This is a genomic window from Lacihabitans soyangensis, assembly GCF_024343775.1.
In the GTDB taxonomy this organism is placed as follows: Bacteria; Bacteroidota; Bacteroidia; order Cytophagales; family Spirosomataceae; genus Leadbetterella; species Leadbetterella soyangensis.
Window position 1 is genome coordinate 1 of sequence record NZ_RJUF01000005.1, and the last position, 57,671, is coordinate 57,671.

At 38.4% G+C, this 57,671-nt stretch carries 56 protein-coding genes and 1 pseudogene (1 of these 57 running past the window's edge); 36 read left to right on the forward strand and 21 right to left on the reverse strand.

Annotated features, from left to right (window positions below):
• Together EGI31_RS03430 and EGI31_RS03435 are read right to left on the reverse strand one after the other, a co-directional pair.
• Window positions 1–2,243: pseudogene (locus EGI31_RS03430) on the reverse strand (hypothetical protein); the annotation flags it as partial.
• A 256-nt stretch (window positions 2,244–2,499) separates the two neighbouring features.
• Window positions 2,500–3,747 carry a DUF937 domain-containing protein gene (locus EGI31_RS03435; RefSeq protein WP_255035753.1) on the reverse strand — a complete coding sequence of 416 codons (1,248 nt, stop codon included), beginning with the start codon at window positions 3,745–3,747 and terminating at the stop codon, window positions 2,500–2,502.
• Between the two features lie 110 nt (window positions 3,748–3,857).
• Between EGI31_RS03435 and EGI31_RS03440 the strand changes: the two genes are divergently transcribed.
• The 11 genes from EGI31_RS03440 (at window position 3,858) to EGI31_RS03490 (ending at window position 14,804) form a co-directional block, all read left to right on the forward strand.
• On the forward strand, window positions 3,858–5,585 hold the full coding sequence (locus tag EGI31_RS03440; RefSeq protein WP_255035754.1) for an IlvD/Edd family dehydratase: 1,728 nt from the start codon (window positions 3,858–3,860) through the stop codon (window positions 5,583–5,585).
• A gap of 1 nt (window position 5,586) precedes the next feature.
• On the forward strand, window positions 5,587–6,564 hold the full coding sequence (locus EGI31_RS03445; protein ID WP_255035755.1) for a GSCFA domain-containing protein: 978 nt from the start codon (window positions 5,587–5,589) through the stop codon (window positions 6,562–6,564).
• Between the two features lie 63 nt (window positions 6,565–6,627).
• On the forward strand, window positions 6,628–7,731 hold the full coding sequence (locus EGI31_RS03450) for an Mrp/NBP35 family ATP-binding protein (RefSeq protein WP_255035756.1): 1,104 nt from the start codon (window positions 6,628–6,630) through the stop codon (window positions 7,729–7,731).
• A gap of 120 nt (window positions 7,732–7,851) precedes the next feature.
• Window positions 7,852–9,195: a Gfo/Idh/MocA family protein gene (locus EGI31_RS03455; protein ID WP_255035757.1), complete on the forward strand. Its 1,344-nt coding sequence runs from the start codon at window positions 7,852–7,854 to the stop codon at window positions 9,193–9,195.
• A 100-nt stretch (window positions 9,196–9,295) separates the two neighbouring features.
• Window positions 9,296–9,781 (forward strand): CAP domain-containing protein, encoded by a 486-nt coding sequence (locus EGI31_RS03460; RefSeq protein ID WP_255035758.1) that lies wholly within the window; start codon window positions 9,296–9,298, stop codon window positions 9,779–9,781.
• Between the two features lie 49 nt (window positions 9,782–9,830).
• On the forward strand, window positions 9,831–10,082 hold the full coding sequence (locus EGI31_RS03465) for a NifU family protein (protein WP_255035759.1): 252 nt from the start codon (window positions 9,831–9,833) through the stop codon (window positions 10,080–10,082).
• 100 nt (window positions 10,083–10,182) lie between these two features.
• Entirely contained in the window at window positions 10,183–11,952 is a 1,770-nt protein-coding gene (locus tag EGI31_RS03470; protein WP_255035760.1) for a D-alanine--D-alanine ligase family protein, read from the forward strand.
• Between the two features lie 3 nt (window positions 11,953–11,955).
• On the forward strand, window positions 11,956–12,579 hold the full coding sequence (locus tag EGI31_RS03475) for a ribonuclease H1 domain-containing protein (protein ID WP_255035761.1): 624 nt from the start codon (window positions 11,956–11,958) through the stop codon (window positions 12,577–12,579).
• On the forward strand, window positions 12,579–13,280 hold the full coding sequence (locus EGI31_RS03480; protein WP_255035762.1) for a tRNA1(Val) (adenine(37)-N6)-methyltransferase: 702 nt from the start codon (window positions 12,579–12,581) through the stop codon (window positions 13,278–13,280). The genes EGI31_RS03475 and EGI31_RS03480 overlap by 1 nt, the downstream gene beginning before the upstream one ends.
• Window positions 13,281–13,291: 11 nt before the next feature.
• Window positions 13,292–14,248: a glycosyltransferase family 2 protein gene (locus EGI31_RS03485; protein WP_255035763.1), complete on the forward strand. Its 957-nt coding sequence runs from the start codon at window positions 13,292–13,294 to the stop codon at window positions 14,246–14,248.
• A gap of 28 nt (window positions 14,249–14,276) precedes the next feature.
• Window positions 14,277–14,804 carry a lipocalin-like domain-containing protein gene (locus EGI31_RS03490; RefSeq protein ID WP_255035764.1) on the forward strand — a complete coding sequence of 176 codons (528 nt, stop codon included), beginning with the start codon at window positions 14,277–14,279 and terminating at the stop codon, window positions 14,802–14,804.
• A 48-nt stretch (window positions 14,805–14,852) separates the two neighbouring features.
• Here EGI31_RS03490 and EGI31_RS03495 read toward each other — a convergent pair whose 3' ends face one another.
• Window positions 14,853–16,124 (reverse strand): replication-associated recombination protein A, encoded by a 1,272-nt coding sequence (locus EGI31_RS03495; protein ID WP_255035765.1) that lies wholly within the window; start codon window positions 16,122–16,124, stop codon window positions 14,853–14,855.
• A 97-nt stretch (window positions 16,125–16,221) separates the two neighbouring features.
• Between EGI31_RS03495 and EGI31_RS03500 the strand changes: the two genes are divergently transcribed.
• The 6 genes from EGI31_RS03500 to EGI31_RS03525 all read left to right on the forward strand — a co-directional run bounded on the left by EGI31_RS03500 (window position 16,222) and on the right by EGI31_RS03525 (window position 20,572).
• Entirely contained in the window at window positions 16,222–16,437 is a 216-nt protein-coding gene (locus EGI31_RS03500; protein WP_255035766.1) for a type II toxin-antitoxin system Phd/YefM family antitoxin, read from the forward strand.
• The gene (locus tag EGI31_RS03505; RefSeq protein WP_255035767.1) at window positions 16,434–16,688 is read left to right on the forward strand and encodes a Txe/YoeB family addiction module toxin; all 255 of its coding nucleotides are present in this window, start codon (window positions 16,434–16,436) and stop codon (window positions 16,686–16,688) included. Before EGI31_RS03500 ends, EGI31_RS03505 begins: the two co-directional genes overlap by 4 nt.
• Window positions 16,689–16,896: 208 nt before the next feature.
• Entirely contained in the window at window positions 16,897–17,883 is a 987-nt protein-coding gene (locus EGI31_RS03510; RefSeq protein ID WP_255035768.1) for an aldo/keto reductase, read from the forward strand.
• A gap of 1 nt (window position 17,884) precedes the next feature.
• Window positions 17,885–18,874 carry an L-glyceraldehyde 3-phosphate reductase gene (gene mgrA / locus EGI31_RS03515; RefSeq protein WP_255035769.1) on the forward strand — a complete coding sequence of 330 codons (990 nt, stop codon included), beginning with the start codon at window positions 17,885–17,887 and terminating at the stop codon, window positions 18,872–18,874.
• Between the two features lie 136 nt (window positions 18,875–19,010).
• Window positions 19,011–19,997, forward strand: a complete 987-nt coding sequence (locus EGI31_RS03520; protein ID WP_255035770.1) for a hypothetical protein — start codon at window positions 19,011–19,013, stop codon at window positions 19,995–19,997.
• A gap of 125 nt (window positions 19,998–20,122) precedes the next feature.
• Window positions 20,123–20,572 carry a DinB family protein gene (locus EGI31_RS03525; RefSeq protein ID WP_255035771.1) on the forward strand — a complete coding sequence of 150 codons (450 nt, stop codon included), beginning with the start codon at window positions 20,123–20,125 and terminating at the stop codon, window positions 20,570–20,572.
• A gap of 14 nt (window positions 20,573–20,586) precedes the next feature.
• On the opposite strand, the gene EGI31_RS03530 is transcribed toward EGI31_RS03525, so the two are convergent.
• The 9 genes from EGI31_RS03530 to EGI31_RS03570 all read right to left on the reverse strand — a co-directional run bounded on the left by EGI31_RS03530 (window position 20,587) and on the right by EGI31_RS03570 (window position 30,409).
• Complete coding sequence (locus EGI31_RS03530) at window positions 20,587–21,576, reverse strand: glycoside hydrolase family 43 protein (protein WP_255035772.1); 990 nt, start codon at window positions 21,574–21,576, stop codon at window positions 20,587–20,589.
• Window positions 21,577–21,731: 155 nt separating this feature from the next.
• A complete protein-coding gene (locus EGI31_RS03535; protein ID WP_255035773.1) occupies window positions 21,732–22,538 on the reverse strand; it encodes a DJ-1/PfpI family protein in 807 nt (268 codons plus the stop codon).
• 77 nt (window positions 22,539–22,615) lie between these two features.
• Window positions 22,616–23,161: a translation initiation factor IF-3 gene (gene infC, locus EGI31_RS03540; RefSeq protein WP_255035774.1), complete on the reverse strand. Its 546-nt coding sequence runs from the start codon at window positions 23,159–23,161 to the stop codon at window positions 22,616–22,618.
• 81 nt (window positions 23,162–23,242) lie between these two features.
• Window positions 23,243–25,195, reverse strand: coding sequence for a threonine--tRNA ligase (thrS, locus tag EGI31_RS03545; protein ID WP_255035775.1), 1,953 nt, complete (start codon window positions 25,193–25,195; stop codon window positions 23,243–23,245).
• A gap of 4 nt (window positions 25,196–25,199) precedes the next feature.
• Complete coding sequence (locus EGI31_RS03550; RefSeq protein ID WP_255035776.1) at window positions 25,200–26,396, reverse strand: tetratricopeptide repeat protein; 1,197 nt, start codon at window positions 26,394–26,396, stop codon at window positions 25,200–25,202.
• A 102-nt stretch (window positions 26,397–26,498) separates the two neighbouring features.
• Window positions 26,499–28,058 carry a hypothetical protein gene (locus EGI31_RS03555; RefSeq protein ID WP_255035777.1) on the reverse strand — a complete coding sequence of 520 codons (1,560 nt, stop codon included), beginning with the start codon at window positions 28,056–28,058 and terminating at the stop codon, window positions 26,499–26,501.
• The gene (locus EGI31_RS03560) at window positions 28,031–29,548 is read right to left on the reverse strand and encodes a hypothetical protein (RefSeq protein WP_255035778.1); all 1,518 of its coding nucleotides are present in this window, start codon (window positions 29,546–29,548) and stop codon (window positions 28,031–28,033) included. The genes EGI31_RS03555 and EGI31_RS03560 overlap by 28 nt, the downstream gene beginning before the upstream one ends.
• Window positions 29,538–29,948, reverse strand: a complete 411-nt coding sequence (locus EGI31_RS03565) for an EVE domain-containing protein (protein ID WP_255035779.1) — start codon at window positions 29,946–29,948, stop codon at window positions 29,538–29,540. Before EGI31_RS03565 ends, EGI31_RS03560 begins: the two co-directional genes overlap by 11 nt.
• Window positions 29,949–29,959: 11 nt before the next feature.
• Window positions 29,960–30,409: a DUF2452 domain-containing protein gene (locus EGI31_RS03570; RefSeq protein ID WP_374760675.1), complete on the reverse strand. Its 450-nt coding sequence runs from the start codon at window positions 30,407–30,409 to the stop codon at window positions 29,960–29,962.
• Window positions 30,410–30,584: 175 nt separating this feature from the next.
• On the opposite strand from EGI31_RS03570, the gene EGI31_RS03575 reads away from it, so the two are divergent.
• The 3 genes from EGI31_RS03575 to EGI31_RS03585 are packed head-to-tail and all read left to right on the forward strand — an operon-like array spanning window position 30,585 to window position 32,790.
• Window positions 30,585–31,043: a QcrA and Rieske domain-containing protein gene (locus EGI31_RS03575; RefSeq protein WP_255035780.1), complete on the forward strand. Its 459-nt coding sequence runs from the start codon at window positions 30,585–30,587 to the stop codon at window positions 31,041–31,043.
• A 3-nt stretch (window positions 31,044–31,046) separates the two neighbouring features.
• Window positions 31,047–32,102, forward strand: a complete 1,056-nt coding sequence (locus EGI31_RS03580) for an AMP-binding protein (protein ID WP_255035781.1) — start codon at window positions 31,047–31,049, stop codon at window positions 32,100–32,102.
• On the forward strand, window positions 32,083–32,790 hold the full coding sequence (locus EGI31_RS03585; RefSeq protein ID WP_255035782.1) for a hypothetical protein: 708 nt from the start codon (window positions 32,083–32,085) through the stop codon (window positions 32,788–32,790). Before EGI31_RS03580 ends, EGI31_RS03585 begins: the two co-directional genes overlap by 20 nt.
• Here EGI31_RS03585 and EGI31_RS03590 read toward each other — a convergent pair.
• The 6 genes from EGI31_RS03590 to EGI31_RS03615 all read right to left on the reverse strand — a co-directional run bounded on the left by EGI31_RS03590 (window position 32,768) and on the right by EGI31_RS03615 (window position 40,828).
• Complete coding sequence (locus EGI31_RS03590; RefSeq protein ID WP_255035783.1) at window positions 32,768–33,637, reverse strand: helix-turn-helix domain-containing protein; 870 nt, start codon at window positions 33,635–33,637, stop codon at window positions 32,768–32,770. The two genes, EGI31_RS03585 and EGI31_RS03590, sit on opposite strands and share 23 nt — an antisense overlap.
• Window positions 33,638–33,699: 62 nt before the next feature.
• Entirely contained in the window at window positions 33,700–34,236 is a 537-nt protein-coding gene (gene hslV / locus EGI31_RS03595; protein WP_255035784.1) for an ATP-dependent protease subunit HslV, read from the reverse strand.
• 64 nt (window positions 34,237–34,300) lie between these two features.
• A complete protein-coding gene (locus EGI31_RS03600) occupies window positions 34,301–35,941 on the reverse strand; it encodes a dihydrolipoyl dehydrogenase family protein (RefSeq protein WP_255035785.1) in 1,641 nt (546 codons plus the stop codon).
• Window positions 35,942–36,142: 201 nt separating this feature from the next.
• Window positions 36,143–37,933: a translation elongation factor 4 gene (lepA, locus tag EGI31_RS03605; protein ID WP_255035786.1), complete on the reverse strand. Its 1,791-nt coding sequence runs from the start codon at window positions 37,931–37,933 to the stop codon at window positions 36,143–36,145.
• Between the two features lie 103 nt (window positions 37,934–38,036).
• Complete coding sequence (locus tag EGI31_RS03610; protein ID WP_255035787.1) at window positions 38,037–39,509, reverse strand: capsule assembly Wzi family protein; 1,473 nt, start codon at window positions 39,507–39,509, stop codon at window positions 38,037–38,039.
• Between the two features lie 71 nt (window positions 39,510–39,580).
• Window positions 39,581–40,828, reverse strand: coding sequence for a DUF819 family protein (locus EGI31_RS03615; RefSeq protein ID WP_255035788.1), 1,248 nt, complete (start codon window positions 40,826–40,828; stop codon window positions 39,581–39,583).
• A gap of 572 nt (window positions 40,829–41,400) precedes the next feature.
• On the opposite strand from EGI31_RS03615, the gene EGI31_RS03620 reads away from it, so the two are divergent.
• Window positions 41,401–41,862, forward strand: coding sequence for an Lrp/AsnC ligand binding domain-containing protein (locus tag EGI31_RS03620; protein ID WP_255035789.1), 462 nt, complete (start codon window positions 41,401–41,403; stop codon window positions 41,860–41,862).
• Window position 41,863: 1 nt separating this feature from the next.
• Entirely contained in the window at window positions 41,864–42,673 is an 810-nt protein-coding gene (locus EGI31_RS03625) for an N-acetylmuramoyl-L-alanine amidase-like domain-containing protein (RefSeq protein WP_255035790.1), read from the forward strand.
• Here the strand turns inward: EGI31_RS03625 and EGI31_RS03630 are convergent.
• Window positions 42,670–44,205: a S8 family serine peptidase gene (locus EGI31_RS03630; protein WP_255035791.1), complete on the reverse strand. Its 1,536-nt coding sequence runs from the start codon at window positions 44,203–44,205 to the stop codon at window positions 42,670–42,672. The two genes, EGI31_RS03625 and EGI31_RS03630, sit on opposite strands and share 4 nt — an antisense overlap.
• A 44-nt stretch (window positions 44,206–44,249) precedes the next feature.
• Here EGI31_RS03630 and EGI31_RS03635 point away from each other — a divergent pair, with 44 nt between their 5' ends.
• From EGI31_RS03635 to EGI31_RS25280, 6 genes are all read left to right on the forward strand, one after another.
• On the forward strand, window positions 44,250–45,524 hold the full coding sequence (locus EGI31_RS03635) for an aminopeptidase P family protein (RefSeq protein ID WP_255035792.1): 1,275 nt from the start codon (window positions 44,250–44,252) through the stop codon (window positions 45,522–45,524).
• A gap of 62 nt (window positions 45,525–45,586) precedes the next feature.
• Window positions 45,587–46,003 carry an OsmC family protein gene (locus EGI31_RS03640; protein ID WP_255035793.1) on the forward strand — a complete coding sequence of 139 codons (417 nt, stop codon included), beginning with the start codon at window positions 45,587–45,589 and terminating at the stop codon, window positions 46,001–46,003.
• A gap of 2 nt (window positions 46,004–46,005) precedes the next feature.
• On the forward strand, window positions 46,006–46,896 hold the full coding sequence (gene xerD / locus EGI31_RS03645; protein WP_255035794.1) for a site-specific tyrosine recombinase XerD: 891 nt from the start codon (window positions 46,006–46,008) through the stop codon (window positions 46,894–46,896).
• Between the two features lie 49 nt (window positions 46,897–46,945).
• Window positions 46,946–48,040, forward strand: coding sequence for a sialidase family protein (locus tag EGI31_RS03650; protein WP_255035795.1), 1,095 nt, complete (start codon window positions 46,946–46,948; stop codon window positions 48,038–48,040).
• Between the two features lie 168 nt (window positions 48,041–48,208).
• On the forward strand, window positions 48,209–48,436 hold the full coding sequence (locus EGI31_RS03655) for a type II toxin-antitoxin system HicB family antitoxin (protein ID WP_255035796.1): 228 nt from the start codon (window positions 48,209–48,211) through the stop codon (window positions 48,434–48,436).
• Complete coding sequence (locus EGI31_RS25280; protein WP_255035797.1) at window positions 48,433–48,603, forward strand: type II toxin-antitoxin system HicA family toxin; 171 nt, start codon at window positions 48,433–48,435, stop codon at window positions 48,601–48,603. The genes EGI31_RS03655 and EGI31_RS25280 overlap by 4 nt, the downstream gene beginning before the upstream one ends.
• 36 nt (window positions 48,604–48,639) lie before the next feature.
• Here the strand turns inward: EGI31_RS25280 and feoB are convergent, their stop codons facing one another.
• Window positions 48,640–50,742 (reverse strand): ferrous iron transport protein B, encoded by a 2,103-nt coding sequence (gene feoB, locus EGI31_RS03665; RefSeq protein ID WP_255035798.1) that lies wholly within the window; start codon window positions 50,740–50,742, stop codon window positions 48,640–48,642.
• A gap of 4 nt (window positions 50,743–50,746) precedes the next feature.
• On the reverse strand, window positions 50,747–50,974 hold the full coding sequence (locus EGI31_RS03670; RefSeq protein WP_255035861.1) for a FeoA family protein: 228 nt from the start codon (window positions 50,972–50,974) through the stop codon (window positions 50,747–50,749).
• 189 nt (window positions 50,975–51,163) lie between these two features.
• Here EGI31_RS03670 and EGI31_RS03675 point away from each other — a divergent pair, with 189 nt between their 5' ends.
• The 8 genes from EGI31_RS03675 to EGI31_RS03710 all read left to right on the forward strand — a co-directional run.
• A complete protein-coding gene (locus EGI31_RS03675) occupies window positions 51,164–51,955 on the forward strand; it encodes a TatD family hydrolase (protein WP_262925360.1) in 792 nt (263 codons plus the stop codon).
• Window positions 51,952–52,842: a DMT family transporter gene (locus EGI31_RS03680; RefSeq protein ID WP_255035800.1), complete on the forward strand. Its 891-nt coding sequence runs from the start codon at window positions 51,952–51,954 to the stop codon at window positions 52,840–52,842. The genes EGI31_RS03675 and EGI31_RS03680 overlap by 4 nt, the downstream gene beginning before the upstream one ends.
• 11 nt (window positions 52,843–52,853) lie before the next feature.
• Complete coding sequence (locus EGI31_RS03685; protein ID WP_255035801.1) at window positions 52,854–53,603, forward strand: hypothetical protein; 750 nt, start codon at window positions 52,854–52,856, stop codon at window positions 53,601–53,603.
• 229 nt (window positions 53,604–53,832) lie between these two features.
• Window positions 53,833–54,957 carry a Re/Si-specific NAD(P)(+) transhydrogenase subunit alpha gene (locus EGI31_RS03690; protein ID WP_255035802.1) on the forward strand — a complete coding sequence of 375 codons (1,125 nt, stop codon included), beginning with the start codon at window positions 53,833–53,835 and terminating at the stop codon, window positions 54,955–54,957.
• A gap of 4 nt (window positions 54,958–54,961) precedes the next feature.
• Complete coding sequence (locus EGI31_RS03695) at window positions 54,962–55,249, forward strand: NAD(P) transhydrogenase subunit alpha part 2 (RefSeq protein WP_255035803.1); 288 nt, start codon at window positions 54,962–54,964, stop codon at window positions 55,247–55,249.
• A gap of 2 nt (window positions 55,250–55,251) precedes the next feature.
• Entirely contained in the window at window positions 55,252–56,640 is a 1,389-nt protein-coding gene (locus EGI31_RS03700; RefSeq protein WP_255035804.1) for an NAD(P)(+) transhydrogenase (Re/Si-specific) subunit beta, read from the forward strand.
• Between the two features lie 26 nt (window positions 56,641–56,666).
• The gene (locus EGI31_RS03705; RefSeq protein WP_255035805.1) at window positions 56,667–56,876 is read left to right on the forward strand and encodes a hypothetical protein; all 210 of its coding nucleotides are present in this window, start codon (window positions 56,667–56,669) and stop codon (window positions 56,874–56,876) included.
• A 341-nt stretch (window positions 56,877–57,217) separates the two neighbouring features.
• A protein-coding gene (locus EGI31_RS03710) for a zinc metallopeptidase (protein WP_255035806.1) crosses the window boundary here: on the forward strand, window positions 57,218–57,671 show its 5' portion. The gene runs 248 nt beyond the window's last position; the window shows 454 of its 702 coding nt (coding positions 1–454); its start codon is at window positions 57,218–57,220; the stop codon falls past the right edge of the window.

The following is a 57,671-nucleotide window of genomic DNA, read 5'->3' on the forward strand; positions in this document are numbered from 1 at the left end:
AAATTTATCGTCTGACCCACACAAACCGGGCTATTGCTTGCTGCCGTTGGTATTGGTAAGGTATTCACCACTACTGCCGTGGTAGCTGTAGCCGTACAACCTGCTGCATTTGTTACAGTTACGGTGTAGGTTCCTGCCATTGCAGTGGTCGATAATGTTCTAGTAGGATTTTGCAATGTCGATGTAAAACCACCAGGGCCTGACCAGCTATATCCTGTTCCACCGCTTGAAGTTAAATTTATGGTTTGTCCCACACAAACTGGGCTATTGCTTGCCGCTGTTGGTGTTGGTAAGGCATTCACAGTAACATTCACTGTAGCTGTTTTTTGACATCCGTAAAAGTCGGTAGTGGTAATTGTGTAGATACCTGACTGGTTAGGTTGAGCATTAACTATAGTATTACTCAAATTTTGTGAGGTGTATCCATTTGGACCCGACCAACTATACCTCACAGGAGACAATTCGGCAGTAGGTATATTTATGAAGGTCGTTGATGGACTCAATCGATATAGAATACCATAGTGGTCACCGCCAAAGCCTTCTTTTTGTAACAATTCAAAATAGTACTGTGTACCTGCAGTTAGAGATAGCGATGCAGTAGTTTGACTAGCGTATTTGGTTAGTTCATTGACATTGGTCCAATCCGGTATGCTTGCTATCGTAGTAAGCGGACTAGTTGCACTACTTCCTGACCAAGATAACGTAGTTTGATCGTCTCCATATATTACAAACTGGTAACTTCCAGAAGTACTTGGAGTGAAATAATATCTAACTCTTGTTCCATAATTATCCGCAATTCCCGAAGGACCAATTGTGGTGGATAAAATTTCGCTTACAGTTGGGCTATTGGGATAAGTCGCATTACTGGTTAAATCAGTAACTAAGACGCCTGAAATATTTGGAAAAAATTCTCTTAAGACACCATTCGTTACTGTACCATTTAAGGTAAAACTTTGATTGGCACATAATGTGGTAGTTGAACTTGAAGCAGTAACAGTCGTTTGAGTTGCATTATTTAAAATACCAAAATTGGCTTGTGTTATATTAGATGTTCCAACTACTATACCTGTTAATATACCATTTACAGTGCCATCATTCCCTGAACCTGATCCCAAATTTTCACCCACATTGGTCCAACCAGTTGGTAAAGAAGCCGAAGGTGGGGCATTGCCGACAACTCCCTGTGTCGTGCTCAGAACTATGTTGTAAGTCGTGTTTACGGGAACATCTACAATAGAATATGTACCATTACTTGAAACGGTTCCTACAGCAATTACCCTGTTTGTTGTTGGCTCAACCAAGTTAGCATATAGAGTTGTGTTTGCTGGATTTCCCAACCCAGTACCATTGATAATATTATCACTCAGACCATTACATTCATTAAAAACATTACCGGTTATATCAATAAGACTGGGACAACATACATCTATGGTACCAATTCTAATCGCCTGTTGGGCAGGAGATATAGCACTTGACCCTGCAATAAAGCTGATAGTTACGGATGTAACTGCTTGAGAGCTTGAAACAGTAAGCTGCCCTGCTGGATCGTTTTCTGACAAATTATTGTTTACACCACTGGTCCAAATTGCAGTGGCTGTTTGGCCGGATAAATTGACAAATCCACTTGCACCTAACGATAAGTTTAAAGGAACGTTTGTTCCAGTAATAGAAAGAGCAGAAACAGTAACAACATCTTGAAAAGAACTTTGACCTGTTGGGGCACGAGCTATATCAGCCGCGTCAATGTCATCTATTCTAAGATTGTTTAATAAAACAGGATATTGAAAATTTAATCTGATGTCAATCCTACTGCCGTTAGCATAAGGGGCATTGGTGGTATTATCACAGGTTGTACAGCCCCCATCAAAATTATCAATCACGACGGTTAAATAGGGCTGTCCATATAAGCCGTTGGTACCCGATCTTATTCTATCGTAAACATTTCCAACAACCTCAGTTATAGTTGTCGTAAAATTAAAAGGGTTTATGGAATTGACATTGGTACAGCCTGGTACGGCGTCAGTTACAGCTGCGGGTGGACCACCAGCAGTACCTACAGTCGGAATTATCGTTTGTGAGCCAGAGGCAGCGGCCTCCCAAGTAACCTGTGTTGTACCCACTGTGCATTGGGCAAACAGATTGGAGTGATTTAGGAAAACAATTGTTATCGTAATCTTAAGGATATTTATCCAACCAGAAAACTTTTTATCAAATAATTGCATTAGGTCAATGAATTTTTTCAATTTTTTATATTTTGGGGCACTAGGTTAAGACTACCTTTTGACGAAAAGTTTCTTGAGTTTTTCAAAAATATTTCTGAAATATCACCTCAAAACTAACCTCAATTGGTCCTTTCTTTATTATTCAAAAACCGTGCCGTTTTTTTTAACGACTAATAATTAAAGCTTTATGATTTATTTCAAAGATACTTTAGTCCAAAAAAAAGAGCAAAATGAGTAAAAACTCACCTTGCTCTTATAACCCTTTTCTTAAAATTTTCTATTTACTTACTACTTTTATTACTGGGAAATTACCACCAGAACCACCCGAGCCTGCATCAATCCTTATCGTGTTAACTCCTTTTTTCATTAGAACTTTTTTTACAGCAAACGCCCTCTTATTGTTTAGTTTAAGGTCCCCATTTTCCGAAAAAGCCGTGATTTTTATTTGTACCTTGTCGTTGCTGTTCATCAAGGTTGCCAAACTATCAATAATATTCATCGACGCACTTGTCAGGTCGAAGGTCTTATCGAGATATTGAATACTCTTGAAGTCAAACTCTTTACCTTCAGCTGTGGTGTTGTCGTCTACATAAATTTTAAAAGCCGTGAACTCAGAATTATTAAGTGGTACAGTTTTTGTAGTATCAGCCACATTTGCAGTAGCTAAAGAATCTTTGGCTAAATTGGCCAAAGAGTCAGCGAACATAAGTTCTTCATTCATAGACTCTACCGGTGCATCTTCTTTACTAAAAAAGCTAAAGTCTCCGTTTTGGGCCCATAAATAATACAGAATACCGCCAACTAAAACCAAAACCCCCAAACCCAAAAGTATTTTTTTATTGAAAAAGGTCTCCGATGAAGAATCATCTTCATAATCATTTGCAACCGAAACCATCTTCGCTGGAGTTTCCGTTTCTTCCGCAGATGACTTAACAGCAGCTTCTGGCTTTTTAGGTGCAATAATTTTGGTATTTATCAACTCCTGAAGACCAAGAGCAGGTATCATTTTTTCCATCAAAGATTCCGGTGCTTTTTGAAGCAAAACCTCGTGGTGCTGTTTCAGATAATACATCATCCCTTCTTTATCCAAGTTTTCCTTGGTAATTTTCTTTCCTAACAAGTCAACCAGTAAAGATGCAGTAAGACCAGAAGTAATGACGGTCACATTTTTGCTCGTGCTTGCATAAGAACCAATCATGCTCAACAATGGACTTTTGTAGGCCGGAAAAATCTGACTGATGATTTTTGAGCCATCCTCAGCCACTTTTTCTATCAGACCCTTTTGACTGAAAAGCTCGGATTTATCTTCAGGGATAGAACTTTTATTATATTTTTCTTTGATTTGATTGTAGAGCATCCCGGCACTCATGTCGCTGTTTGTTCGTCTGATTAGACCAGCCACTAACGTATAGAAAACACCTTTAACGGCCACTTCAATATCTCCCAGATTATCGTTGGTATGTGATTTTAATTTTGAAATAAAATCATCATTGATAATATCTTCAAAGTTTTCGAAAAGATTCATTTTTGTGTTAAAGTTTAAAATTAGCGTGCAAAAAAACAAAAAAAACGTTGTTTTACCTATATTTATGCGGGCTATTTATAATTTTACGGTCAAATTTTATTCAATCATTAATGGAAAACGACAACAAAGACGGATTAAGGAGTAGAGACTGGTTCGGAAAAACCGGAAAAGACGGTTTTATTTATCGTTCATGGATTAAAAATCAGGGCTATCCTGCACATCAATTTAAAGGCAAACCCGTCATAGGTATTTGCAACACCTGGTCTGAAACCACCCCCTGCAATGGACATTTTAGGGAAATCGCACAATTTGTAAAAAACGGAATTTATGAGGCGGGCGGTTTTCCGCTGGAGTTTCCGGTGATGTCTCTTGGAGAAACAATCATCAGACCAACCGCCATGTTATATAGAAACTTAGCGGCTATGACCGTTGAAGAAAGTATTCGAGGCAATCCTTTTGATGCAGTGGTACTTCTGACAGGTTGCGACAAAACCACACCTTCTCTGGTAATGGGAGCTGCAAGCGTAGACCTACCGACAATAGTTGTTCCGGGTGGACCAATGCTCAACGGAAAGTTCCAGGGCAAGGACATAGGTTCTGGAACTGATGTTTGGAAGTTCGCAGACGATTTCAGGACAGGTAAAATGTCTGCCGAAGACTTTGAAGAAGCAGAAGCATGCATGAGCCGTTCAGCAGGACACTGCTCTACCATGGGCACAGCCTCTACAATGGCCGTAATGTGCGAAGCTTTAGGTCTCACACTACCAGGTATTTCGGCTATACCAGCCGTCGATTCTCGCAAAAAAATGCTGGCCCACATGACCGGTATGAGAATTGTCGAAATGGCTAAAGAAAATCTAAAAATCTCGGATATTCTGACAAAAGGAGCTTTTGAAAACGCCATAAAAATAAATGCAGCGGTTGGAGGTTCTACCAACCTTATTCTTCACTTATTGGCCATTGCAGCCCGTATTGGCGTGGATTTAAAGTTGGAGGACTTTGATGACTTGGGTAGTAAAATCCCTCTTTTGGTTAACTTGATGCCTTCTGGCAAGTTCTTGATGGAGGATTTCTATTATGCAGGTGGACTTCCTGTAGTAATAAAAGAAATGTCTGAAGTTCTTAGAAAAGATACCATCAGTGTGAATGGTAAAAGTATTGTGGAAAACTCGGAAAAAGCCAGAAACTGGAATCCAGAAGTAATATTCCCGTACAACAACCCGCTCAAAGAAGAAGCAGGAATAACGGTTGTTAGAGGTAATCTTTGCCCTGATGGATCGGTTATTAAGGTTTCTGCCGCAACAGATAAACTACTGACGCACAGAGGAAAAGCAGTAGTTTTTGAAACAATTGAAGATTATCACGCTCGAATAGATGACCCAGAACTAGATATTGACGAAAACTCAATTATGGTTCTGAAAAACTCTGGCCCTAAAGGTTACCCGGGTATGCCTGAAGTAGGCAGCATGGCTCTTCCGAAAAAAATATTGGAAAAAGGCATAACCGACTTGGTGAGGATTTCAGATGCTCGTATGAGCGGTACTGCCTTTGGTACGGTTTTCTTGCATGTTTCACCAGAGTCTGCCGTGGGTGGCCCGTTGGCATTCGTACAAAACGGCGATATGATTACTGTGGATGTTCCAAACAAAATATTAAATTTAGATATTTCGGAAGAAGAAATGGAAACCCGCAGAAAAAATTGGAAGCCATTGGATCTGGGCTATGTGAGAGGCTATGCTAAGATGTACATCGAGTCGGTGAATCAAGCACATTTAGGTGCCGATTTTGACTATTTGGTGGGCAAATCAGGCAGTAAGGTTAATAGAGAGTCCCATTAATATGTCAGATTTCCGAACTTCAATTGAAAAAATAAACCCAGAGTTTAATTTTAATTTACAGTCTAAAATCCTAACCCTTGGCTCTTGTTTTTCAGATGTGTTGGGAAAATATTTGTTAGATAACAAAATAGAATGCGTTGCAAATCCATTTGGAAATGTTTACAACATTCAATCCATAGCCGATATTATTGAAGGAATTCTAGATAAATCAGAGCCTAACAAAGACGCCATTATCGAAAACGATGGCGTCTTTTATCATTATAACTACCATTCTGAAATCCGAGATTACTCCGAAAAAAAACTTCTTGAAAAGTTAGAATCCATCATTAACTCTACAAAAAAAACACTACAAGAAGCTGATTATTTGATACTTACTTTTGGCACAAGTTGGGTCTATGAAAAAATAGATACCCAAAGCATTGTATCCAATTGTCACAAGCAAAAAGCTTCTTTATTCAAGAAAAGGTTATTGTCGGAAAAGGAACAATTAGATGTATTTCAAAATATCTATTTATCTGTAAAAAAGGCTAATCCAGCACTCAAAATAATACTTACTGTAAGCCCAGTTAGGCATATAAAAGACACCCTACAACTCAACAGCGTCTCGAAAGCCATTCTTAGATCACTTTGCTACTACCTCACTCAATCCCACGAAGATGTATTCTATTTTCCATCTTACGAAATTATGATCGACGATTTACGAGATTACAGGTTTTACAAGGCGGATTTGATACATCCAAACGAGCAAGCCGAAAAATACATTTTAGATATTTTCTCTGAAACCTATTTCGACGAAAACCTAAAAGCATTCATTAACGACTGGCAAAAAATCAAAGCAGGTATTGAACACAGACCCTTCAACCCGAAATCCGAAAGTCACCAAAAATTCTTAAAGAATTTACTAACCAAAATACAATCATTTGAAAACCAGATAGATATTTCAAAAGAAAAAGTTGCAATTCAAAATCAGATCCTCTAGTTTTTTAAATTCTCGAACTTTAAGCCTTTTGACAATGTTTCTTATTTCAGTACAAAACTATACATGGGAGAATTTACAGTTACAAAAGAAAAATTATTACTCGCACTAAGCACGGTTGAAGAACCCGATCTAAAAAAGGATTTGGTCACACTCAACATGATTTCGGACATAGAAATTGGTGTCAATCAGGTTACTTTTACGGTAATTCTTACCACGCCTGCTTGTCCGCTTAAAGAGTTGATCAAACAAAGGTGTGTGGATGCCATTCACAGAGACTTGGGCGATGATTTTGAAATAAATATCAACATGACGTCTAATGTTACGTCTATTTTAAATAAAAATTTACTACTGCCTCAGGTCAAAAATATAATTGCCATATCATCAGGTAAAGGTGGCGTAGGAAAGTCTACGGTTACAGTAAACCTTGCAATGGCCTTGAAAAAATCAGGTGCTAAAGTTGGAATCATTGATGCGGATATATCTGGACCTTCAATTCCGATAATGTTCGGTGCCGAGGATTTGCAGCCTTTGGTTTCTGTAAAAGACGGCAAAAACTTCATATCACCCATTATGCAGTACGGCATAAAAATGATCTCCATAGGTTTTCTAACTCCGCCCGACAGTGCAGTAGTTTGGAGAGGCCCTATGGCCAGCCAAGCCCTAAAACAGTTTTTTGGTGATGTAGATTGGGGTGAACTCGACTACCTTTTACTAGACTTACCTCCAGGGACGGGAGACATACACCTTACTTTGGTACAAACTGTTCCTGTTACCGGTGCTGTGATAGTTACTACGCCACAAAAAGTGGCTTTAGCAGATGCCACAAAAGGTGGATCAATGTTTAGTCAGGCCAATATTAATGTACCTATTTTGGGTATTATAGAAAACATGGCGTACTTTACACCAGCAGAACTACCTGACAACAAGTACTTTATATTCGGAGAAGGCGGCGGCCAGCAATTGGCTGACAAATTTAATGTGCCGGTGCTTGGGCAAATACCTCTAGTTCAGAAGATTAGAGAAGGTGGTGACTCCGGAAGACCAATCATGATGGACGAGAGCGAAGTGGTATCAACAGCATTCTTTTCTGCAGCAGAAAATTTGGCTCAGCAAATCGCCATCAGAAATGCCAATTTACCTAAAACAGAGCCTGTCAAAATGAGATAAAAGCTCTACAGATATTTTTCCTAAAAGACTTCCAATCGGAGGTCTTTTTTTGTTTGATGAATTTGGAAGAGAAATCGAAAAATTCCTTACCTTTCTGATTGAAACTTCAACCTTAATAATATGAAAAATTCTAGAAGACAGTTCGTTAGGAATGTGGCTCTATCGAGCCTTGCATTTCCGAGTTTATCTACAGCCCTTGCTCATTCCCGACCGAAAAAGGTTGCTCCATCAGATCAAATGAAGATTGGCTTAATAGGGTGCAAAGGTATGGGTTTCTCTAACCTCCAACGCCACATAAAAAACAAAGGCATAGAATGCATTGGGCTCTGTGATGTTGACCAGAACGTTCTCGATGAACGCTCTGCTCAACTTGAAAAGATGCAAGGAAGCAAGGCAAAAACCTACGGCGATTACAGAGAAATGCTTGACAACAAAGACATTGACTATGTGATAGTTGGAACACCTGACCACTGGCACTGCCTCAATATGATCGGAGCATTAGATGCAGGTAAGCATGTGTATGTCGAAAAACCCATCGCTCACAACATGGACGAGTGTAATCTGATGGTAAAGGCGGCAAAAAAATATGGAAAAATAGTACAAGTGGGTCAATGGCAACGCAGCGGACCACACTACGAAGAAGCATTTAAAATGGTGAAATCGGGCATGTTAGGCAAAATCAGACTCGTAAAAGTGTGGGCTTACCAAGGCTGGATGAAACCTGTAAATGTATTGCCCGACACCGCAGTACCAAAGGGTGTAAATTACGATATGTGGCAAGGTCCAGCTAAGAGACATCCTTTCAACGAAAATCGTTTTCACTTTAATTTTAGATGGTTTTGGGACTATGCCGGCGGATTAATGACCGATTGGGGTGTTCACGAAATCGACATTGCCTTACACGCCATGGGGGCAAAAGCTCCTATATCTGTAATGGCTTCTGGTGGAAAATTTGCCTATCCCGACGATGCCTCTGAAACCCCAGATACACTACAAACTGTTTTTCAATACGACGGCTTCAATATGCTTTGGGAGCACGCTACAGGCATTGACGGTGGTAATTATGGCAAAACTGAAGGCATAGCTTTCATCGGAAACAACGGCACTTTGGTTGTTCACAGAGGCGGTTGGGAATTAATTCCTGAAACTTACACCGAAAATAAAATTAAGAAAACCAAGGTAGAACCACTCCCAACTTTCACTAAAAAGGCTGAAGACGATTATCTCTACAACCATGCAGAGAATTTCATCAATGCGATTAGAAACAACGACCCCAACTCGTTAAAATGTGGAATAGAGACAGGAAGTGTGGCTGCTATAAATGCTATCATGGGGAATATATCTTACAAGCTGGGAAGAAAAGTTTTTTGGGATGCCGCAGCTGGTAATTTCAAAAATGATAAAGAGGCCAATGCTTTGATGAAGTCAGACTATAAAAATGGTTACACTTTACCAAAAATTTAAGCTCACTTACAGATAATTACAAAAGGTATTTTCGTTAAGGCTGAAATTATAGGTTGGAACAAAATTTGTTAAGTAATAAACAAATTGCCCATAAAATCAGATGCGAAAATACCTTTTGTTACTTCTTACCGCTACAGACATGTCTTGTAGCAATCCCGTTACACCAGAAGAAGAGACATTATTGACCTCAAAAGAGGAGTTTTTAAAATATGTCAACCAAGCTCGAGCCAAAAGCCGCAAATGCGGAACTCAAAGTTTTGCGGCCGCATCTCCTGTAATTTGGAACAATAACCTCGAAAAAGCTGCCTATCTGCATAGCAAAGACATGTTTGAGAACAAATATTTTTCTCATATTTCCAAAAACGGCACCGACCCGGGAGCAAGAATTCTAGCTCAGAATTATCCATTCAAATCCTTCGGCGAAAACATCTACTCAGCCACTGGCTTCAACCCTACTCCACAGGAAATTATCGATCAATGGTTAAACAGCCCAACGCATTGCGTAAACATCATGGCCCCACACTTTAAAGAAATGGCCGTGGGCGAATACAACAACTATTGGACACAATTATTTGGATCAAAATGAACAAATATGGGTCAAATATTGTAATATTGTAGGAACTTTCACCTATCCGATGGACGAATTAATAGAAAAAGTAGAACTGGCTCTAAACAACATCAGACCTTATCTCATCGCAGATGGAGGCAATGTTGACGTTTTGGAAATCACTCCTGACTTTACCGTGAAGTTAGAATTTACAGGTTCATGTGGCTCTTGTCCTATGTCTTCAATGACCTTCAAAGCGGGTATTGAAGAAGCTATTCTGAAAAATGTACCCGAAATCAAAAAAGTGGAAGCCATAAATATGGTCGCCTTTGGTGCATAATCTATAAAAAAATCCGCTCCTTGCTTCCAATTTGTCTTTTTGGCAAATTCTTTTTCATAACTTGCACATTATTTTCATATCTACATGTCCCTAAATCACTATGGATAACAAAATAAAAGTTGGTATTTTTTTTGGCGGTCAGTCTCGAGAGAGAGAAATATCGTTTTTGGGTGGTAGAACTGCCTATGAACACATCGATAGGCGGTATTTTGAACCCGTAACCATTTTTGTAGATAGCATAGGCAATTTCATAAAAATTGACCCACAAATGCTCTACGAAGAGGATATCAGGAGTTTCTATCCTTCAAAAAACCAAAACAACGGTTATAAAGTCTACATTGAGTCTTTAGGTCCATTAAGAGATACACAACTCTACAAACTGATCTACAAAATCGGCACACAGATCAAAATAGAGGAGCTCAAGGAGCACATTGATTTCGCTTTTATGGTCATGCATGGTCCTTATTCTGAGGACGGTAACATACAAGGTCTCATGGAATGGCTCAACATACCATATATGGGCCCAGGTATACTTGGTTCAGGAGTTGGTATAGACAAACCCGTACAAAACCGCCTCATGGAGTTGGCCACCGGTCAAACCAAAAAATATAAAACGATTTCAAAAGACACATGGGAGTCATCAGATAAATCAAAACTCTTCGCCAATCTAATCGCCGAATTGGGCTTTCCTTTGGTAGTAAAAGCCCCTCATCAAGGCTCGTCTATCGGAGTAGCTATTGTGAAAAAACGCAGTCTTGAGGAGTTTTCGAAAAGTATGAGTCAGTGTTTTTTCGAAACTCAGATTCTCAAAAAAGATTGGGTAAAACTAAGCCCGAGGCAAAAGAAAAATTTGATGGAAAAAACATCAAATTTAGACGAGGGAATAGGCTTTCCGGTGATTTTGGATGGCGAAATTATTTACCATCCGGCTGACTTACTTAAAAGATTAGACATTTATCTAAATTTTCATGAAAATGCGACCATCAGCTCAACAAATGCTGAAGATTATGTGCTGATTGAAGAGTTTATTTCGGGTCAAGAGTTTTCTGTAGGCGTAATTCAAGACGATTCGGGAAAAGCATACGCTCTACCCCCTGCCGAAGTTTATGGCGACGTACAAACATTCGATTTTAAATCGAAATACAAGTCTACTGTTAGCAAGAAGCGTATTCCGGTGGAAACCAAGTATGAGAACCTTGAAAAAATTCATGAAAATATACTGAAGGCATTTGAAATTACTAGCATGAGCGTTATCAGTCGAATCGATGGGTTCCTGACAGCGGACGATGTAGTAATTTTGCATGACCCCAATACCATTCCGGGGATGTCGCCGGCCTCGTTTATTTTTAAACAAATGGCTGAGATAGGCTTTGGAATAACGGACTCTATTACTTATCTCATTAGACAGTCCATCAGAGAAAGAATCAGAAGCGGAAAGAATGTTTTCAATCTCAGAAACTTGCTTAAAGAAGTTGACCATAAGATTAATACAGCAAAAGGAAAACCTAGAAAAAAGCTGGCTATTTTGTTTGGCGAAAACGAGGAAGAGTACAAAATAGCTCGGGCCAAATTTGGTCAGTTCGGAGGGAATGAGGAATTCGAACCTGTGGCTGTTTGTTCGGCACTTAACGGTGGTAAATACAGAATTCCGCTCAATTTGATGTTCAAGCCCGACATAATGGAATTCGGAATGTCCATCGGTAAACCTAAACATCCATTTATTCAGAAAAACATAGAAAGCACGGCAGCTATTCGCCAATTCTATGTGGGTGATGTCGATTTTTCAGTTTCAAAAATATCAGAAGAAGCTTTTATAAACGACTTTGTGGCCGTATTCGACTGCAAAACTCAGGAGCTTATCTCAGCATAGTTTATGGCCAAGAAAGTCAAATTTTATGCTGTCTGGGCTGGTCGAGAAAAAGGCGTTTTTAGTTCATGGGATGACTGCAAAAAACAAGTAGATGGCTTTGAAGGTGCTCAATACAAATCTTTTGAAAGCAAAACTGAGGCCGAAAACGCACTCAAAAGAAATTACTACGCAGTAGTTAACCCTAAGCCCACACCTGGACAAGCCAGTATAAAACAGCCTTCCCCAACCATAGCAGCTTGGGCGGTAGATGCAGCCTGGAATACCAAAAGCGGCGATATGGAGTACCAAGGCGTTGACTTACAAACTAAAACATTGGTATTCAGAAAAGGACCTTTCTTTGATGGAACCAACAATATCGGTGAATTTCTGGCTATCGTACATGCACTAGCTTTATTGAAAAAACACAATTCAGAGGTTCCAATTTTTTCGGACTCCAAAACGGCCATTTCTTGGGTTAAAGCAAAAAAAGCCAATACAAAACTAGACCCAACAGGTAGAAATGCCGAACTTTTTGAACTTATAAAAAGAGCGGAAGATTGGCTCAAAGACAATACCTACAAAAACAAAATATTGAAGTGGGAAACCAAATGGTGGGGCGAAAACCCCGCTGACTTCGGCAGAAAATAATGTTCAGTTTTAAAAACTTCGTTGTAAAACAAGAACGTGCCGCCATGAAGGTCTGCACCGACTCCTGCCTATTTGGTGCATTGGTTTCTGTAAAAAATAAAGACAGCGTTTTGGATATTGGCTGCGGAACTGGACTTTTGAGCCTGATTCTCGCTCAAAAAAGTAAAGATTTACGAATTACAGCCATCGAAATAGACGCCGATGCCGTTTTGGATGCCAAAGAAAACATACTTGAAAGTCCTTACAGAAATCAGATAGATTTGGTTCATCAATCTGTTCAAGATTTTTCGAAAAAATCAAAGGAAAAGTTCGATTTAATAGTTTGCAATCCACCATTTTATCAAAACAATCTTAAATCTGACAAAAGTAGTAAAAACATAGCCCACCACGCCGATGAGCTCACTTTCAATGACTTAACTAAAAGTATTGACCAGCTTTTAACTCCCGAAGGCAGTACTTGGATACTTTTACCACCTTTTGAAATGAGCACTTTCTTGAAACTTTCCTCTGAAAGAGGTTTGTTCCAGAAAAGAAAATACTCGGTAAAACATGACGAAAACAAGCCCGTTTTTCGAGAAATAGTTGAATTACAAAGAATAAAAACCGAACAAGTGGAAATCTCCGCCATAAATATTTATGAAAACCACCAATATAGCCCTATTTTTGTAGAGCTTTTAAGAGACTATTACCTGATTTTTTAAGAAATATAAGAATGAGCAAAGTGGACATTTCGGTTGTTATTCCTTTTTACAATGAAGACGAGTCTCTCGCTGAGCTACATGCTTGGATCAAAAAAGTCATGGATGAGAATGCATTTTCGTATGAGGTGCTTTTGATAGACGACGGAAGTAGAGATGAAAGCTGGAACATTGTAAAAAAACTCAAAGAGACCAATCCAGAAGTTAGAGGGTTTAAATTCTCAAAGAATAACGGAAAAACTGCCGCACTACAAGTTGGTTTTAACGAATGTGTAGGCGAGGTGGTTATCACAATGGATGCCGATTTACAAGACAGTCCCGACGAAATACCTGGCCTATACAAAATGATCAAAGAGGAGAAATACGACATCGTATCAGGTTGGAAGCAAAAACGTTATGACCCCATCACCAAAACGCTCCCCACCAAACTTTTCAACGCCACTACTCGCTATATATCAGATATTTACCTCCACGACTTCAACTGTGGACTGAAGGCTTACGACAGTAAAGTAGTTAAAAACATCACTATTTACGGCGAAATGCATCGCTATATTCCAGTTATAGCCAAATGGAATGGTTTTTCTAAAATAGGTGAAAAAGTGGTGCAACACCGCTCTAGAAAATATGGCACGACGAAGTTTGGTTTAGAGCGATTCCTGAATGGCTTTTTAGATTTGCTATCCATAACTTTCATTAACAAGTTCGGAAAGCGTCCTATGCATTTCTTTGGTCTTTTTGGTGTAATTTCCTTCTTTCTCGGGTCGTTTATGACGATTTTTCTAATTGCCGAAAAAATAATATCTATCTATAACCGCCAGCCATACAGAAACGTAACCGACAATCCTTTGTTTTATCTTGCCTTGGTGGCCATCATCATCGGCTCGCAGTTATTCCTCGCAGGATTCTTAGGAGAATTATTTGTAAAACAAGGCGTTAGTAAAGACGACTATTTCGTTTCTGAAAAAGTTTAATCAATTTTTAAACACAAATATATCTACAATGAAAAAACAGTTTTTTATTCTTTTAGGGGTGGTTGGACTTGGCTTGGCGTCTTGTTCGAAAGAAGATGATGTAACACCTTCGAGTCTTGAGGGAACGTACAATTTAGAGACTATAGCTCTAAAAACAAAGGTAGTGGATGAGGCTCTGGAAGAAGAAAACGAGAATGTGGCTTCACAGAAAATGTACTATACTTTCAGTGCTGATGGTACTTATAAAACCAACGCTTATTGGTCAATTGGTGAAATAGCCACAGATGGCACGGTTTCCACTGGAAAATATACCGTGAAAGGAAATACTTTGAACATTACTTACAAGGACGAAGATCTTGGAAAAGAAATGACTCAAAGCATGCAAATAAAAACCAACTCTGACACGCAATTGGTTCTTTTCATTGGATTAGATGAGCTTAAAGATAGTTTCAAAGCAGCCGGAACAGGCTTAGATCCATTCACTAAGGCATTTTTGGATTTATTTTTGAGCCAAATGGTTCAATTTGAATATACTTTGACTTTCAAAAAAGCCTAAATTTTTCATGAACATCCCAAAGAAAAAGGAGCTTTCGAGCTCCTTTTTCTATTCATAACCGTACCAATCTCCCCACCAATTTTGCAAACTTCTTTTGATCTCGTTTTCCCTAGCGTTGTTGCTTGGTTCATACAGTTTTTCGCCTTTCAGTTCATCTGGTAGAAAATTCTGTTTGGCAAAATTCCCTTCATAATTATGCGAATACTGGTAGTTTTTACCATAACCAATCTCTTTCATCAGTTTGGTAGGTGCATTTCGCAAATCAACAGGAACTGGTAAATGTGATGTTTTTTCGGCCAATGCAATGGCCATATCAATCGCTACATAAGACGCGTTAGACTTAGGCGAGGTAGCTAAATAAATGGCAGTTTGCGAGAGAATAATTCTTCCCTCAGGATATCCGATTTTCATGATGGCATCCATGCAAGAGTTGGCCACCATCATGGCAGTGGGATTGGCCAAACCGATATCCTCACTTGCCAAAATCAACATTCTTCGGGCAATAAACTTGGGATCCTCGCCAGCAATAATCATCCTCGCCATCCAATACAGGGCCGCGTTGGGATCTGAACCACGGATAGATTTTATAAAAGCCGAAATAATGTCGTAATGTTGCTCACCTGATTTGTCATATCGAGCCAAGTTTTTCTGCACCACTTCCTCCACCAAATCGTTGTTGATGACCATCTCGGGTTGACCTACTTGTGCATTCACTACCAATTCCAAAAGATTCAAAAGCTTTCGACCATCTCCTCCAGAAATCCTAAAAAGTGAATCAGAAGAATCCACTCTTATATTTTTATCTTTTAGCCAAGTATCTGATTTTAAAGCCCTATCGAGTAGTGATTCTAATTCTTTCTTACCAAAAGCCTCCAAAATATAAACCTGACAACGAGATAATAAAGCTGAATTTACCTCAAAGGAAGGATTCTCGGTTGTTGCACCAATTAGCGTCACTTGGCCTTTTTCAACAGCCCCCAAAAGCGAATCTTGTTGAGATTTATTAAATCGGTGAATCTCATCAATGAACAAAATCGGGGGAAATAATCCCGAAGGCTTTGACAAAACTTCACGTAAATCTTTCACTCCCGCACTGATGGCACTCAGACTGTGAAACTGGCGTTTGGTAATCTCGGCCATCATCAAAGCCAATGTAGTTTTACCTACCCCTGGAGGCCCCCAAAGAATCATAGAAGGCACAATACCCGACTCAAGCGTGCGTCTGAGCGGCTTATTTTTACCTAAAATATGTTCCTGACCAATGTATTCGTCCAGATTTCGAGGCCTAAGCCTTTCGGCTAATGGTGCAAAGGGTTCCAAGTATTGTTTTTATTTGCAAATGTATTTATTTAATGAATATATTTGTTTTAGAATTGGGAAATTTCCTCAATTACTAAAAAAATAATAATTTTCGAAAATGGAAACATTGATAATTGAAGCCGAAAATCAAAAAATAAAAGCCCTTAAAACCTTGCTGACTGCATTTGGCGTTAATTATAGGGTTGCTAAAAAAAGTGAATTGGACACAACTGATTACCTTCTTAAAAGTAAGAAAAACAGAAAATCCCTATTAGAATCCATCGGGGAGCTTAAAAAAGGGGAAATCATAAATCGGGAATTATTAGAATTATGAATCTCACTTGGACACACACAGCTTGGAAAGAATACGTTGAATGGCAAGATATTGACCGAAAAATGGTTAGGAAAATCAATGAACTAATCAAAGAATGTCTAAGAACTCCATTTGAAGGAACAGGAAAACCAGAACCCTTAAAAAATGAATTATCTGGTTATTGGTCTAGACGAATTACTGCAGAACATCGCCTCGTCTATGAAATCACAAAAGACAGTATATGTATAATTCAGTGTAAATACCATTATTGAAACTTATGTAAATTATTGGCTAAAAACACATTAAACTTCAACATCACAACTTAGACGAAAAACTATTTGCTTCGAATGAATTATTATTTGTTTTTTCAAATCAATAATTGAAAAACAATCTTCTTAATTTCAATTATCATTTACACAACATTTTACTTCTAAAACCCCCAATTTTTACTAATTTTGAAAACTCAACCTAAACAAATAAATGAATTTTAGAAGATTCGGTAAAACCAATCAAAATATCTCAGAAATAGGCCTCGGCACCTGGCAAGTGGGTGGAAAATGGGGTTCAACCTTTGACCACAAATTAGCTGAAAACATCCTCAATACTGCTGCCGACAATGGCATAAACTTCATAGACTCCGCCGATGTGTATAGCGATGGTGAAAGCGAAAGAGCAATCGGTAATTTCCTAAAAACACGCTCAGAGAAGTTTTTTGTGGCTACGAAATGCGGTCGTCAGATCAATCCGCATACCAACGAAGGCTACACGCCTGCAGTTTTACGAAAATATGTGGAAGACAGCCTAAAAAGACTACAATTAGAAACACTAGACTTGGTTCAGCTCCACTGCCCTCCTACTCAGGTGTTTTACAGACCCGAAATCTTTGGTCTTTTCGAGGACCTAAAAACCGAAGGGAAAGTGCAAAATCTGGGTATAAGTGTGGAAAAAGTAGAAGAGGCCTTGAAAGGTATTGAATTTAACAATGTCGTTTCGGTACAAATCATATTCAATATGTTTCGCCAAAGGCCATGCGAATTGTTTTTCGAACAAGCGAAAAAGAAGGACGTGGGTGTAATCGTAAGAGTTCCTTTGGCCAGTGGATTATTGACAGGCAAATATACCAAAGACACCAGTTTTGAAGCAGGCGACCACCGCTTTTTCAATCGCAATGGCGAAATGTTCGACAAAGGCGAGACTTTCTCGGGTATAGACTATAACACTGGTTTAGAAGCTGTTGCAGTACTAAAAGAATTATTCTCTGGCCAGTTAAATTTAGCAGAAATAGCCTTGAGATGGATTTTGATGTTCGAAAATGTGAGTACCGTAATACCAGGAGCCTCCAGACCAGAACAGGTGGTAGAAAACCTCAATTGCCTACAACAACCAGCTTTGAGTGACCTACAAATGAGCCAAGCAAAAGAGATTTACCTTAAATATTTTAAAAATACAATACACCAGTGGTGGTAAAATGATGTACATAGCAGACGAAAAACGATACGAACAAATAAGCTACAGACGTTGTGGCAAAAGTGGCATCAGATTGCCAGAGATTTCATTGGGCCTTTGGCACAACTTCGGAGGTGTAGATACCTTCGAAAACTACCGAGCGATTCTCCGCACGGCCTTCGACAAAGGCGTTACACACTTTGACCTCGCCAACAACTACGGCCCACCTCCAGGCTCGGCTGAGGAAAATTTTGGCCTTTTGATGAAAAAAGACTTTGCCGCTTACCGCGACGAGCTCATCATATCCTCTAAAGCCGGCTACCTCATGTGGCCTGGCCCTTACGGTGAGTGGGGCTCAAGAAAGTACATCATAGCCAGTTGCGACCAAAGCCTCAAACGCATGGGCTTAGATTATGTGGACATATTCTACTCGCACCGCCCAGACCCCGACACCCCAATGGAGGAAACCATGGGTGCATTGGACACGCTCGTGAGACAAGGTAAAGCACTGTATGTGGGCTTATCGAACTACGACGCCGATCAAACCAAAGAAGCCTTAGCTATACTAAAGCAACTCGGCACGCCATGCCTTATACACCAACCAAAATACTCCATGCTCGTTCGTGACCCAGAAAACGGGCTATTGGATGTTTTGGGTGAAAATGGCGTGGGCTGTATCCCTTTCTCACCATTGGCACAAGGTATATTGACCAACAAATACCTCCACGGCATACCAGAGGACTCAAGAGCAGGAAAATCAACCGGATTTTTGCAAAAAGACCAAGTTACCACCGATACCATCAGCAAAGTAAAAGCCTTACACGAAATAGCCGAAAAACGTGGCCAAAGCCTAGCCCAAATGGCCATAGCATGGCTACTGAAGGACCAAAGAGTAACCACAGTTTTGATAGGTGCCAGCCGAGTAGAACAACTTCTGGACTCGCTTAAAGCTGTAGATAATAAACACTTTGATGCTTCTGAATTGGAGGGGATTGAGGGGATTTTGGGGTGATAATAGAGATTTAAGCGAAATTCAGAGTCCCCTAAAGGGAGACTCTGAATGGATTGAAAAACTTAGAACTCTTTTCAATTTAACGATAATATAAAATTGTAGTTAGTAAACTTTCTAGTTAACCACTATACATATAATGACAACAAAAGAGATAAATCTTCCGTTAAGACTGACTACTGTTTATCCATTAAATAACCTAGGTGAAAGGAAGAAAAATAGACTAGAAGATTTCATAAATGACCTTTTATCAATTAACAATGAAGTTTATTTACAATTAAATATCTATGGGAAGATTTATTTAAATTTTAAATTTGTAAAAAAAGTAGATTTCCCAGAATTTGGTAATAAACACGAGCTTTATCTAGTAATTGAATCAACAGCAGAAATTGATTTTCACAAAATCTCTGAACAAATTGAATTTAATTCAGAACTTGATAAACAAATAAAACCTGAGCAATTGGTTTTACCATATTTTAGAGTATTATATAATGCACAGTTGCGTCATTTTTTAAAATTTACACAAATATCTCATCCAGGGACAATATGGCTTGGAGCAGGTTTCGTTTATTTATATGATAAGCTTATTGATAAAGTCGAAGGAATTTCGTCTATACTTGAAGAGAATGATTTTTTAAAAGATGCTTGGCCTGAAAAAACTACTGTTAAGATAATTGAAGTGTGGAATTACATATTGAATAAAACAACTCTACTGGAAAAATTTAGTAGCACTAAAATTGAAAGGGCATTATGTAGTTTCACATATTTATTTTCTGATAGTTATCATAGTGATATACCCGTGGCATTATTTTGGGCAATAAGTGGATTAGAAGCTTTGTTTGTAGAAGGAGATACTGGAATAACCCAACAACTAAATGATAAAATACCAGTTTTTCTAGGCGAAATAGAAACAGACAAAAAAAGATTAAAAAAATTATATAATTTTCGTTCATCTTTAATCCACGGGGGATTGAGTATTCCGATTAAAGAGGCAATAATCAATGACGAAAAACATAAAGAAGAATTATATGAAATGAGTACTTTATCCTCATTTATCTTAGTTGCAAGTTTGCAGAAAATAATAAAAAATGATTTAAAAGAACTGAAATTTAAATATACCTTCTAAAGAATAGTTTTTTTTCTAATTCACCAATCCAATGTAGATTTTCGCCCTAGCAGAATCTCCCTTTAGGCTTAAGTTTGCCCACAAAAACCTCTAAATTCTTGATTTACAATTAAAAACGAAAAAAAATGAACATCCTTACCACCCTAACCAACACCAAATACGAAACTGAAAAGTATTTTGACTTGTCTGAAGAAGATTTGGCAAAAACTTATGGAGAAGGCAAATGGACTGTCAAGCAAATATTGGTGCATTTAGCCGATGCCGATAGTGTGTTATTGGATAGAATTAAAAGAGTAATTTCTGAGCCTAAGCAAGTCATTTGGGCTTTTGACCAAGACCTTTGGAATGAGAATTTAGATTATAAAAACTTCCCTTTAGAAATTAGCAAAGCTGTATATCTGGCTAATAGACAAATGGTTATTCATCTGGCTGAAAAATATTATGAGACCTTGGGTCCCAAGGAATTTATCCATAGTGAAACAGGACTTAGAACTCTTAAAGACGAATTTGATAAAGTCGTATGGCACAATCAAGGGCATTTGGATCAGATAAAACTCTCCCTCGAAAGTAAATAATTCCCAAATAAACTCTACTTCAACTTACGTTTAACGCCTTCAAAAGTCATTTTTACATTTTCGATTTTTCCGTCTTTGTCAAAAAACATTCTGTCGATACACACCACACGGTGGTCACGGTCGAGATTCGGAATAGGGCGACGGTGATATACCATGTACCATTCGTCGGTATTCGGAATATTTATTACGGAATGATGCCCAGCACCCGTGGCGATACTTTCATCAGCTTCAAGAACAGTTGAAACACGTTCAAAAGGGCCAAAGACTGAATCCGAAACGCCATAAGCAACTTTGTATGTACCGTTTGTCCAGCCGCCTTCTGACCACATGAGGTAATATTTTCCATTTCTGATAAACATTGTTGGGCCTTCCACATAGTTCTTTGGAGTAATTTCTTTTACCAAATTACCATCTGCAAATGGCACCAAAGCAGTGAAATCATCGTTCAATTTACTAATATTGCAGCGTCCCCATCCGCCATAAATGATATAAAACTGGTTGTCTTTGTCTTGAAATACATATTGGTCAATCGGCTGGGCATTGTTATAAAACTGATTGATAAGCGGCTTGCCCAAATGATCTTTGTAAGGCCCTTCTGGTTTGTTGGCCACTGCGATTCCAATGCCTCCAATATGGTCATCTTCTTTTCCGTTTCGGGCTTTACTTTGAATATCGTTTGCTGAGAAAAATAAATAGTACTTCTTGTCCTTTTTGACAATAGAAGGTGCCCACATGGCCATGTAAGCCCATTTTATGACCGTCGTATCTATGATGTGTTCATGCTTTTTCCATGTAACCATGTCTTTTGACGAAAACGCATCCAAGAAAACTTGTTGGCGATATTTGGCCGAAAAAGTAGGAAAAACCCAATATTGCTTATCTAAAATCACACCCTCAGGGTCGGCATACCAACCTTCAATTATTGGATTTTTTGATTGTGCTAAGCCAGCCGGGATTTTAAAGAGGGCTATTAGGATGATTAAAAAAATCAGACTTTTTTTCATTACGTACAAGTTTTTCCTTTGAGCAAATTTACATTAGAAGTCGATTCCTAACTTTCAGGTGACGGAGAATTATTTTGAGAAGACAACTGTAGAGCGATTTTTCTAATCGCTGTTACGCATTATTTTCTTTGTGCGATTTGAAAAATCGCACTACTTTAATTCTGTTTAAAGTCTTGTAGATAAAACTCATCCACTTCTTTGTTTTCTTGCCAAGTATATTCAATTTCATAGGCTATTTTCCTGGCCAAATCTATCCCATGCACATCACTTATGAAACCCAAAGTCATGTCCATACCAGCCGAAACACCTGAAGAAGTGTAATATTTCCCGTCAACGGCCCATCTTGCTTTTTTGATCCAATTCACTTTAGAACCCTGAGAAACTACCCAATCAAAGGAGCGTTTGTTAGATGTGGCTGACAGACCATTAATTTGACCCGTTTTAGCCAAAAGTGCAGAACCTGTACAAACTGTCAGAACATGGGTGGACAAAGATGAGATATCTGAGATGGTAGAAATCATTTCTGGGTGGTCCACTTCTTTTCTGGTACCCATTCCACCGGGAATTAAGAATATGTCAAATTGGTCTTTTTCTGAAAGTTTCTGTGTTAATATCTTCACATTTTGGGTACTGGTTACGACCCCACCTTCCAAGGAATAGAATTCGATATGATACAAATCCTTTAACCTCCCGAATATTTCTACAGGGCCAAAGACATCTAAGGTTTCGAAGTTATTAAAAAGTAAAATGCCTATATTTTTCATTTTGATATTGTTTTTTTGAGGCGTAGAAATACCCTTTGATTCCAATTTTACACTGGTCGGACTTTGATTTTCCTTTAAATTTTGATCATTTTTTTGACCAAATGCTGAAAAAGTCATCAAATTTAAAATCAGATAGAGACGCAAGACATTTTTCATGGTTTGAAATTGAGTTTTAAACACCAATGTGCGGTCTTCCATGGGTATTTGATTTAAAATTTGAATACTTATTAGCTTTTGAAACATAAAAAAACCGACTCAATTGAGCCGGCTTAATATTATTTTTTAGATTTTGGTGCGATAATCACGTTCAATCTTTTTCCTTCTAATTTCGGTGGTGCTTCTGGTTTTCCTAAGTCTTCAAGGGCTTTTACAAACTTTTCCAAAAGTTTAAATCCTTGTTCTTTAAAAACTATCTGGCGACCGATGAACTGTACATATGCCTTCACTTTTGAGTTTTCTTTCAAAAAGTTTTCAGCATGTTTTAGCTTAAACTCGTAATCGTGATCATCAGTTTGAGGACCAAACCTGATTTCTTTGATAACCGTCTTTACTTGCTTGGCTTTAAGTTCTTTCTGTTTTTTCTTTTGCTCGTATTTAAATTTAGAATAATCTACGATTCGGCAAACCGGCGGCACTGAATTCGGAACAATCTCTACTAAATCCAAATTTTGCTCTCTCGCTATTTCTACGGCTTTGACGAACGGATAAACTCCAACTTCTATATTTTCTCCTACTAATCTTACTTCTGCAACACCTCTAATTTTTTCGTTAATCCTGTGTTCGTCTTCTTTTCTAACCGGTGGACGATACGGTTTTTTCATGTTTTTTGCCATAAAAGAATTTAAATGTGAGATTTTAAGCTACTTACAACTTAAAATTTCATCAAATTTATTATTTACTTTTCAATTTTTACCAAAAGTCGGTATATTTTTATTTATTTCTGTCTTGGCAAAAGCCACAAACTCATCAATGGTAAAACTACCCAAGTCACCTTCTCCCTTTTTCCTAAGTGATATTTTGCCTTCAGCCGCTTCTTTTTCTCCAATAATGAGCATCAAAGGCACTTTAGCCACTTCTGCGTCACGAATTTTCCTGCCAATTTTTTCTGAACGATGGTCCACGTATCCTCTGATGTCGTTTTCTTGTAAACTCAAAAACACATCGTTGGCGTAGTCCTCGTATTTCTCAGATATTGGCAAAACAGCAATTTGCTCTGGTGAAAGCCAGAATGGGAAATTACCCGCCGTATTTTCTATCAAAATAGCTATGAATCTCTCCATTGATCCAAATGGTGCACGGTGAATCATGACAGGTCTATGTTTCTGATTGTCAGCTCCTGTGTATTCTAGCTCAAATCTGTTTGGCAACTGATAATCTACCTGAATAGTACCCAACTGCCACTTGCGACCTAGGGCGTCTTTGACCATGAAGTCTAGCTTTGGACCATAGAAAGCCGCTTCGCCATATTCTACAACAGTCTTGAGTCCTTTTTCATCGGCCGCTTTTATGATGGCTGACTCGGCTTTGTCCCAATCTTCATCAGAACCGATGTATTTCGAACTTTTCTCTTTGCTTCGCAATGAAACCTGAGCACTGTAATCGTCAAAACCGAGCGATTTGAAAACATAAAGTACCAAGTCAATAACTTTCATAAACTCCGCCTCCACTTGATCGTTGGCACAGAAAATATGGGCGTCGTCTTGTGTAAATCCACGTACACGGGTCAAGCCGTGCAACTCACCACTTTGCTCATAACGGTAAACTGTACCGAATTCTGCCAAACGTAAAGGCAAATCTCTGTAGCTACGTGGCTTAGATTTGTAAATTTCGCAGTGATGAGGGCAGTTCATTGGTTTCAGCATAAACTCCTCCCCTTCCTCTGGAGTTTTGATAGGCTGGAAAGAATCCTCTCCATACTTTTCCCAGTGGCCAGAAGTCACGTAAAGGGCCTTACTACCGATGTGCGGAGTTACAACAGGCAAGTAGCCAGATCTCAATTGAGCTTTTTTCAAGAAATTCTCCAAACGCTCTCTCAACATAGCACCCTTTGGCAACCAAAGTGGAAGGCCTTTTCCAACTTTCTCTGAAAACGTAAAAAACTCAAGTTCAGCACCTAACTTACGGTGATCACGGCGTTTGGCTTCTTCCAAAAGCGTCAAATACTCTTCAAGTTCTTTGGCTTTCGGAAACGTTACCCCATAAATACGGGTAAGCATTTTGTTGTTTTGGTCGCCTTTGAAATACGCTGCCGCGGCATTCATTATTTTTGCGGCCTTTATGAAACCAGTGTTAGGAATATGCGGCCCGCGGCACAAATCCGTGAAGTTACCTTGTTGATACAAAGTAATGTTTCCATCTTCTAAGCCTGAAAGCAAATCCAATTTGTATTCGTCTCCTTTATCACCAAAGTATTTCAAAGCATCGGCTTTGGTGATTGGAATTCTTTTGAATTCGTTTTTCTGACGGGCAAGTTCCAACATTTTATCCTCGATCATCTTGAAATCGTCCGAAGAAATGCTCTTTTCGCCTGTGTCTATATCGTAATAAAATCCATTTTCTACTGGTGGACCTACCCAAAACTTCACGCCTGGATACAAAACCTCCAGGGCCTCGGCCATCAGGTGAGCCGATGAATGCCAAAATGTAGACTTACCTTCGGTGTCGTTCCATGTGAGTAATTGTAGCTCTACGCTTTTCTCCAAAGGTGTGTTCAAATCAACTACTTGACCGTCAACTTTGGCTGCCAAAACGTTTCTAGCCAAGCCTTCGCTTATAGATAAGGCCACGTCCATGGGAGTGGCTCCATTCTCGTATTCTCTTTTACTGCCGTCCGGCAGAGTAACGCTGATCATCATATTCTTAGTTTCTAGTGGTGTCTTTACCAATCGTAATTTGACTCCGTTTTTGTATTTTTTCTATAGTTCCGATATCAAATATTCTTCTTTGAGGTTCTGGCTCCGCTGCATCCTCCACTTTCTTTTTACGTGTGTTGGAGTAAAACTGTTGGCCAGTCTCTGAATAAGCATTGGCTTTTTGTTCCAGCAAATTGTTTACTAACTCCAACCTCATGGCCAATTCCTTGTTATCGGGCAATTTCTCTACCGCACCTTCCAAATACGTTTTGGCGTTGGTGTAGCGTTCTTGTAGTTCGTAACAATAGGCAGCCTTCAGATAAGCCTTTTCATTGTCTGGAACTGCTTTGCTCCATTTGTCATAAATCAAAAATGCTGCCGCATAGTTTTTTTTACGTAAATAAATGTTCCCAACTTTTTCCAAAACATCATACCTTGAGGGTTCCAACCTCAAAAATGACTGATAAACCTTGGTGGCACTGTCTAAGGCACCCACATTTTCCAAAATTTGGGCTTTGTTATAAACTAGCTCCCTATTGGTTGGAAATTTCTTCAATGCTTTTTCGTTATACGTCAGAGCCGAGTCTACCAGATGAGCCGCATTAAATATCTTTATGAGGTGGTCGTAAGGCTCAAAACTATGCGGTCTGAGTACCAAGGCCCTTTTGAAATTATTGACTGCCGTAGCGGTGTCATTTTGCATGGCGTGGTATTTACCTTTAATCAGAAACAACTCCGAGTTGTAAGGATAAATGACCTCTGCCTTTTGCATATATTGCTGAGACATGCGAAAGTTCTTTTCTTTGAGATACAAATCGGCAATGAGTATGTAAAGAGAAGGCGAGCTAAACTGCTGACTTTCGGCATCCAGGGCATTCTTCAAAGCACCTTTTTCATTTAATACGTTCTGAATCCGGGCCTTTTGAAATAAAAACAAACCAGAATTGGGATTTAATCTCTCAGCTCTTGTGATATCTACCAAAGCATCTTTGTGATTTCCCAAGTCGTATTGCAACACCGCTCTTTTGTAGTAATTATCAGGATCACTTGGGTTGTTTTTTATGGCATCTGAAAGGATACTTAGAGCCGCCAAATGCTGATTTTCTTCATTTTGTTTTTGACCGACAGGAATATCGTAGCCATCTCGTGATTGGTCGGCACAAGCAAAAAGTGTGAGAAAACATAAAAACAAAACGTACCTCATAAGGGGAACTCAAAAAATTGAACCGCAAAAATCCGAATTTTTTAACAAAATGGGAAGTAAATGCCTGCAAACTTTCAATAAAACTGCAATAAGGGGTAAGAATCAATTTTGACTGTAAGAACCCGAGGCTATTTTGGTAATGTATATGGTTTTACGGACTTGGGTGAAAGTCGGACTTTGCTTCTTTTTACGCTTTCTCTCCTTGACCTTTTCACCATTTGGAAGTTTGAGAACCTCCAACTTATTCTTTGAGCCATTGGCAATGAAATAATTATCATACCAAAATTTTACTTCTTGAAACGCAGGCAAAAAAGATTGATTGGCAGCAGAGGGTTCTTCGTCTGACAATTTATACAAAATAGGTTTTGTACCAATATTAAAGTTTTTTGTGGCCAGATTTCCTCTCACGCAATATGCCACCGAACCTGCACTATTGAAACTTAGTGGCTGCTTGATTTGTGGACTCATTTGTTTGATATCTATTCTATTCGAAAAAACTTTTCCGGTGCTCATCTGCACATTGGCAATAAAGCCAACGGCATAATTATAACCAGAGAAAACAGTTTGGGTTCTTGTATTAGACCTTCCAAAACCAGGATTTCTGGTTGGAGAAAAATTATCATAAGGATTATAAACTTGCTGCGAAACCGTCTTGTATTCTGGTTTATAAAAAGCCCCACCCATTGTCAAACTTTGGTTACTAAAAATGGGTTCATGCATTAGAAAGGTATATTCCTTCAGGACTTTCTGGAGTTCGGCTTCAGGAATTTCAGACTGAACTTGCAGCAAATCATTATAAGACTTAAAGGTAATATTGGAGACATTTTTCTTATAATCAGGCAAATAAAACATACCCCTTTGTCCGGTCTTTGATTGATAAGTACCGACAATAACCCTAGAATCATCGGCCATTAGAACACTTTTGGCAGTCATTGGAAAATTCCCTGATTTTTGAGAAATCTTACTGGCTTCCAAAACATTGGCAGCAGTATCAAACACCGAAACATTCATAAAGGCATCTTTAATAAATTCTCCTTTCTTCTTTTTGGCATTGACATACCCTATTTCCTTAACAGACCAAATACTGTGAATTTTGCCCGTTTTTTCGTCAAAAATCATTTCTTGCAAAGCCACTTTACCCTTAATATCGAGCTGAATCATTTTTCCTTCTTCACTCTCAAAATCAAAAGTATAGAAAGCCGCACCTTCTTTGGTGGCACCGGCAAGCATCACCTTATTCTTCAAAAAAACATAGTTCTGATCATCAAAAAAATCTCGGAGTTCGAAACCTCGGTTTTTAAAAGCACCAGTCGCCAAATCAAAAATCAGTACTTGGTAGTACATTCCGCTGGTTTCCCTAAAAAGAAAAGTGATTTGTTCTTGATCAAAAGTGTAGGCCGTAGGAGCTCGTTCGACATCCAAAAAAACATCTGATTCCCATTTTTTTTGCAAATCCCCATCGTACATCACTGCTTTGGCTTTTGCTTGATCGGTTTTAATAAAAAGCATCAGACCATTTTTGCCAATCGGAATAACATTTTGCCAAGACGGCTTTCCTACTACCTCCAATTCAACGCTTTGGATTATCTGAGCTGTCAGATTCGTTGAAATCAAAATAAAGAGCAATACAAGTCTCACTGGGCTATTTTTTGGATAAAACATGTTTGCTTGAAATTCGAGTCGTTGTTTTTGATAATTCCCCAATTGAAGAAATAGTTATCGTACCAGTGTTCAAAATTTTCGAATTCCGATTTTCTACTTTTTTGAAATATCTCTGGGCTATTTTTTTCAAATGACTCATTTTGAAGCATTTCACCAGTATTTGTAAACTCTTTGATGTTGAGTTTTTCAGCATTGGTGTAAGACAGAAACGTATTCTTGCCAGCCTGACTAACCTTTATGTGTGGTCGGAGCTCATAATATTTCAGGTTTTTGTATTGAACAGAGTTGTCCCATTTCAGGTCACCGTTGCCATCAATGGCTATTACCACACCCTCGATGTATTTAAAGCCGTCGAAAATGGAAGAATTCCGATTACGAAAACCCCACATAGACGGACTGTTCATCCAATAATAATTATTGATATACTGCCTGCCCCAAACCGAAGTTGGGTAGAAAAACGGGCTGCTGTACAAGGGTGAGTTCAAAGAATTGTTTCGGAATTCTGGCACAAAAACCTCCGAGGAAATCAACAAATCTTCACCTGAAGGAATGAGTTCATTGATATGTAAACGGTAATTGAAGTTATATTCAGAACCTTTTTCTTTTTTTCTTTTAACCTGTTTTTCGAGTTTCTCTTTCTGACGCTCGTTTAGAAATCCAAAAAAGTTCTTAAACTTATCAAAACTATAATACTTAATATTCTTTAATTGGTCCAAATCAGCCACATAGATCCCTTGTGAGCTTTGTGAACCATCGCTATTGGCTTTCCCTATTCCGTAGTTTCCGACTAGCAATCTTTTATTTTTAGAGTTAAAAAATTTGGCAGAAAGAAAAGTGTAAGGCTCTGCTGCTAAAATCGGCATAGATTTCTTTATTTTTCCTGAGAAAAAATATTCCCTGAAAAATATCTGCGTGCTTTTTTTCTGTTTGTTCAGAAAAGCTATAACCAATCCGTCGTTGCTCAAATCCACAGACTGAATCAGCGTCTCGCCTTTCAGATTACTCGAATAGTATTTGGGAGCATTGGACTCACTTTCGATAAATATCAAAAAAGGCTCATTTTTGACAGAACCACCCAGGCATACCCCAGCATCAGATGCCACAAAATGGCTCAAGGCAAAACCGTTAACTGTTTTTATGGTAGACTTTTGCACAGCCGCAAACGAAGTAGAAATCTTAAGAAGCTGATAATTTATAGAGTTTTTTTGCTCAAGAAGAAGATATAAAAACTTACCATCATAAAACTCATCCAGAAAATTCACTCGGTTTGAGATGTCTGTCTCGACCTCCCAGGCCATATGGAGGTCTTTGTCAATCTTCTTTATTTTTAAAAGTCCGGCATTTGATTTATCCAATAAAACGAGGCCGTTTTGTTTCAAATTTACAATCCTGACTTGGTTGTTGGCTCCTTGAATGCCAATCTGAACCATATTTTGGGCTTTTGTACCCAGAAAACAAAAAACAAAAAATACAAAAAGTTTAAATTTCATTTGCTAATTCCATGATTCTATCGAATTCCTCAACCTTGACCGGCACCACCGAAAGTCTCGAGAGTTTCACCATGGCCATGTTTTGAAGAATCGGATCTGTTTTAATTGTCTTTAAAGAGACAGGTTTCGGTAGTTTTTCAACTGGCACCAAATCCACCACAACCCATCTTGGGTCATCAGCGGTTGGGTCAGGGTAATGTTCTTTAACCACTTTGGCTATACCGACTATCTCCAAACCTTCGTTTGAATGATAAAAAAGCACCAAGTCGCCCTCTTTCATTGCTACAAGGTTTAGCCTTGCCGCATAATTCCTGACTCCGTCCCACATATCTCCGCCTTTACTAACGAAAAAGTCCCAAGAAAATTTAAACGGCTCCGATTTTACCAACCAATAATTCATAAATACCACTATTATAATTCTACATCAATTTCTTCTTCATTCATAAATTCCACTTTCCAGGTATGGTCAGCCAATAGATAAACCTTTGCCAAAAACCTCGTAAAAGGAAATTTCCTACCCCACTCATTCTGCCCAACCATAGAGAGGACGTCGCCACCATCCGGCCGCTCGTAGAGATAATAGGTATGATTGATGATAGGCTCGAAACTCATTTGAGCATCATATATACGTTCAGAAATTTCTATACGATTGTTAATTTCTTGAGCTTGCTTGCCCAAAAGCTCTATCTGTCTATAAATTTTATGCAAAGAATCTTGCGTCTGTTGACGCATGGCCATTTGGGCCTTTCCCTTTACTTTGCCCATGTCTTCTGGCCTGATAACTGCAGAACCAGCAGTATGTGCATACCCTATCAAACCTGGGTTTCTCGAAACATTTTTTTTGTCTAAAGCGTCGCTCACAATTAATTTTTTATTGGGTAAACCGTATTAAAATAGAAATGTTTTCTTTCGTAAAAATAAGAAATCTTTGTCGAACGTTAAAAACAATGATATCAAAAGAATATTTCAACCATAAAAGGTCGATTTACGTATCCTATATTTTATCTTTACAAAATCTTAAAATTTATCAATAACAATGACGAACAACTCAACTATCGACAGAAAAGACTTCCTCAAACAAGTAGGAATGGGATTTGGAGCTATAATGCTCATGAACTGCCTTCAAAGTTGCTCAGAAACTGAAATACCAGATCCAAACCCAATGCCAAACACCGGTAAATTAGATTTTTCAATAGATATTACAGCGTCTGGTAATACTGCATTGCAAACCAAAGGTGGTTTTTTGGTAGTTTCAGACAAAAAAGTAATCATAGCGAGAACTTTGGCCGATCAGTGGATAGCCGTTTCATCGGCCTGTACTCACCAAGGTACCACTATTAATTACAGAGCTAACTCAAATGATTTCTTATGTCCAAACCATCAATCTACTTTTAGTGCAACAGGTGCGGTTACAAAATCTCCAGCGTCCTCGCCGCTTACCAAATACAATGTAACCTTCTCTGCCAACACTAACACCATTCGCGTGTTTGAATAAAATATGCTATATTTTTCTAAAGAAGGTGAACTGATAAATACTGAAAATGGCAATTTGTATTATAAAAAAGCCATGCAGATACTGGACGATTGGAATTTCGGCAAGACTGAATTTGAAATAAAAACAAGCGGTTCTACCGGAATTCCAAAAACCATACAACTTAAAAGAGAATTAATAAAGGCCTCTGTAGAAATGACCCAAGAGGCATTTGGCCTATACGATGGTCACCTGTTTTTTTGCTGCCTAAATATCGAAAACATTGCTGGTTTGATGATGCTCCTGCGTTCACAACAGCTGAAAGGCGAGTTAATGTTGGTAGAACCCAGCTCTGACCCCTTAGAAAAACTTGGAAATCTGGATTATCTCTTCTCGGACAACCGAGGTCGGAATGTCTTCGCATTTGTGCCTCTGCAACTGCAAAAGCTATTAGAAAATGAAAAGTACATCCAAATTCTAAAAACAGCAAAAACAATTTTGGTTGGTGGAGCAGCCATGAATGCCGAACTAAAAGCAAAAATTGCAGAATTATACTTGCCAGTTTATGAAACCTATGGCATGACCGAAACTATCAGCCACATTGCCATAAAAAACATTCGTTTGGAAGAAGATGCCTTTAAAACTTTGGAAGGTGTTGAGATTAAGCTTAACGATTCAGGGTGTTTAATGATTAAAGCCCCCACAACGAACTTCGAATGGATAAGCACCAACGACATTGTGGAAATCATTGACAGTAAAACCTTTAGACTTATCGGTAGATTCGACAATATCATCAATAGTGGTGGCGTAAAGATTCAACTAGAAGAAGTTGAAAGGAAAATAGAGGAGAATCTTAAGATAGGAAACAGGTATTTTTGTTACGGAATGCCAGACGAAAAACTGGGTCAAAAGTTGGTTCTGATTGTAGAATCCAAAGAAATGTCGATTTCTAAAGAGCAATTGTCGACTATATTGAGTAAATTTGAGGTTCCAAAAGAAATTTATTTTGTAGAGAAATTCTCGGAAACCTCCTCTTCAAAAGTTGACAAACGCAAAACCATAGATGAAATCCTTAATTCTTAGATTCCAAACCTCAGCACTGATCCCGGCCCCTTACGCCCATGCTATTGAAGTTACTTTCTCGTTGGCTCAGAAAAATTTGGAGTATAAGTTTGAGCTTGAATACCTTGATAGAGACCAGTTAACCAAGGAGGAAATATTGGATGAGGGTTTTTCGATGGAAGATAACCTCACCCTTTCGGGTCAATTGCCCACAGTTTGGAAAGAACAATTGGAAAATTTGGTACTTAAAACCGAAAAAACTTATCCGCAAGAGTTAGAAGACGACCAAGAATTTTGGGATTTAGAAATCGGTAAGGAGAACTTTTATCCTAAGAACACCAAACACTGGAAAGAGTTTATAGAAGAACTACAACAAGCTGTAATTGAGCAAAATAAACTAGAAAACCCGCTTCAAATTACCATAATAAGAGCCGATAACCAGACTCAAAAAGAATACAAAATCGAGGGAAATTTTGAGCACAAATCGCTGACAATTGAAAGTTCAGAGAAACAGTCCCAACTGCCTTGGACTAAACTGAAGCCTTTGTTGAGAGACTTTTATTCGGCAGAGTTTGACTACGAAAAAGCCACTGAAAAGCTACCAAAAAAGACAGGTTTGTTCCTAAACTTTGGAGATGAATATTGGTTTGAATTGGGGAAATCTTATTTGACAAAACCTTCAAAAATTACTTCTTGGCTCGAAAACTAAGAAGAAAATCAAGTTCCGTTTTTAGACTATCTACCTTATCTTGAATACTTTCCAAAGAAATATCTGGTAAAGGCATGGCCTTGCTGATGTAACTTATTGGCTTCCAAATTTCTTTTATTTCAGAAGCTTTTATTTCCTGACTTTGGGTATTGGCTTTGTCTGAACTCGTCAACAAGACACCTTTGATATGAATCTGATTATATAATCTTCTGTACTTAAATCCATATAATCTACTAATGAGCAAGTGATTTTCACCTTCGACTATTTGGTTAAAATCCGATACTTTTTCAGCTATGAGAATACAGTTTTCTAAAGGAAAATCAACAGGAGCATCAAAGGCTCGTAGATTTTCTTGCGTAAAAAAGGGCAAACTGATAGAAGGCAAATTCTCAGCAAATTGCTCAAAGGTTTCCCCGCTCAGGTACTTTTCAAAAAGATTGGCATTTATGTATTTTATTCCCTTCTCTTTTGCTGGAAATGTACTAACAGAAACCGACTTAACCGGCTCAAAAAGTGAAGGTTGCACACTTGGAATTTCCCTGTTTGTATGTTGAAATGCCGTACGTTTCTCTATCGGGAATGGAGCCTCTTCTTTACTATCAGAATTAAAAGAACCTGCATCAGGCCTTTTATTAAACTCTCTCTCGTAGGAATAATTAATGAGTTGATCCAGAGTTATTCCAAAAACTCTTGAAATCTTATTCAAGTTTTCGGCTGGCGGAACAGCCCTATTCTCTTCATAGGCCCCAATTAATGAACGTTTTATACCCAAAACCTCGGCAAACTTCTCCTGGGTCATTCCCATTCGTTTGCGTAAAACTTTGATATTTTCGTTAACTAAAGGCATTTAAAAAGAATAATATTCAAATATAATTGTATTAAAAGCAACTGAAAGTATTTTGCTAAAATTTATATCGTTTCTATAACCAAATTGTGATTGGTATAAATACAAATATCCGCAGCAATGGTCAAACCTTCTTTCACCATTTCCTCCGCGGTTAAATGGGTGGCATGTTTTTTCAAAGCTAAGGCTGCAGACTGTGCATACATGCTTCCAGAACCTATAGCGGCCACATTGTTGTCAGGCTCTAATACGTCGCCAGTGCCAGATATTATCAACATCTCCTCGGCGTTGGCCACGATCATCATGGCTTCCAATCTACGCAAATATCGGTCTGTTCTCCAGTCTTTGGCCAATTCTATGGCCGCACGCTTCATGTTGCCCCCATAGCTGTTTATTTTCTCCTCAAATTTCTCAATTAGCGTAAACGCATCGGCTGTAGAACCAGCAAAGCCTGCCAAAATTTTACCACCAACCAATCTTCTGATTTTCTTTACATTAGACTTGGCCACGGTATTGCCCATAGTTGCTTGTCCGTCTGCTCCCAAGGCAATTTTGCCATTGTGCAGAATTCCCAAGACGGTTGTCGATTTAATTTTTTCCATTGTTTATAAAAAAATAAATCCCTCCGAAATAGATGCGAAGGGATTCAATTTATTTCGTTTTGTATTAAACCAAAAGTTTGTAAGGTTGCTCCAAAAGCTCTTTAAGCGTCACTAAAAATGCTGCTCCTGTGGCTCCATCTACCACTCTGTGGTCACAAGTCAAAGTTACCTTCATTACATTGGTAGCATAAAACTGTCCGTTTTTCACTGCCACCGTTTCTTTAATTCCTCCTACAGAAAGAATACACGATTCATTTTTCGGATTGTTAATAATTGAGGTAAATTGTTCAATTCCAAACATGCCTAAGTTACTTACGGTAAAGGTATTACCTTCCCAATCAGCAGGTTGCAATTTGCCATTCTTTGCTTTTCCACCCAGATCTTTGGTAGTGGCTGCCAACACAGACAAAGGCAAGGTATCAGCGAAACGAATCACTGGTACGATTAAACCTTCAGGAATAGCCACTGCCATACCGATGTGTACATGGTTATTTTTACGAATACTATCTCCTCTCCATGATGAGTTCACGTTTGGATGTTTTTTCAAAGCAACTCCACAAGCTTTCAATACCATGTCGTTGAATGATATCTTCACTGGTGATGACTCGTTCATGATTCCTCGTGCTTCGATAGACTTGTCCATGTTGATTTCCATGGTTAGAGAAAAATCAACCGCTGTAGATTGAGAATCGGCCAAACTTCTGGCGATTGCCTTACGCATTTGTGTAAGACCTGTTTCCTCAAAGCTTTCAACACCTGAACTAGTCGGTACCGGAGCACCAGTTGATGCAGCAGCCTGAGGTTTAGCAGAAGGAACATATCCATCCACGTCAGCTTTTACTATTCTACCGCCTTCACCCGAACCTTTAATGTCACCTATATTGATGCCTTTTTCTTTGGCCAAACTTTTTGCCAAAGGAGATGCAAGAATTCTTCCGTCTGAATTTTGAGTTTCAACAACTGGTGCTGAAACAGGTGCTACCACCGGAGCTGGAGTACTGATGGCAGGAGCAGCGGCAACTTTCGGAGCCTCTGGTGCGGGTGCGGCCACAGTGGCTTTGGGAGTACTTTGGGCTTTTATCAAAGTTTCAAAATCAGCACCTTCCTCGCCTATGACAGCAATTACTGAGTTTACTGGAGCTGCTTCACCTTCTTTGACACCTATATATAACAATTTACCATCCTCATAAGCTTCTATTTCCATGGTAGCTTTGTCGGTTTCTATCTCGGCCAACATATCGCCAGATTTTATAGAATCACCCACTTTTTTCAACCATTTGTGAATCACACCTTCAGTCATGGTATCACTCAAAAGTGGCATTTGCACAACGGTGGCTTTTATATTAGAAGTATCAATGACTGCAACCGCAGCTGGAGTAGCAACTTCAACCACTGGAGCAGCTTCAACCGCCGCAGGGGTAGCAACAGGGGCCGAACCTCCGCTAAGAAGGGCTTGGTAATCCTCACCAGGGGCACCTATAACCGCTATTACAGCGTCAATCGGCACCGCCTTACCTTTTTCAACTCCAATATACAATATCGTACCATCGTAGTAAGACTCCATGTCCATGGTGGCTTTGTCAGTTTCTACTTCCGCCAAAATATCACCTGATTTTACGACATCACCCACTTTGACATTCCATGCGGCTATTACGCCTTCTTCCATGGTATCACTCATTTTGGGCATTCTAATAACTTCTGCCATATTTATTATTTTTTTGCTTAGAATTAAATGCTTTAGGCTAAAATTGATTTTCGTCTCAAAGTTCCCTAAAAACTTTTTTATATTTTAATATTCTATCCTATTTTATTCTGAAATAATGCTCTAAAAAACTACAGAACAATATTCCGCAGAATCAACCGCCATAATATTGACTATTACAATCAAGTCGGGTTGAATTTATGCCTACTGATTAATTTTCAAAACAGCCATAAATGCCTCTTGAGGAACTTCCACAGAACCAATTTGACGCATTCTCTTCTTACCCTTTTTCTGTTTTTCTAACAATTTACGCTTTCTACTGATGTCACCTCCATAACATTTGGCTGTAACATCTTTCCTCATAGCCTTCACAGTTTCTCTTGCGATGATTTTCGCTCCAATAGCTGCCTGAATGGCGATTTCGAACTGTTGACGCGGCAAAAGCTCTTTTAATTTTTCACACAATTTTTTGCCCCAATCATAGGCCTTGTCTCTATGGACAATAGCCGAAAGTGCATCCACAGGGTCACCGTTTAGTAGAACATCCAATTTGACCAATGCAGATTCTCTGTAGCCAATTAGTGAATAATCTAAAGAAGCGTATCCACGAGAAATTGTTTTTAATCTATCAAAAAAGTCAAATACAACCTCCGAAAGTGGCATATCAAAAGTCAATTCAACCCTAGTTGCAGTCAGATAAACTTGGTTTTTAACCTCTCCTCTTTTGTCCATACAAAGCTTCATAATCGGTCCGACATAATCTGAAGCCGTAATAATTTGAGCCTTGATGTAGGGTTCCTCTATAGAAACTACCAAGTTTGGATCAGGCATTTCTGAAGGGGCAGACACCTGAAGAACCTCACCTTTTCTGGTTTTTACTGTGAATCTTACCGATGGAACCGTAGTGATTACCGTCATGTCGAATTCTCTCTCCAGACGCTCTTGCACAATTTCCATGTGTAGCATTCCTAAGAAACCACATCTGAAACCAAAACCGAGTGCAGCAGAGGTCTCTGGCTCCCAAATAAGTGAAGCGTCGTTGAGTTGAAGTTTCTCCATCGACTCTCTAAGCTCCTCAAAGTCAGTAGTATCTACAGGATAAATACCCGCAAAAACCATTGGCTTCACCTCTTCAAATCCTTGGATTTCTTCGGTAGAAGGTCTGTCGACATGTGTAATGGTATCTCCAACCTTTACTTCTTTGGCTACTTTAATACCAGAAATCAGGTATCCAACATCTCCACACTCAACCACATCCTTGGGTTGTTTTTTTAGTTTCAAACTACCGATTTCATCAGCAATATATTCTTTCCCAGTGGCAACAAACTTAACTTTGTCTCCCTTGCGGATAGTACCATTTTTTACTCTAAAAATAACCTCAATACCTCTATAAGAGTTAAAAACCGAGTCGAAAATCAAACCCTGTAGTTCGGCTTTTGGATCACCCACTGGAGCTGGAACTCTTTCAATAATGGCCGTAAGGATGTCATCTATACCGATACCCTCTTTGGCACTGGCTAAAACTATACCGTCTGGATCAATTCCAATAAGGTCAACAATTTGATCTTTAACTTCCTCAATCATGGCACCTGGCAAATCAATTTTATTGATTACCGGAATAATCTCCAAGTTATGCTCAAGAGCCAAAAAAAGATTGGAAATCGTCTGAGCTTCAATACCTTGTGCTGCATCTACAATCAAAAGTGCTCCTTCGCATGCAGCAATTGATCGCGATACCTCATAACTAAAGTCGACATGACCTGGGGTGTCAATAAGGTTAAGTGTGTATTTTTCTCCCTTGAAAATATAGTCCATCTGAATAGCGTGGCTCTTGATGGTGATACCTCTTTCTCTTTCAAGATCCATGTCATCCAACAACTGAGCCTGCATTTCTCGTGCTGTAACCGTGCCTGTAAATTCTAACAATCGGTCAGCAAGTGTGCTTTTTCCGTGATCAATATGGGCTATTATACAAAAATTACGAATATTTTTCACAAAAAATTATTTAATCCAAACAATGAAATTGAGGTGCAAAAATAGCACAAAAAAGCAGAAATTCGGTGGAAAAAATTAATATATTTTACGAAAAAACCAACAATTACCAGATCTTTTTGAAGGACACAAATGCACCGTAATTGTCATAGATAAGGTCGCCTTGCTCAATACCAACGCCGACGTTGATAATTCCCTTAAGTTTTGGGGCAGGAATGGCGGCCTTGGTGGCAATAGAAAACTGATCGGCCTTTAGGGGATTATTACCCGTACCATAATTTCTACTAAAAGACATTCTTGACTCTAAGAGAATGGTATTCAGCTTATTGGACATTCCAATATAACCAGCTTTTATGTTGTTATTGTTGGCGTAAAGTTGTATTAGTCCATTATCCTTGTTCTCATAACGAATATCGGGATTGGGAATCAAAAACGGCGAACCAATAGTAAGTCCATTGTAAGACCAGCCCTCAAAGTACTGACCATGATTAAAATAGAAGTTTTGATTTCTCCCGTAATGTTTACCCTGAAAACCAATTAGACGAAGAAAACCCGACCTATAGAGGCCTTGATTGGTGGTTTGCAGAAACTCAAAAACTACCTTATTGATTTTACTTTCGGGTTTGAGCGAAGATATTGAAATACCGTACAGTCCGTCGTCAATATTCGTAAGACTACTAAAGGTCTGGCCAGTTTCAAAAATAATTTGCTTGTAGAAAAGCATTTTTAGTTTCTTCAGAATGAGTTCTCCACCCATATCTATTTGTCCCAAATGATTACCGTAACGGTTTTCATAATCATAAGGGCTGGTATTGGGATTTACCAAAGAATCCTTGGAGGGGTTAGTAAAGGGCAACAAAATATTTCTGTATACATACCATCCTGTTGGGAATTTGCCATTGACATAGCGGGTATCCCAGTCTGGAATCCCGTACTTTGGAGTCCCTCCCCATTGGGCATGATGAAGTATGCCTCCGTAAAGTTTAACTTTGGAATTTGGCCTACCTATTCTGCCATAAAGGCTTTTTTGGTGCAAATAATAACCTCTTACACTGGTCTGATTGCCAAACCACGCATGTGAGAAATGGCCCTTAAAACTCAAAAAGGGAAACAAGACTTTGGTGTATTCAGGCACTGAGAGCTGTATTTCTGGTAATGGCAGTGCATTTCCCGACCATGTTATGGAACCACTGCTGAGGGTCGAATCTACCAAACCGTGCACTTGCTTTCTACGCCCAACCGTAAGGGCAAATTTCTTATAATCAACACGATAGAAGGCTTCTGGAATTATAATTTTTGCCTGTGAACCCACAAACAGCACCATATCAAAACAATAGGAAGTTTTAAAATTGGCTTTACTCGTGTCTTTTCGTGATTCTAAATTTTGCCTAAACAAAACCGTATTATCAGTATTGGGAAATGCTCCGAATTGATTACTTCTCAGCCAAAAAGGAATTGTGTTATTGATAGAGTAGAACCCGCCCAACTCCACCGAATATTTGGCTTTTTGTTTTTTTTGAGCAAAAAGAGTTCCAGTACACCAAAAGGTGCAAAGTATTAGAAGTATGATTCTCAGCAAATTCTTAATCATTTGATACCGAATAAACATAATGATCGGCAGCCTAAATTAACGCAAAAACCAAGCCAAATTTATGACAAAACCCAGTGCATCAAAAGTGCCGTTAAATATCCACCGTAAGTACCTATAGCATAGCCTAAGACCGCAAAAATAACTCCAATGGGAACCAAGGAAGGATGAAAAGCTCCAGCAACAACCGAGGCCGAGGCCGCACCACCAATGTTGGCTTGTGAACCAACCGCAAGCATAAAGAAAGGTGCTTTCAATAATTTACTAGCTAGCACCACAAAAAGGACATGGATAAGAATCCAAATAATGCCGACCAGAAAAAGCCATTTATTGTCAGCTACGGCCGAAAGATCCATTTGCATGCCAATAGAAGCCACCAAAATGTATAGAAAAAGCGAGCCAAGCTTGGAAGCTCCGACATATTCTAACTCTCTCAGTTTTGTCCTTGAAGCTATTATTCCGAATATAGTTATAAAAAACACCACCCAAAAGAAATTTGAAGTCAGACTGAATTTCTCCAAATGTGCATAATTTTCTTTCACGAAAGGAGTAATTATTTCAGACAAATAATAAGAAATGCCCGTAAAAATAAAAGCAACTGCTACAAGTTTAAGATAATCATCAAAGGCTGGAATCCTCTCCTTTTGATTCTTCAATTCAGTGATTTTTTCTTTCATTTCTTCTACAACCGCATTGTCAGCTCCCAACCAAGTGTTAATTTTAGCATTATTAACTACACCAACAAGTAGCAAAGCCAGCCAAGTTTCGGCCACCAACACATCTACAGCCACACATTGAGAAAAAACATATGCACTTGGCTGAAGTATTTCCTTCAAAGCAGTCTGATTGGCTCCGCCCCCAATCCAACTTCCTGCAATTGTGCCCAATCCTCGCCAAACCTCGTTTTCGGTACCCATGTAAAAAACCTCCGGCTTAAAACTGCTCACGATTTTAACAGCCAACGGTCCACCGATTATCACGCCTAAAGTTCCCGCCAAAAAAACCAAAAGGGCTTTCAAGCCAAGCTTTTTGAGCATTCCTAGGTCTAAACTAAGCGTAAACAATAACAAACAAGCGGGTAATAAATATTTAGAGACAAAAGGATAAACTCCTGAACTTTCTCCTGAAATAATGCCAAAGGTATTAAGCACTCCAGGCAAAAAATAGCACAATAATATGGGTGGAAAAATTTTAAATAAACCTTGTATGAGCTTGTTTGGCGACTTGGCCAGCTGAAAAATAAAAAGCAAAAGTGCGAAAAGAATGGCGGCCACAACGGCATCGTTGGTAAAAATGGGCTCGGGTTTCATAGGATGATTTTTGGTCAAATATACATATTCTAAAATGCCCTAAAAACAAAACACACAATCTACAAGGTGAGACTGTGTGTCGCAATTACACTTCATCAACAAACTAAAAACCAAATAATATTTTTGTTAAAATATTTTTCTGTAACAAATATGCAAAAAAAAGGGCATGAAAAAAATAATTCAAACATTTTTCTTTCTCACGCCCTTTGCATGGCTGTAGGAGGGGGAGTCGAACCGCCCACGATGCAGTTAGCCAAAGAGCAAAATTTGGTGGTCAACCCCAGTCGGAACTGAAAAAACCCGTTCGGCTTTACTCTACGTTTATCCTGTAACCATCACCCCCGAGACAGGAGGGCACGGCTGCCAATTTCGTCATCCTACAGTATTATTAAGAACTAAATTGTTTTCGCCTCTCTCTGAAAACATTACAAAGGTAATACCAATATTTGATTCAATAAAAATTATTTATCATTTTATTCAAAATTTATCATTTCATTTATTATTTTTGACATATAACTAAATATTATTTAGAAACAATAAGATAACTATCGTTTTAACTAAACATTTTTTAGATGTTAAAAGAAAATATTGACGAAATAGACCTAAAGATTCTTAGAATATTAATAGAAGACGCCAAAGTTTCATATGGCGAAATAGGTGAAAAAGTGTTTCTGTCGCCCGGGGCGGTGCATACACGGGTAAAAAAAATGGAAACCACTGGGATAATTACGGGTAGTAGCATCAGTGTAGACACCAAAAAACTAGGCTGGGACATAGCGGCTTTTCTTGGAATTTACCTCGAAAAAAGTGAGCAGTATGACGACGTAGCCGCACAACTAAAAATAATTCCAGAGATAGTGAGTATCAATTACACCACCGGAAATTACAGTATCTTTGTGAAATTAATGTGCCGTGACACCGCTCATTTGAGGAATGTTTTGCACGATAAAATACAAAAAGTACAAGGAATTCAACGAACCGAGACCTTTATTTCGTTAGAAGAAAGTCTCTCCAGAACAGCACCAATTATTTAAAATGAAACCGTTTTTACTGATCTTAATCTTCTTTTTCTCAGGACTTAGCTCATTTGCTCAGTTTAATCAAAAACTGGTGGAAGAAAAACTAAAACTACCTCAAAAGACGAGCATCGATGAAACAATTCTACAGATTGGGCAAACTTTTCTTGGTTTACCTTATGAAGGCGGCACGCTCGAAGGCCCAGAAGAAAAACTGATCTGCAAACTCGATGCATTTGATTGTTACACTTTTGTCGAAAATGTATTGGCCATCAGCTTGGCTAAGCATTCTGAAAAACCCACTTTTGAAAACTACATGAAGATTTTGCAAAACTTAAGATACCGAAATAGCAAAATTGATGGTTACGGTTCACGGATACATTACTTTACGGATTGGGCAAAAACTGCAGAAAAGAATAACATCCTGAAAGATCTAAGTCCGATTTTAGGCATGAAAATGGACAAAACCATAAATTTCATGAGCCAGCATAGAAATCTTTACCCATCCTTTGCAACAGACGATAAAGTACTGTTCGACATAGTGTTAATGGAAAAAAACCTAGCAAAAAAAGCCCTATATCACATCAAAAAAGAAGATTTTAATACCTACGAACCAGCCATAAAAAATGGAGACATTGTAGCATTTACAAGCACAGTGGCTGGTCTAGACGTAAATCACGAAGGATTTGCGATAAGGAAAAACGGCAAATTGTACTTAATGCATGCTTCCATAGAAAAGAAAAAGGTAATTATCTCGGAGGAAACGCTTCAGCAATATTTGATGAGAATTAAAAAGCATGCTGGAGTGATAGTTCTAAGGGTCAATTAATTTCTCCAAATAATTTCAATTAACTTATCTTTAAAAACCACTGTCGTTTGATTGACATTTCCAACCCTTTCAATCTCCAACCTTCCTTTTAAAGCCTGACGAATTTCCTGAGAAATAACATTTTGTTTATCCTTTTTGTGAAAAATCACAATCCCCTCTTTCTCAGTCGTTTTAATGACCACACTTTTTCTAACTTTTTTGGTTTCTATTTTCTTAGAAAGCATGCTCTTGTTTTCCAATTGATAAACAATCTTTTCACAATCTGGTAATCCATATCCCACAAAATTATTTGGTGATGTGGCCAAACTTCCTGAAAGCCTCAAAATTTCTTTAACCTCTGCTGGCTTAAGGTTTGGTTTCTTTTCGAGCATTAAGGCCACTATTCCGGTCACGATTGGTGCGGCTAGTGAAGTTCCATATTCGGAGTAAACCGTCAAATCAGGCTTTATAAAATTCACAAAATCAACGCCTTTACTACTATAGGCCATTCGCATCCCATTATTATCATTGGCACCGACACTTATTACTTCCTCCACATCGCCAGGTGTAGACACCACACCACCCCAAGTTTTATTCTCACCCTCGTTGCCAGCCGAAACCACCAAAATCATCCCCTTTTCGTTGACCGCCATTTTAGCTCCTTGGGCTATCAGACTCGTTTTGCCGTCCATTTGCTCAGGCTTATAACTTTCCGAAGGATTTGTAAAACCAGTGGCATAGCCTAAAGAAGAATTCGCCAACCTAACACCCAAACTATCCAGCCACTCTATGGCCGCAATCCAATTATCCTCTTCAATTCTAGACTCCCTTTGTGAGGATTCTGTGCGTGCGAAGTAGAAATTAGATTTTAGACCTAAACCAAAAAGTTGCTTTTTCTCAGAATTGAAACCTGCAATGGCTGTCGTTACCAAACTGCCATGAATTTCTCCGTCAGATTTTTTATCTCCATAAAAATCTACTTTTGGTGGACTAAAAAAATCCTTGACGTTTTTAACTTTGTTGTAATCAAACAAATGATGAAGATTCGGATCATTTGGTGCGTCAAAAAAACCACCATCTATCACACCGATGTCCACTCCTTGCCCCATCCATCCTTTTTTTATAAAAGCCCCCGCATTGATTTGATGCAAAGGATAAGAAAGATAAATTCCGTCAAAAGTAGGAGTTTTATTTAAAGCTAAATTTTGATAAGTAGTAATTCTTCGAATTTCTTTTACAAATGGATAATGACCTATCTTAATTATTTCATCATCAGACAAATAAACCGAAATGGCATTAAACCAACGACTGGTATTTTGTACCCTAAAACCTGCATCAGAAAGCACCTTGACCTCTTTATGAAAAGGTCCGAAATCAGATTCTTGAAATATTGCTAAGCCGAGACTTTCCATATTTTTATACGTTTTGTTTGAAACTGGTTGATGTTGAGACAAATCTCTTTCTTTAAAAAACACCCAATACTTTTCCTGGGCATGAGAAACAGCAAATGCCAAAACTAAAAAAAACAAAATTATACCTTTCAAACTATTCAATTGGGCCTATTTTTTATATTATTGCAAATATAATCTGAAATAAAATGAGGTACGAAAAAATCGCAAATAGCTTTTACATAGAAAACCGGAAGAAGTTTGCAGATAAAATCTTACCCAATTCTGTAGCTGTATTTTCGACCAATGATCCATTACCCACCAACGCTGACGGCACTTTTGGATTTATTCAAAACAGTACATTCTTTTATTTGACAGGAATTGACCAAGAGGATGGTTATTTGATTATCGACAAACGCAAAACTCCTCACCAAGAAATACTTTTTGTAAGAGAAACCAACGAAAAAATACGAGTTTGGGAAGGCGAAATGCTTTCCAAAGAAGAAGCCAGCGAGATTTCAGGAATTGAAAACGTAGAATGGAGTTCAGAGTTTTGGAAAAAAGTAGAACACAATTTAAATAATTGCCTAAATATTTACACGCACATAGATTTAAGTCAAGGAAAAGGAACAGCCTTCAGGTCAAGAGAAAAATATCTGACTACACTTTTGAAAAGAAAATTTCAGAATAAAAATTTTATTAATTCATCAGAAATAATTGACAATCTGAGAGTTATTAAGCATCCTTTAGAAATAATTCAAATTATAAAAGCAATCGAAATTACCAATGCGGGATTTGAAAGAGGTGCGAAATTTCTAAAAAGTGGTATTTTTGAATTTGAACTAGAAGCAGAAATCAGTCACGAGTTTTTTAAGCGAAGGTCAAGAAATCATGCTTTTCAAGCCATAATGGCATCTGGTAAAAATGCTTGTGTGTTGCATTATATCACCAACAATGAGATTTGCAAAAATGGAGACTTGATCCTGATGGATTTCGGAGCGGAATATGGCAATTATAAAGCTGATATGACCAGAACCTTGCCCATAAATGGTAAATTTTCTGAGAGACAAGCCGAAGTTTACCAATCTGTTTTGGATGTTATGCAAGCCATTAAAAAACAAATGGTGGTGGGAAACACTATTGACGATTTAAAAAAAGAAACCCAGAACTTGATTGGAAAAGAACTCATAAAACTTGGACTTTGCTCTGCATCTAAACTAAAAAATGAGCCAAAAACTATTCTCAAATATTTTCCACATGGTGTTTCACATCATTTGGGCTTAGATGTTCACGATGTTGGAGATAGAAAAAGACCTCTGGAAGCCGGAATGTTGCTAACTTTGGAGCCAGGAATATATATCCAAGAGGAAAATCTCGGAATCAGGTTAGAAAATGATGTTTTGATTACCGAAAATGGAAATGAAGATTTGATGGAAGGAATTCCTTTGGAAATAGTAGAAATAGAAAATTTAATGAAAAAATAAAGTTTAGCAGAGCTAAATAATAAACTTGGCGGCTTTGCCACTTTATAAGAAAAACAAAAAATATGAAAACCTCAAAAATTATTTACAACGGTGGCTTAAACACCGAAATGACTCACCTGAAATCAGGAAAAACAGTAGTAACCGACGCTCCGACGGACAATAACGGCAAAGGTGAAGCCTTCTCTCCTACCGACTTGGCTGCAACTTCACTGGGTGCTTGTGCCATCACAGTAATTGGCATCGCAGCACAAAATGCTGGTCACGAGTTTAAAAATTCTGAAGTACAAATTACCAAAATAATGACTTCGGAAGCCCCGAGAAAAATAGCCAAAATTATAGCCGAGTTTGACTTTACTTGTGAGCCTCCACTTTCGGATTCTGATAAAAAAAGATATGAAAGAGTGGCATTAACTTGTCCGGTTTCGTTGAGTTTACATCCTGATATTGAGCAAGAAATGATTTTCAATTGGTTGAATTAAGCATGACATGGCTCGACGATATCAAAAACTTCAAGAATTACCTGAAACTCGAACGCGGTTTGTCAGGTAATTCTGTTGAATCCTATGTCAGAGATGCCGAAAAACTCTTTCAGTTTTGTGGAGAAACCAAACATGTTTCATCTCTAAAAGATGAAGACATTCATAATTTCTTGGTTTTTTTAAACGATTTGGGACTTTCAGCCACGAGCCAAGCCCGGATTTTGAGTGGAATCAAAGCTTTTTTTGAGTTTCTATTTATCGAAAAATTAATAATCGCTGACCCCACTGAACTTATTTCTTCTCCAAGAATTACCAGAAAATTACCAGAAACGCTTCATTTGCATGAAATAGAAGCAATGATGGCCAGCATTGACCTGAGTACTCACGAAGGTCCTCGAAACAAAGCAATTATAGAGGTAATGTACAGCTGTGGCTTACGCGTTTCGGAGCTAATTAACCTAAAAATATCTGATTGTTTGTTTCAAGAAGGTTTTATTAGAGTGGTTGGAAAAGGCAACAAAATGCGGTTGGTACCCATTGGAAATGAAGCCATTAAGTATTCCAAAATCTACCTGCACCAAGTAAGAATACAACTAGACATTCAGCAAGGTCACGAAGATTATCTTTTCTTGAATCGCCGTGGAAAAGCTCTTAGTCGGGTGATGGTTTTTATAATCATAAAAGATCTGGCCGAGAAAGCGGGAATTCATAAAAGTATCTCTCCGCATACGCTTAGGCACAGTTTCGCTACGCACTTGGTCGAGGGAGGTGCAGACCTTAGGGCTGTTCAGGAGATGCTCGGGCATGAATCCATTATTACCACCGAAATCTACACGCATTTGGACAGAGCCTTTTTGCAACAAACTTTGAAGGAATTTCATCCGAGGGGATGAAAAAGTATTGGAGTCATACTTAATTTTACTATTTTGATCAATCTTCATTATGAGACGAATTACCGTATTTTTCAATTTAATTTTCTCTTTTTCTTTCGCCCAAACACCTATTTTTACTTCTGGCACACAAGGATATCAGTCGTTCAGAATACCAGCAATGGTTGTTGCAAAAAACGGTTGTTTGATAGCATTTGCCGAAGGCAGAGTAAACAATGCTGGAGATTTTGGAAATATAGATTTAGTAATGCGAAAAAGTTGCGATAATGGGAAAACTTGGAGCAAATTAAAAATCGTAATAGACAATGACAAACTCCAAGCCGGTAACCCAGCCCCAGTTTTTGATTTCTTGGACCCCGAATTTCCAGAAGGTCGATTGTTCCTTTTTTATAACATAGGAAACAACCATGAAAACGAGGTTCGAAAAGGCAATGGAAAAAGAGAAGTCCTTTACGTCACCTCCATTGACAACGGAGACACTTGGTCTTCTCCAGTAGATATTACTTCACAAACACATAAACCCTCAGAGTGGCGATCGTACACAAATACGCCTGGACATGCTTTACAATTGACGAAAGGCTCAAAAAAAGGGAGATTATTTGTGCCTGCCAATCACAGTGAAGGCGAACCTTTAGCACATTTTGAGGATTATCATTCGCATGCATTTTATTCTGATGACCACGGAAGAACTTTCAAGTTGAGTCAAAGTCTGGAACTAAAGGGAAGTAATGAAGCCACTGCGGCACAATTGTCCAATGATAAATTAATGCTTAATGCTCGAAATCAAAAAGGCGATGTAAAGCAAAGAATTGTTGCCATCAGTAAGGATAATGGTGAAACGTGGACCTCTGAATATTTTGATGAAAAACTTATTGACCCAGTTTGTGAAGGTAGTATTTTAAATATTGGTGGCAAAAAACTTGCTTTCACCAATGCATCGGATATAAAAAACCGCAATAACCTTACGCTTAGAATTAGTAAAGACGAGGGAAAAAATTGGTCAAAATCAATTTTAATAGATGGAAATGACGGTAGTGGCGACTTTACGGCTTATTCTGATATCGTAAAAATAAGTAAAAGGAAAATTGGTATTCTCTATGAAAGAGACAATTATAAAGAGATTGTTTTTAGGGTAGTGAAATGGTAAACAAAATACGTATGGAACCCAAGTTGGTTTAATTAAGCTCAGATTTCAAATCCCTCTCCATAAGGAAATGCACTTATTGAAGAAGCCACCTTAAACAATATCAAATTAAGAATTGAAATTTTCTTTTTTCAAATCTGTTTTTTTATAACTTGATTAAAAATATTCTTAATGAATTACAATTTCAAAATACATCTCCATAAAGAAACAGAGGGCGGTTTTATGGTGACCGTTCCTTCATTACCGGGTTGTATAACACAAGGAGACGACTTGGATGACGCCATAGCTATGGCTAAAGAAGCTATTGAACTTTACATTGAAGAACTTAAAGAAAGGGGTGAAAATATACCTGACGACACCAACACATTCGAATATTCTTTAAACCTTGCTGTGGCGTGAACCAGTCTCCAAAATTTCTAATAAAGCTTTTAGAGCAAAATGGGTATATATTCAAACGTTCGAAAGGTTCTCATCATGTTTACTTCAATCCACTTAATAACAAAACAGCTATAGTTCCTGTACATGGAAATAAATATATTAAAAAGGCACATTTCTGGCTATTTTAAAGCAAGCCGGAATTGATTTTAATCTATAATTTGGTTCTATTTCAAAAACCAATAAACAGCAAACGCAGAAACATAAGCCAAGGCACTCATATAAACCAACTGGATAATTGGCCATTTCCATGACTTGGTCTCTCTATAAACTACCGCAATGGTACTCATGCACATCATGGCAAATACGTAAAATATAAGTAAAGAATATGAAGTTGCCACAGAAAATACTGGCTCTCCTGTTTCTGGATTTATTTCGTTTTTCAGTCGAGATTTTATGGTCGAATCGTCGGCATCGTCAGCACCAATGCTATAAATGGTGGAAATAGTCCCCACAAAAACCTCTCTTGCCGCAAACGAAGTAATTAGAGCAATGCCTATTTTCCAATCATAACCTAAGGGTTTGATAGCAGGTTCAATAAATTTACCAAACAAACCCGCATAAGAATTTTGAAGTTTTTCAGCGGCAATCTTAGGCTCTAATTCATCTGAACTTAGGCCAATATTTTGTGCTGCAACTCTTTCCTCCGCTTTTGAAAAACCTTCCCCTGGCCCATAAGAAGCTAAAACCCATAATATAATCGAAATGGCCACTATAACCTTACCCGCCTCAAAAACAAAGGTTTTTACTTTTTCTAAAATCGTAAAACCTACCTGTTTCCATCTTGGTTTTTTGTATGTTGGAAGTTCCATGACAAAGAAAGTCCGTTCGTTGGTTTTGAGTATTTTTTTCAAAAACCAACCTCCAATCAAAGCAGAAAAGAAACCTAAAAGGTACAGTCCCATCAAGGCCAAGCCTTGGAATCCAAACAAGCCAAATAACTTATCATCAGGCACTACCAGAGCAATAAGTATAGTATAAATTGGTAAACGGGCCGAACAACTCATCAACGGCGTCACCATAATGGTAATCAATCTATCCTTCCAATTCCCAATAGTTCTAGCAGACATGATAGCGGGCACGGCACAAGCCATACTCGAAATCAAAGGCACCACACTTTTGCCGCTCATGCCAAATCTACGTATGAGTTTGTCCATCAAAACCACCACGCGAGCCATATAACCCGATTCCTCCAGAATGGATATAAATGCAAATAAAAAGGCAATTTGAGGTATAAAAATAACCACTCCGCCAATTCCAGCTATCAAACCATCTGTCAATAAATCAGTAATTTTGGATTCAGGAAGGATAGATTTCAAGAAATCGTTCAATGAAGCTATTCCTCCATCAATCAAATCCATCGGATAGTTAGCCAGCGTAAATACCGACTGAAAAATCAAGAATAGTATTCCAAGAAATATTACGTAACCCCAAAATCTATGAATGAGGACATTGTCAATTTTCTGGGTAAGTGTAAGTGAATTGTGCTTTTCAGACTCTATTTCAACAACCTGACTCAAGGTTTGGCCAATATCTCTGTAGCGATCCATTACCTCTTTTGCCTGAAATCCATCGGCATCCAATTTCAAATCCGTAGCAATGTCCTCCAAAAATCTTTGATCATTTTGTCCTAAAAACGAAAGCTTATCAGTTTGTGTTAAATAATGAAGAGCCGCATAATCTGTCTTTAAGGAAAACTTTTCTTTAATCTGTTTTACCGCTGGTTTCATTTCCTCTGAGACCAACTCGAGGTTCTGATGAACTTGCTTTTTCTCCAAAGCTCTAAAAATAGTCAGTTTCAAGCCTTCTAGGCCGATTCCTTCTCTTGCATTAACCTCCACAACGGGTATTCCGAGCAGTTTTTCTAACTTTGGAGTGTTTATTGAGACTCCGATTTCGTTGGCCACATCCAGCATATTCAAAGCCAAAACAGTAGGAATACCAAGATCGTTTACTTCTTCAAAAAGTAAAAGATTACGTTTAAGATTGGAAGAATCAACAACAATAACTGCTAAATCCGGATAGTCTGAATGGTTTTGATTGGTAAGAACTTCAAGAACCACCTGCTCGTCTAGCGAATTAGGGTATAAGCTGTAGGTTCCAGGTAAATCTATAACCTGAATATCAGAGCCATCGCTTATTTTACAAAAACCGACTTTTTTATCAACAGTTACACCCGGAAAATTCCCGATTTTTTGTCTAAGACCCGTGAGATGATTGAAAAGTGAAGATTTACCGCAATTGGGATTTCCTATTAATGCAACAATCATGGGCTCAGTCGATAAGAATGGTAAGGGCTTCAGATTTTCTAAGTGAAAGTTGATAGTCTTCCGAAACAGAAATACAGTAAGGACAACCCAAAGGTGCTTTGTGATCCAGTTTCACTTCCGTTCCTGGCAAACAACCCATTTCGAGCAATTTCAGTGCAAGTTTATTATCTAAAAATGCGGAAATTACCCCCTTTTCTCCCTCTTTTAAATCAGCTACGCTCTTCAATCTAATTAGACTTATTACAAATAGTAACGCAAAAGTAGCTTATTTTGTTCTTAGAATGGTTCATCTTATTGTAAAATATCTCAAAATATGACCAAAATCAGAATCTTTAAAACTTAATCCGCCACTTTTTAGAATTAGCCTTGCTATCTTTCTAATTGTCTCATCTAACTTGTAATTTTGCAAAAAAGAATTTAAATGTCGAAAATAATAGAAACGCACGCCCATATCTACGATGAACAATTCGAAAACGACCGTGACGAAATGTTACATAGAGCATTTGAGGCAGGCGTGGAACAAATATGGATGCCCAATTGTAATCACGAAACCATTGAAGGCATGCTATCTCTTGAAGCCCAGTATCCGGGAAAATGTTTATCGATGATCGGACTTCATCCTTGCTATGTGGGTGAGGATTATGAAAAAGAATTAGAAATAATTGAGAAATGGCTGAGTGAAAGACCTTTCATAATGATTGGAGAAATCGGCTTGGATTTTTATTGGGATTTGGCATTTGTTCCACAACAAGAAAAGGTCTTTTTACACCAACTTTCGCTTGCGAAAAAATACAAATTGCCGATTTGTATTCATTCCAGAAACTCAAAAGACAATTCGCTGAACGCCATTCAAAGGTGTTGCGACTTGATTGAAGATTTTGGATGGAAAGAACTCCGGGGAATTTTTCATTGTTTTTCGGGAGATGCAGCAGATGCAAAAAGAGTAACTTCAATCAACTTCCTTTTGGGTATTGGTGGAGTTGTTACTTTCAAAAATGGCGGCTTGGATAAATTCTTGGCAGATATACCCCTAAAAATGATAGTTTTGGAGACGGATTCGCCATACCTAGCTCCAGTACCACATAGAGGCAAAAGAAACGAAGTCAGTTATTTGGATTTGGTCGTCACTAAGATTGGCGACATTTATGAAATTTCTGAAGATAAGGTAAAGTCACAAACTACGGAAAATGCAAAAAAACTGATTCAGAAATGAAAAAAACAAGTACGAGTCTCCAATTTATTCTTTTAGGAATTGTCTTTGCTATATTTTGGTCTTCCGCATCGGTGGCAGCCAAAATAGGAGTAAAAAGTATGGAGCCATTAGTTTTGTTTCAGTTTAGGTTCTTTTTGGCGGGGATTCTTCTGTTGGCTTATCATGCCGTTTTTGAAAAATGGCAATGGCCTAATCGCCAAGAGGTCATAGCACTCGGCATCTTTGGTTTTCTTAATGTAACGCTATATCTAACACTATTCGTACTGGCTATCAACGAAGTAGCTGCTGGTATCGGTAGCTTATCGGTTTCTTTAGGGCCCGTTTTAATGGCCATTATTGGTGGATTAATTTTAGGCAAGAAAATAGAACCTCGGCAAATATTTGGTTTATTATTTGGCATTGGTGGCGTATTTATAGCAGTCTGGCCTTTATTGCAAAATAGCTTCGCTACGTTCCGAGGACTAACCTATCTCTTTATAGGCATGCTGAGCTACAGTTTGGCCGCAGTATATTTCTCAGAAAAAAAATGGAATTTAAGTAGATATGCAATAAATGGTTGGCAGGTTTTATTTGGAGGTATTTTCATGCTACCTCTAACCTTTTATTTCAAAAAAGAAACAATACAATTTTCAACAGAAAGTATACTTTCTATCTTATGGCTAACTATTCCAGTATCACTTTTGGCCGTAAACCTTTGGTTAAAGCTCATCAAAATAGATGCTATAAAAGCCGCTTTTTTCCTTTTCTTGTGTCCGATTTTTGGTTTTACATTTTCATCCTTCATCCTCAAGGAACCATTCACTTGGCACACCATGGTGGGCTTGATATTGGTACTTATTGGTTTATATTTAGGCCAAGAAAGAAAAATCAACCAAATAACTGATTAAAACTCAAAATTATGCTCAAAAAAATTGGAATAATATTGGTAGTTATGTTTGCCATTTTGGCAAGCACATTCGGCATAATATATTTGACACAAAACGAAAAACTTCCTGTTGGAGACCAACCAGAAAAAGCAGACCAACTGGCGAAGAAAATGCTGGCGGCCTTATACAAACCAGCTTGGGATAGTACAAACATTGCAGCTTGGACTTTTGCGGGTGGCCACAAGTACGTTTGGGACAAGAAAAACGAAAAAGTATCTGTAAGATGGGGTGAAAACCTCGTCTATCTGAATTTACAGGAATGGAACAAAGGCAAAGCTTTTGTAAATAATAAAGAAGTAAAAGACAATAAACTGGATGTTTTGAGGGGAAAAGCCTACACTATGTTTTGTAATGATTCTTTTTGGTTTATAGCTCCTTATAAGGTTTTTGACGAAGGAGTTAGTAGAAAAATCGTTAAACTAGCTGACGAAAAAGAAGCTTTGTTGGTGACTTACTCAACCGGTGGTGTTACTCCCGGCGATTCTTACCTATGGGTTTTAGATGAAAACCACACCCCGGTTTATTTTAAAATGTGGGTAAAAATCCTTCCAAACGGTGGCATCAAAGGAACTTGGGAAAATTGGATAACTACCACATCTGGTGCAAAAGTCGCAACAAACCATAAAATTGGTCCAATACATAATATAATTTCTAATATCAAAACTGGCTCTCGTCTATCAGATTTAGATCTTCCAAGCCACTACTTTGACATAATTAAATAGAGAATAAGAAAACTGAATCAATCGCATAACAACTTGATTTTTTTGAATTATTTTTTGAAAAAATTAGACTAAAAGGTGTAGAAATTTAAATATTAGTTCTGATATTTAATAAAAATAAAGTTTATAATACTATTTCAACCAAAATGCATTTTTTGGTGTAAAAATAATATTGAAATTAAATATTGTTTTTACTTTTGCAACCATAGTTAATCACTTTTTTCAAAAAAACATGAAAATAGGAGTTCTTAAAGAAACAAAACTACTAGAAACCCGAGTTGCTCTCACACCTGATACGGTAAAGCAACTTTTAAAAAAAGGCTTTGAGGTAGCTATTGAAACAGAGGCCGGTCTTCAATCTTCCTTCTCCGACCAAGATTATGTAGCTGCAGGTGCTAGTATTGGCTCAAAAACAGAGATTTCACAGTCTGATGTTGTTCTTAAAGTAAACTCTTTTACAGAGGAGGAAGTAGGACAATTGAAAGAAGGCATTGTAACAATTTCCTTCTTGTATGCGTACACTATCCCTGCCGTAGTAGATGCTCTTAAGGCCAAAAAAATCGCTGCATTTTCGATGGATGCCGTTCCTCGTATATCCAGAGCCCAGAAAATGGATGCATTAAGTTCTCAAGCCAACTTGGCTGGTTATAAAACTGTCATTCTTGGAGCCAATGCATTGGGAAAAATATTCCCTCTAATGATGACAGCAGCGGGTACAATAACCCCAACAAAAGTACTGATTTTTGGAGCTGGAGTAGCTGGTTTACAAGCCATTGCCACTGCCAAAAGATTAGGAGCCGTAGTAGAGGTAACCGACGTGAGACCAGAAACCAAAGAACAAGTAGAATCACTAGGTGGTAGATTTTTGATGGTCGAAGGTGTAGAAGGTGTAAAGATAGAAGGTGGCTATGCCAAAGAAGTTTCGGCAGAGTTTCTTCAAAAACAGAAAGAATTGGTAGAATCAAAAATAAAAGATGCCGATTTGGTGATAACTACAGCTTTGGTTATTGGAAAGAAAGCACCTGTCTTGGTCTCTGAAGATATGGTAAAATCGATGAAAAAAGGCTCAGTGATAGTAGACATGGCCACGGAATCAGGTGGAAACTGTTCGATTTCAGAAAAAGACAAAACAGTAGTAAAACATGGCGTAACAATCATTGGAGATTCTAATTTACCAGCCCTTTTACCTATCAACGCCAGTCAACTTTATGGTACAAATATCATAACCTTATTGATGCACTTGGCAGACAAAGATGGCTTCAAGTGGGATATGGAAGAGGAAATCACCAAAGGCTCGCTTATTACGCACAATGGTGAGTTGGTTCATGAATTTACAAAGTCAATTTTAAACAAATAAGAAAATGAATTTAGAAGCTTTAATACTTTTATTATACGTTTTGGTTTTGGGTAGTTATTTGGGTTTTGAACTAATCGCCAAAGTTCCGCCCACCCTACATACCCCTCTTATGTCTGGTTCAAACGCCATTTCTGGCATAACCATCGTTGGGGCTATTTTAGCATCCAACGAACTCGGCTATACGCACGTTAGCAAGTGGCTAGGTATGTTAGCCATCATTTTAGCCACTATAAATGTGGTTGGTGGTTACGCGGTTACAGACAGAATGTTGAAAATGTTTAAAAAGAAATAAAAATGAATATCTATATACAGTTTGCCTATTTGATAGCATCAGTTTTGTTTATCATAGGCATCAAAAAAATGAATAAAACCTCCGAAGCTAGAACCGGAAATCAGCTGTCGGCAGTCGGAATGTTGATAGCCATCTTGGCTACGGTCGTTCAAGTGGAAGTATTGAGTTTGATTGATATATTTATTTGTATCATTATTGGCTCTGCCATAGGTTTATACGTGGCCTATAAAGTAGAAATGACTCAAATGCCAGAAATGGTAGCCTTGTTTAATGGTTTTGGAGGACTGGCATCGGTCGCTGTTTCTATATCTGACTATTGGCTAAAAAGCCAAGAAAACAACTTTGATATTGACATAATAACTGGTGTGAGTATAGTTTTAAGTATTTTTATTGGCGGAATTACATTTACAGGATCAATGATTGCCTGGGGTAAACTTTCGGGAAAAGTAAACGGTAATGCTATCATTTTTGGCGGCCAACATCCTTTAAATTTACTACTTTTTGTGGCGTCAATTGTTGCTTCTGTGTTAGCAGTAATGTATCAAGCTGATCCAATTTATTTACTTATTTTAACTGCCCTTTCTTTACTTCTGGGAGTTTTGACAGTGATTCCGATAGGCGGTGCCGACATGCCTGTGGTTATATCGTTGCTTAATTCTTATTCGGGAATGGCTGCCTGTACAACTGGTTTTGTTCTCAATAACAACGTTTTGATTGTCGCAGGAGCCTTGGTTGGTGCATCTGGCATAATCCTTACAAATATTATGTGTAAAGCCATGAACCGCTCTTTGGTAAGCGTTTTACTTGGCGGATTTGGAACAACCTCAAGCTCTGCTGCCGTTGAGGGTGGCTCAGAAATAGTGGTTAAAGAAGTTGGAGTAGAAGAAGCGGCAATGCTTTTTGATTCAGCTTCATCTGTTATAGTGGTTCCCGGTTATGGAATGGCTGTTGCTCAGGCCCAACATGTGATTAGGGAACTGAGTGAATTATGTGAAAAACGCAACATAGATTTTAGATTTGCGATACATCCTGTAGCAGGTCGAATGCCTGGCCACATGAACGTGCTATTGGCTGAGGCCAATGTACCTTATGATAAGCTTGTAGAAATGGATGACATCAATGATGAATTCTCGAATACAGATGTGGTGTTTATTGTAGGTGCCAACGACGTGGTAAATCCAGCTGCAAGAACCAACCCTCAAAGTCCTATTTTTGGTATGCCGATACTTAACGCTGACAAAGCTCGAACTGTAATAGTAAGTAAGAGAAGTATGGGTAAAGGTTATGCTGGTGTTGAAAATGAGCTTTTTGGTTATCCAAATTGCTTAATGTTGTTTGGTGATGCAAAGCAAACTATTACAAAGTTGGTTGGTGAAATGAAGGAAATGTAGCTTCGACTCCGCTCAGCTACCGTACAGTGGCTCCGCTCTGCTACCTTTCGGTGAATCCGCTCTGCTACCTTACAGTGGCTAAGATAAGCTACCGTACAGTGGCTTCGCTAAGCTACCGTACAGTGACTCCGCTCAACTACCGTACAGTGGCTCCGATCAGCTACCGTAGGGTGGCTCAGCTACCTTACAGTGGCTCCGCTCCGCTACCTTTCGGTGACTCCGCTCTGCTACCGTAGGGTGGTTCTGCTCAGCTACTGTTCGTTGTCTTCGCTCAGCTACCGTATGGTGGCTTCGCTCAGATATCTTCCGTTAGCTTCGCTTGGCAATGGTAGTTCGTGAATAATTTAGGGCATCGAAGAGTTCAATTTTTTGGGTTATGATAAGATTCGGCATTTACCATTTTGAAATTAAACCTAGAGATTATTATTTTGATAAAGTTAACAATCGAAAAGCGATCATTCAAAGCCTTAAATATCCACTTATCAATAAAAAATGTATTTAGAGAAACCCTGTTACCTAATTGTTTGTTTTGTGTCTAAAGTTTAGTTATTTTGAATACAATTAAATTTAAGAAAAGATGATTTTAATAATTGGAGTTGTGTTTATGCTAATCGGAATGTTCGTTAGCAACAGACTGAAAAGCAAATTTGCCGAATATTCGAGAATCGGACTGGCAAATGGCCTAAGTGGTGCTGAAATCGCTCAAAAAATGTTGCACGATAACAACATTTATGATGTAAAAATTACCCAAGTTGAAGGCCAACTTACCGACCACTACAACCCACTTGACAAAACCGTTAACCTAAGTGCAGATGTTTTTCATGGTAGAAGTGCTGCTTCAGCCGCTGTTGCTGCTCACGAGTGCGGCCATGCTATTCAACATGCTCTTGCCTATGCACCACTAAAAATGAGATCGGCAATGGTTCCAGCAGTAAATGTGGCGTCGAAAGTAATGGGAATGCTAAATATGTTCCTGATGTTCGGCGGTATCTATATGCTTTCGCAGGGAAGTACTATGGGTGATATTCTAT

Coding starts and splice junctions, on each gene's coding strand:
- EGI31_RS03435 (WP_255035753.1), bottom strand. CDS start 3,747: ATGAATCTTTTCGAAAACTTTGAAGATATTATCAATGATGATTTTATT.
- EGI31_RS03440 (WP_255035754.1), top strand. CDS start 3,858: ATGGAAAACGACAACAAAGACGGATTAAGGAGTAGAGACTGGTTCGGA.
- EGI31_RS03445 (WP_255035755.1), top strand. CDS start 5,587: ATGTCAGATTTCCGAACTTCAATTGAAAAAATAAACCCAGAGTTTAAT.
- EGI31_RS03450 (WP_255035756.1), top strand. CDS start 6,628: ATGGGAGAATTTACAGTTACAAAAGAAAAATTATTACTCGCACTAAGC.
- EGI31_RS03455 (WP_255035757.1), top strand. CDS start 7,852: ATGAAAAATTCTAGAAGACAGTTCGTTAGGAATGTGGCTCTATCGAGC.
- EGI31_RS03460 (WP_255035758.1), top strand. CDS start 9,296: ATGCGAAAATACCTTTTGTTACTTCTTACCGCTACAGACATGTCTTGT.
- EGI31_RS03465 (WP_255035759.1), top strand. CDS start 9,831: ATGGACGAATTAATAGAAAAAGTAGAACTGGCTCTAAACAACATCAGA.
- EGI31_RS03470 (WP_255035760.1), top strand. CDS start 10,183: ATGGATAACAAAATAAAAGTTGGTATTTTTTTTGGCGGTCAGTCTCGA.
- EGI31_RS03475 (WP_255035761.1), top strand. CDS start 11,956: ATGGCCAAGAAAGTCAAATTTTATGCTGTCTGGGCTGGTCGAGAAAAA.
- EGI31_RS03480 (WP_255035762.1), top strand. CDS start 12,579: ATGTTCAGTTTTAAAAACTTCGTTGTAAAACAAGAACGTGCCGCCATG.
- EGI31_RS03485 (WP_255035763.1), top strand. CDS start 13,292: ATGAGCAAAGTGGACATTTCGGTTGTTATTCCTTTTTACAATGAAGAC.
- EGI31_RS03490 (WP_255035764.1), top strand. CDS start 14,277: ATGAAAAAACAGTTTTTTATTCTTTTAGGGGTGGTTGGACTTGGCTTG.
- EGI31_RS03500 (WP_255035766.1), top strand. CDS start 16,222: ATGGAAACATTGATAATTGAAGCCGAAAATCAAAAAATAAAAGCCCTT.
- EGI31_RS03505 (WP_255035767.1), top strand. CDS start 16,434: ATGAATCTCACTTGGACACACACAGCTTGGAAAGAATACGTTGAATGG.
- EGI31_RS03510 (WP_255035768.1), top strand. CDS start 16,897: ATGAATTTTAGAAGATTCGGTAAAACCAATCAAAATATCTCAGAAATA.
- mgrA (WP_255035769.1), top strand. CDS start 17,885: ATGATGTACATAGCAGACGAAAAACGATACGAACAAATAAGCTACAGA.
- EGI31_RS03520 (WP_255035770.1), top strand. CDS start 19,011: ATGACAACAAAAGAGATAAATCTTCCGTTAAGACTGACTACTGTTTAT.
- EGI31_RS03525 (WP_255035771.1), top strand. CDS start 20,123: ATGAACATCCTTACCACCCTAACCAACACCAAATACGAAACTGAAAAG.
- EGI31_RS03530 (WP_255035772.1), bottom strand. CDS start 21,576: ATGAAAAAAAGTCTGATTTTTTTAATCATCCTAATAGCCCTCTTTAAA.
- EGI31_RS03535 (WP_255035773.1), bottom strand. CDS start 22,538: ATGGAAGACCGCACATTGGTGTTTAAAACTCAATTTCAAACCATGAAA.
- infC (WP_255035774.1), bottom strand. CDS start 23,161: ATGAAAAAACCGTATCGTCCACCGGTTAGAAAAGAAGACGAACACAGG.
- thrS (WP_255035775.1), bottom strand. CDS start 25,195: ATGATGATCAGCGTTACTCTGCCGGACGGCAGTAAAAGAGAATACGAG.
- EGI31_RS03550 (WP_255035776.1), bottom strand. CDS start 26,396: ATGAGGTACGTTTTGTTTTTATGTTTTCTCACACTTTTTGCTTGTGCC.
- EGI31_RS03555 (WP_255035777.1), bottom strand. CDS start 28,058: ATGTTTTATCCAAAAAATAGCCCAGTGAGACTTGTATTGCTCTTTATT.
- EGI31_RS03560 (WP_255035778.1), bottom strand. CDS start 29,548: ATGAAATTTAAACTTTTTGTATTTTTTGTTTTTTGTTTTCTGGGTACA.
- EGI31_RS03565 (WP_255035779.1), bottom strand. CDS start 29,948: ATGAATTATTGGTTGGTAAAATCGGAGCCGTTTAAATTTTCTTGGGAC.
- EGI31_RS03575 (WP_255035780.1), top strand. CDS start 30,585: ATGACGAACAACTCAACTATCGACAGAAAAGACTTCCTCAAACAAGTA.
- EGI31_RS03580 (WP_255035781.1), top strand. CDS start 31,047: ATGCTATATTTTTCTAAAGAAGGTGAACTGATAAATACTGAAAATGGC.
- EGI31_RS03585 (WP_255035782.1), top strand. CDS start 32,083: ATGAAATCCTTAATTCTTAGATTCCAAACCTCAGCACTGATCCCGGCC.
- EGI31_RS03590 (WP_255035783.1), bottom strand. CDS start 33,637: ATGCCTTTAGTTAACGAAAATATCAAAGTTTTACGCAAACGAATGGGA.
- hslV (WP_255035784.1), bottom strand. CDS start 34,236: ATGGAAAAAATTAAATCGACAACCGTCTTGGGAATTCTGCACAATGGC.
- EGI31_RS03600 (WP_255035785.1), bottom strand. CDS start 35,941: ATGGCAGAAGTTATTAGAATGCCCAAAATGAGTGATACCATGGAAGAA.
- EGI31_RS03615 (WP_255035788.1), bottom strand. CDS start 40,828: ATGAAACCCGAGCCCATTTTTACCAACGATGCCGTTGTGGCCGCCATT.
- EGI31_RS03620 (WP_255035789.1), top strand. CDS start 41,401: ATGTTAAAAGAAAATATTGACGAAATAGACCTAAAGATTCTTAGAATA.
- EGI31_RS03625 (WP_255035790.1), top strand. CDS start 41,864: ATGAAACCGTTTTTACTGATCTTAATCTTCTTTTTCTCAGGACTTAGC.
- EGI31_RS03635 (WP_255035792.1), top strand. CDS start 44,250: ATGAGGTACGAAAAAATCGCAAATAGCTTTTACATAGAAAACCGGAAG.
- EGI31_RS03640 (WP_255035793.1), top strand. CDS start 45,587: ATGAAAACCTCAAAAATTATTTACAACGGTGGCTTAAACACCGAAATG.
- xerD (WP_255035794.1), top strand. CDS start 46,006: ATGACATGGCTCGACGATATCAAAAACTTCAAGAATTACCTGAAACTC.
- EGI31_RS03650 (WP_255035795.1), top strand. CDS start 46,946: ATGAGACGAATTACCGTATTTTTCAATTTAATTTTCTCTTTTTCTTTC.
- EGI31_RS03655 (WP_255035796.1), top strand. CDS start 48,209: ATGAATTACAATTTCAAAATACATCTCCATAAAGAAACAGAGGGCGGT.
- feoB (WP_255035798.1), bottom strand. CDS start 50,742: ATGATTGTTGCATTAATAGGAAATCCCAATTGCGGTAAATCTTCACTT.
- EGI31_RS03675 (WP_262925360.1), top strand. CDS start 51,164: ATGTCGAAAATAATAGAAACGCACGCCCATATCTACGATGAACAATTC.
- EGI31_RS03680 (WP_255035800.1), top strand. CDS start 51,952: ATGAAAAAAACAAGTACGAGTCTCCAATTTATTCTTTTAGGAATTGTC.
- EGI31_RS03685 (WP_255035801.1), top strand. CDS start 52,854: ATGCTCAAAAAAATTGGAATAATATTGGTAGTTATGTTTGCCATTTTG.
- EGI31_RS03690 (WP_255035802.1), top strand. CDS start 53,833: ATGAAAATAGGAGTTCTTAAAGAAACAAAACTACTAGAAACCCGAGTT.
- EGI31_RS03695 (WP_255035803.1), top strand. CDS start 54,962: ATGAATTTAGAAGCTTTAATACTTTTATTATACGTTTTGGTTTTGGGT.
- EGI31_RS03700 (WP_255035804.1), top strand. CDS start 55,252: ATGAATATCTATATACAGTTTGCCTATTTGATAGCATCAGTTTTGTTT.